Below are 57,035 nucleotides of genomic sequence, written 5' to 3'. Positions count from 1 at the left end.
CGACGAGGACGGCTCCAAGGCCATGACGCGGCTGATGGAGAAGCTCAAGAACGAGGCGCTGGAACGCTTCGACGAGATTGCGCGCCTGTTCGACAAGGTGCACCGCGCCTACGACAAGGACGGCTGGGGTGCGCCCACCTACACCAAGGCGCAGCACGCGCTGTCGGCCAAGCTGATGACGATCCGTTTCACCGCCAAGACGATCGAGAAGCTGTGCGACCTGCTGCGCGCCCAGGTGGACGAGGTGCGCACGCACGAGCGCGAGTTGCGCCGCATCATCGTCGACCGCTGCGGCTATCCGCAGGACCTGTTCATCGCCGACTTCTCGGGTCGCGATGCCGCGGGCAACCGCAAGCCCTCGCACCTGCTGGACCTCAAGTGGAGCGAGAAGCAGGCCGCCGCCGGCAAGCCCTGGAGCGCCATCATGGAGCGCAACATCCCGCCGATCCAGGACCTGCAGCAGAAGCTGCTCGACCTGCAGGCACAGGTGGTGGTGCCGCTGCATGAGCTCAAGGCCATCAACAAGCGCATGATCGAGGGCGAGGCCAGTTCGCGCGAGGCCAAGAAGGAGATGATCGAGGCCAACCTGCGCCTGGTGATCTCGATCGCCAAGAAGTACACCAACCGCGGCCTGCAGTTCCTCGACCTGATCCAGGAAGGCAACATCGGCCTGATGAAGGCGGTCGACAAGTTCGAATACCGCCGCGGCTACAAGTTCTCGACCTATGCGACGTGGTGGATCCGCCAGGCGATCACGCGCTCGATCGCCGACCAGGCGCGCACCATCCGCATCCCGGTGCACATGATCGAGACCATCAACAAGATGAACCGCATCTCGCGCCAGCACCTGCAGGAGTTCGGCTTCGAGCCCGACGCCGCCATCCTGGCCGAGAAGATGGAGATGCCCGAGGACAAGATCCGCAAGATCATGAAGATCGCCAAGGAGCCGATCTCGATGGAAACCCCCATCGGCGACGACGACGACAGCCACCTGGGCGACTTCATCGAGGACCAGAACAACACCGCGCCGGTGGACGCCGCCATGCAGGCCGGCCTGCGCGACGTGGTCAAGGACATCCTCGACAGCCTGACGCCGCGCGAGGCCAAGGTCCTGCGCATGCGTTTCGGCATCGAGATGGACAACGACCACACGCTGGAAGAGGTGGGCAAGCAGTTCGACGTGACGCGCGAGCGCATCCGCCAGATCGAGGCCAAGGCGCTGCGCAAGCTCAAGCACCCGAGTCGCTCGGACAAGCTGCGCAGCTTCACCGACATGCCCTGAACGCAGCGTTCCGCCCGGGCGTCTGGCGCGCAGCCGACAAGCGCCAGACGCCTTTTTTGTTTCCTGCAGCAACCACGCCACCCCGATCATGAACCCCGACGCCCACCTGCTCTGGAAGGCCCCACGCTGGGCCCTGGCCATCCTGCTGGCCATGCTGGGCATGCTCGGGCCGTTCTCGATCGACACCTACCTGCCGGCCTTTGCCGCGATCGCCGAGTCGCTGCACGCCACCCCCGTGCAGATGCAGCAGACGCTGTCGGCCTACCTGTTCGGCTACGCGTTCATGAACCTGTTCCATGGCGCGCTGTCCGACAGCTTCGGGCGCCGCCCGGTGATCCTGGTCGGGCTGGTGCTGTTCACCCTGGCCTCGATCGGCTGCGCGCTGTCGCAGACGGTAGAGCAGCTGATCGTGTTTCGCGCCGTGCAGGGCCTGTCCACCGGCGCCGGCATCGTGGTCTCGCGCGCGGTGATCCGGGACATGTTTCCACACGCCGAGGCGCAGCGGGTGATGAGCCAGATCACCATCTTCTTCGGCATCGCCCCGGCGATCGCGCCGATGCTGGGCGGCGTGCTGGCCGAATACCTAGGCTGGCATTCGGTGTTCTGGTTCCTGGTCGGCGTCGGGCTGGTGCTGGTCGCCGCCAACGAGCGCCTGCTGCCCGAAACCCTGCACGTGCGCGACCGTCAGCCGTTCCAACTCGGCAACCTGCTGCGCGGCTACGGCGCGCTGCTGTCCGATCCGCGCTTCTTCCTGCTGGCGCTGGCCTCGGGCGTGCCGTTCAACGGCCTGTTCCTCTACATCCTGTCGGCGCCGGCCTATCTGGGCGACATCCTGCAGCTCAGGCCGACGCAGTTCTTCTGGTTCTTCATGCTCAACATCGCCGGCATCATGGCCGGCTCCTGGCTGTCCGGCCGCATGGCCGGCAAGGTGGCGCCGAAGAACCAGATCATGCAGGGCTTTCGCATCATGGTGGCGATCTCGCTGGTCAACCTGGCGGCCAACGCCCTGTTCGTGCCGCACGCCTGGTGGGCACTCTGGCCGATCGCGCTGTTCGGCTTCGGCTGGGCCCTGATGGTGCCGGTGGTGACGCTGCTGGTGCTGGATCTGCACCCCGATCGCCGCGGCATGGCCTCGTCGCTCCAGGCCGTTGTCGGTTCGGTCGCCAACGGCGTCGTGGCCGGCGCCGTGGCTCCGCTGGTGATGCATTCGGCCGTCGGCCTGGCGCTGACCTCCGCCCTGTTCCTGGTCATCGGCCTCGCGGCCTGGCTCTGGCTGCACCGCCGCTGGCCCGAAGTCGGCGACCCGCGCCTGCAGGCCGCGCTGGCGGGCTGAAGAAAAACACGTCCGTGGCTCCACTCGCTGCGCGATGTTGCGCCCTCCCCCTTGAACGCCGCTCGGCTGCCCGAAGCCGAGGCCCCCGCGGGGGCAACGCAGCGTGGGGGCGTTGTGCTGCGGGCGCAGCCTGTACGGCCCGGCAGGCCCTGGCCACGGCCGCCGCTGGCATGGCCTGCGCCCTGGCCATCGCGGGCGCTGCGCTTCGTGCGTCGCGGGTCGCGCAAAGCGCGGTGGCGCCACCGATGCCGCATTGCGCTCGAAGAGATGAAGGATGGCGCCGGCTCACGCCAGCGTGACGAAATACTGTCGTCGAAGCGCAGCCAAGCCATTTCGCCATTTCGCGCTCTTTGAACCTGGAAACCCCGGTTGACCGCTTGCCTTCGTCACGAGAGCCGCATGAACCTTGACTTCCGCTGCTTCGATCATCTCCACTTGTTGGGGGAGAGCGCTACGTGCTCGCCCGCACCGCGCTGACCGCGCCATGCCGGGTTGCACGTCGCGCGGCACACCCGTGCGCGGCCTCCTCGCCCTTGCAGGGCGCGCCCTTCACGGCCCGGGCGGATGCGTCCAACTGCAGTTGCAAGGTTGAAGGCCAATCCCCATGAAGCATCGCAGCGGCCGTTTCACGGCGGCTGGCAGGCGGCGAGCCGGGCGACGTCGGGGATGTGGATGGTGCGCCGCTCGACCACGATCAGCCCCGCTGCAACCAGCTCGCTGAGCACGCGCGAGAAGTATTCCGGCGTGATCGACAGCCGCGAGGCGATGGCCGCCTTGCTGACCGGCAGGGTGATGCTGATCGACTCCCGGCCTTCATCGGGGTGGTCCTGCCGCGGGTGGTCACCCAGCAGGTAGCCGATCACGCGTTGGGTGCCACTGTGCAGCGCGTAGGCTTCGACGTCGCGCACCAGACCGTGCAGCCGCTCCGACAGCCCGGCCAGCATGCGCAGTCCGAACTCGGGACTGGCCTCGATCTCGCGCAGCACCGTGGCGCGCCCGATCGTCAGCAGCAAGGTGTCGGCCAGCGCCTGCGCCGACAGCACGTAGGGCGCGCCCAGGAACATCACGCCCTCGCCGAAGCTGCGCCCCGGCCCGCACAGCTGCACCACCTTCTCGACTCCCGCCGACGACATGGCGAACAGCTTCACATGGCCGGTGACGACGACGTGGAATTCGGCGCAATGGTCGCCAACGCGAAAAATCATGGTGCCGCGCGCGAACCGCCGCAGCCGACAGCCCGCGGCCAAGCGTTGACGCTGCACCGCGTCGACGCTGGAAAACAACGCCAGCGTGCCCAGGTAGCGCGGCAGGTCGAATTTCTCCAGGCTCACGGTGGCGGCGGGCACAGTCGGGACACGAGTGAGCGATCCGGACCTGACGGGCGCCGCGGCACGCTCCGGAAGCGTCCACGCGTCGCCGCAGGGGTCCGGCTCGGCTTCAGGCTGCCTTCTGGCCACCGACACCCAGGTAGGTCTCGATCACGCGCCGGTCGGTCATCAGCTCGCCGGCGTCGCCGCTCAATGCCACCGCCCCCATCTCCAGCACGTAGGCGCGGTCGGCCACCTGCAGCGCGGCGCGCGCATTCTGCTCGATCAGCAGCACCGAGACGCCGAGGTCGCGCAGCGAGGAGACGATGTGCAGGACCTCGCGCACAATCAGCGGCGCGAGGCCGAGCGAGGGCTCGTCCAGCATCAGCAACTGCGGCCGCGCCATCAGGGCACGGCCGATCGCCAGCATCTGGCGCTCGCCGCCGGACAGGGTCGCGGCCAGTTGCGCACGACGCTCCTGCAACCGCGGGAACAGCCCGAACACCTCCTGCATGCGCTCGGCCTGGTCGCGCTGGCCACGCCGCCAGCGCGAGAAGCCGCCCAGCAGCAGGTTGTCCTCGACCGACATCTCGCCGAACAACTCGCGCTTCTCCGGCACCAGGCCGACCCTGCTGGCCACCATGGTCTCGACGCTCGGGCGCGCGATCGTCCGGCCGGCCAGCGTCAGCGTGCCGCTCGAGGGCAACAGACCCATGGTCGCATTCAGCAGCGTCGACTTGCCGGCGCCATTGGGGCCGATCACGGTCACGATCTCACCCTGCTGCACCGTCAGGTCGACCTGGTGCAACGCTTCCACAGGCCCGTAGCAGACCGTGAAGCCGCGCAGCTCCAGCAAGGCCTCGCTCATGCCGTCACTCCCGGAAAGTCGCCACCCAGGTAGGCCTCGAGCACGCGCGGATTGGCCTGTACCTCGGTCGGGGTGCCGAGCGCGATCACGGAGCCGAACTCGAGCACCGTGATGCGGTCGGCCAGGTTCATGACGAACTCCATGTCGTGCTCGACGATCAGGATCGCCAGCCCTTCGGCACGCAACTGCGTCAGCAGTTGCGCCAGCGCCTGCTTTTCCAGGTGGCGCAGGCCCGCGGCAGGCTCGTCCAGCAGCAGGATCACCGGCTGGCCGGCCAGCGCGCGGGCGATCTCGACGATGCGCTGCTGACCCAGCGGCAGCGATGCTGCCGCGGACTCCGTGTAGTCGGCCAGGCCGCAGCGCTCGATCTGGCGCCGCGCCTCGGCCAGCAGGGCCGCCTCCTCCCGCCGGTCGCTGCGCAGCATCGCGGCCAGCCAGCCGCGCTGGCCACGCAGGTGGGCACCGACCGCCACGTTCTCGAGCACGCTGCGCTGGCCGAGCAGGCGCACATGCTGGAAGGTCCGGCCGATGCCGAGCGCGGCAAAGGCGCGCGAGGGCTGCCCCGTCATGGCCTGGCCCAGCACTGTGACCGAGCCCGAGGTCGGATCATCGACACCGGAGATCATGTTGAAGAAGGTGCTCTTGCCGGCGCCATTGGGGCCGATCAGGGCATGGATCTCGCCGGCCTTGACGTCCAGGTTGACGGCGTTGTTGGCCACCAGGCCACTGAAGCGCTTGGTCACCTCACGTGCATCCAGCACCACCGCGCCGGCCTGCGGCAGCGCGCGCTGGGCCAGCGCGACGGGCCTGGCCGGCGCGCGTGCGGGCGCCGGCTTGAGAAACCTGCGCGACCAGCCGGCCAGCAGCGGCCACACGCCTTCCGCGGCGTGCTGCAGCACGAGCAGCATGAGCAGGCCGAGCACCACCAGCTCGAAGTTGCCGCTCTCGCCCAGCAGGCGTGGCAGCCAGTCCTGCAACTGCTGCTTCAGCAGGGTGATCAGGGCCGCACCCAGCACGCCACCCCACAAGTAGCCGGACCCACCCACCACGGCCATGAACAGATACTCGATGCCGATGTTGAGGTTGAACGGCGTCGGATTGACGAAGCGCTGCAGGTGGGCATAGAGCCAGCCCGACACCGCTGCCAGCAGGGCCGCCAGCACGAACAGCTTGATGCGCTGGCGCGCGGTGTCGACGCCCATCGATTCGGCCATCACGCGTCCGCTCTTGAGCGCCCGGATGGCCCGGCCCTCGCGCGAATCGAGCAGATTGTGCAGGGCCCAGATGGCCAGCAACAGCACGGCCCAGATCAGCACGCCGAGCGCGCGCGGCGAAGTCAGCTCGTAGCTGCCCAGCGCCAGCGGCGGCACGCCGGCCACGCCGGTGTGACCGCCCAGGGCCTCGACGTTGCCGAAGATGTAGAAGAGGGCCAGGCCCCAGGCCAGCGTCGCCAGCGGCAGGAAGTGACCCGCCAGTGGCAGCGTCACGGCGCCCAGCACCCAGGCGATCAGCGCCGTCGCGATCAACCCCAGCAGCAGTCCGAACCAGGGCAGCACGCCCGGCGGCAATGCCGCCAGGGCCTGCGCGGCCGTCGGCGAGGTGCACAGCCAGGCCGTCGCGTAGGCGCCCAGGCCGACAAAGGCAGCCTGGCCGAACGAGGTGATGCCGCCGACCCCGGTCAGCAGCACCAGCCCGACCGCGACCATGGCGTACAGGCCGATGTAGGCCAGCAACGTGATGGTGAAGGGCGGCAGCAGCGGCCAGGCGATGGCCAGGACGACGACCGCCAGCACGGTCAAGTGGCGCGGGCTCATTCCTCGTCCTCCACGTGGCGCGTGTTGAGCGAGCGCCACCAGAGCACCGGAATGATCATCGTGAACACGATGACCTCCTTGAAGGCGCTGGCCCAGAAGGACGAAAAGGACTCGAGCTGGCCGACGATGACGGCGCCGAGCACCGCCACCGGATAGCTGGAAAGGCCGCCGACGATGGCTGCGACGAAACCCTTGAGACCGATCAGGAAGCCGGTGTCGTAGTAGATGGTGGTGATCGGCGCGATCAGCAGCCCGCAGACGGCGCCGATCAGCGCCGCCAGCGCAAAGCAGACATCTCCAGAAAGGTCGGTCGGAATGCCCATCAGGCGCGCACCGACGCGGTTGATGGCGGTGGCGCGCAACGCCTTGCCGATGATCGAGCGCTCGAAAAACACGAACATGGCGACCACCAGCACCGCGGTGGCGCCCACCACCACCAGCGACTGGCCCACCACCGGAATGCCGCCCACGTCCCAGTTCGCGTCCCACATCGACGCGGTGCGCGAACCCTCGGCGCCGAAATAATACAAGCCCAGCCCGACCAGGATCCAGTGCAGCGCCACCGAGACGATCAGCAGCATCAGCACCGAGGCATGGGCCAGCGGGCGATACACCAGCCGGTACAGCAGCGGCCCCATCGGAGTCACCAGCGCCAGCACCGTCAGCGCCTGCAACCAGGCCGACTCGGGCCGGACGCCCAGGATCAGGATGGCGGCCAGCAGCGGCAGCGCCACGGCCCAGGCCAGGGTGGACTTCCAGTCCACCACCAGGCCGCGCCACTGGCGCCAGGCCTCGACCACCAGCGTGACCAGCGCCAGCGCCAGCAGCAGCCAGATTGCCGCCGGCATGCCGCCCGCCTGGATCGCGGCCATCGACAAGGCGGCGTAGGTGACGAACTCGCCCTGCGGAATGAAGATCGCGCGCGTGACCGAGAACACCAGCACCAGGGCCAGCGCCATCAGCGCGTAGATGGCGCCGGTCACGATGCCGTCCTGCCCCAGCATCAGGGCGATTTGCAGATCCATGAATGCAATGCTTGCAAGAACGGGCCGGGTGGCGTGCTCAGATCACCCACCCGACCCGCGTCGCGCATGAACGGGACACGCGCGATTGTGGCTCAAAACGTCCCCGGGACTTATTTGTCGCCCTGGTAGACCCACTTGCCGTTTTCGATGCGCACCATCACGCGCGCCCGCTGGTCCAGTCCCAGGTGGTCCTGCGGCGACATGTTGAAGATGCCGTGCGCGCCGGCCACCTCGTGCGTGGCTTCCAGCGCGTCACGCAGTGCCGCGCGGAACTCCTTGGTGCCTGGCTGTGCCGACTTGAGCGCCACCGGGATCGCTGCCTGCAGGACCTTGCCGGCGTCCCAGGCATGGCCGCCGAAGGTGGAGACGCTGCCCTTGCCGTGCGCGCCCTCGTAGGCCTTGATGTACTCGAGCGCCGAGGCCCGCACCGGGTTGGAGGCCGGCAGCTGCTCCGCGACCAGCACCGGGCCGGACGGCAGGTAGGCGCCTTCCACGCCCTTGCCACCGACGCGCAGGAAGTCGTTGTTGGCCACGCCGTGCGTCTGGTAGATCTTGCCCTTGTAGCCGCGCTCGTTGAGCGTGGTCTGAGGCAGCGCCGACGGCGTGCCCGAGCCGGCCACCAGGATGGCGTCGGGCTTGGCCGACATCAGCTTCAGCACCTGGCCGGTGACGGCGGTGTCGTTGCGCGCGTAGCGCTCGTTGGCCACCAGCTTGATCTTCTTCAGGTCGAGCGCCTTGACGGTTTCCTTGTACCAGCCCTCGCCATAGGCGTCGGAGAAACCGATGAAGCCCACCGTCTTCACGTCGTGGGCCGCCATGTGTTCGGCGATCGCCAGCGCCATCATGATGTCGTTCTGCGGCGTCTTGAAGACCCAGCGCTTCTTGGCGTCCTGCGGCTCGATGATGGCGGCCGAGGCACCCATGGCGATCATCGGCGTCTGCGCCTCCGCGACGACGTCGATCATGGCGAGCGAGGTCGGCGTGGTGGAGGATCCGATGATCACGTCCGCGTTGTGCTCGGAAATGAGCTTGCGCGTGTTGGTCACCGTCTGCGTGGTGTCCGAAGCGTCATCGAGCATGGTGTAGATGATCTTCTGCCCGCCGATGGTCTGGGGCAGCAGCGCCAGCGTGTTCTTTTCCGGGATGCCGAGCGACGCGGCGGGGCCCGTGGCCGACACCGTCACGCCGACGTTGATGTCGGCCCAGGCCGTCATCGAGAAACCGACGGCAGCCACGCACGCCAGCACGATCTTCTTCATCTTCATGGGTTTGCTCCAGGCAGGAAGGAAATGGAAAAAAAGGGGACAGAACCCGGGACGGCGCCATGGGGTGACCGCCCGGTCGGTTAATGATTGTATCGACGCGTTGTCGTGTTCCAGCCTCCGGGCGACTGGGAATTACCCTAGCCGGACCCCGCCCCGGCTGCAGGCGAGGCGCCGCCTCAAGCGACCACGCCGGCCGTGCGCAGGCGGGCAATCTCGCCGGCGTCGTAGCCGAGCGAAGCCAGCACCGTGTCGGTGTGTTCGCCCATGCGCGGCGGGCTCGCGCGCACCCCCAGGTGCGCCCCACCGAGGGTGATGGGCAGCAGCGTGGTCTGCACCGTCTGGCCGGCACGCGCGCCATCCGTGAGCACGATGTCGGCCAGCGCGCCGGTGGCGCGCAGATGCGGATCGTCGTAGAGCTGGTCGGGCCGGCTGATCGGCGCGTACGGCAGGCCGACACGTTCGAACAGCGCGGCCAGCTCGGCGGCCGGGCGCCCGGCCAGGCGCTCGCGCAGCAACGGAATCAGCGTGCCACGCGCACGCACGCGGTGGTTGTTGCTGGCGTAGCGCGGGTCGTCCTTCAGGTCCGCGAGGCCGAGCGCGTCACAGAACGTTGCCCACTGCGCATCGCTGACGGCGGCCAGGAAGATCTGCTCGCCGCCGGCGACCGTGAACACGTCGTACACGCCCCAGGGCGAGATGCGCTCGGGCATCGGCGCTGCCGCCTGGCCGGTGATGGCGTACTGCAGCATGTGCTGGCCGACCAGGAACACGTTGTTCTCGAACAGCGCGCTCTGCACCTCCTGGCCGCGCCCGGTGATGCCGCGCTGCACCAGCGCGCCGAGCGCGCCGATGGCGCCGAACATGCCGCCCATGATGTCGTTGACGCTGGTGCCGGCGCGCAGCGGGTCGCCCGGCCGGCCGGTCATGTAGGCCAGGCCGCCCATCATCTGAACCACCTCGTCGAGCGCCGTGCGGTGCTCGTAGGGGCCCGGCAGGAAGCCCTTGCAACTGACATAGATCAGGCGCGGCGCGGCCTCGCGCAGGGCCGCGTAGTCGAGCCCGTACTTGCCCATGGTGCCGGGCTTGAAGTTCTCGGCCACGACGTCGGCCGAAAGCGCCAACCGCCGCGCCACCGCCGCGCCCTCGGGATGGTGGAGGTCGATCGCGACGCTCTTCTTGTTGCGATTGAACATCGGGAAGAAGCCCGACCCCATGCCCAGCAGGTGACGCGTGCGGTCGCCAGCCACCGGCTCGACCTTGATCACCTCGGCGCCCAGATCCGCCAGCACCAGGCCGCAGGTCGGGCCCATCACCATGTGCGTGAATTCGACCACCTTCAGGCCGGCCAGCGGCAGTTCGTGCCTGTCGTCCGGATGCGCTTGCGCCACCATCGTCTCCTCCTCGGGCTTCGGCCTGCCGCTCACCCCAGCACGTGCGCCAGCGTGAGCAGCACCAGCAGCAGCAGCCACAGCGCCACCATGCGCCACATCAGGCCGACCACGCGCGCGAAGTGCACCGGGTCGGGCAGGTCACCGGGCATGCCGCCGGCGTCGGGCTCAATGCCCGCCGTGGCCGGTACGCCATCGTGTGGCCGCACCGGCGCCGGGCGCAGCACCGCCGCCCCGCCCAGCCGCACGCCCAGGGCGCCCGCCGCGGCTGCCAGGATGACGCCATCGTTCGGGTTGGAAAATCGGTGCGCGAACTGGCGCCAGGTCTCGATCGCGTCCTCGAAGCTGCCCACGATCGCCAGGCCGAGCGCCGTGATGCGCGCAGGCAGCCAGTCGATCCAGTACCACGCGAGCCGGGCGGCGTAGCTCAGCACCGCGCTGGCCGAGCGTTCGGGCAACTGCGGCTGGTGGCGCCACTGCCGCGACACGCGCTCGGCCTGCCGGTACAGCACGGCTCCGGCCGGGCCGAGCCCCGCCACCGCGAGCACGCAGAACCAGGCCAGCACGCCGAACACGTGGCGGTGCGAGGCCAGCACCGACTGCTCCAGCACCTGGCGCACGATCTCGCTGCGCGAGACGCGCCCCACGTCGGCGCCCTGCCAGCGCGCCAGCAACGCGCGCGCGCGCTCTTCGTCGCCCATCTCCAGGGCTTCGCGGATCGCCGTGAAGTGATGGCTGAACTGGCGGAAGCCGAGCGTCAGGTAGAGCACGCCGATCGACCACAGCAGGGCCAGGGGCCAGCCCAGCAGCCAGCCGAGCACCGCGTGCACCGCGGCCACCGCCAGCGCCGGCAGCATCACCACCAGCGCCCACGCCAGCCAAGCATGCTGGGCGCGACCGGTGTCGACGTTGCGTGCCACCGCGCGAGCCCAGTGCTCCAGTTGCCGCGCCACCGGATACCGGGCGGTGGGCGGGCGCACCTGCTCCAGCAGCAGGGCAACCACGATGGCCAGCAGGATCATGCCGGGATGATAGTCATCCCGACTCCGCCCGGCCCCCGGAACACTCTCGCGGCGACCCTTCAGCCTGGAAACGGCAGTTCGACGCGTCCGCCAGTGCCGCACTCGGCGTGGCAGGCGAGGCGCGAGGACGCGGCAGGCTCGTGCCTGCAAGGACGATCAACGACGCATGGCGCGGCGAGCGTGGTGCTGGCGGGCGTGTAGCGCGCTTACTCACGGGGTGAACGGGAGAGAAGCCACCAACGTCCATGGCCATGCGGGTTTGGAGAAGGTTGCAAGCGGTCAACTGCCGTTTCTGGGTTCAGCCATCCTTGACATCAGGCGTCACCCGCGACGCCTGAAGCAGCATGGCTTCGATGGTCGCGGCGCAGGCCGGCCGCAGGCACACGTGGCCGGGGTCTCCCTGGGCAGCGCGACCCCGTTCCACGCGACCGAGGCCCGCGGCCCCAGGCCTGCGTGTGCACGTCTGGACGGGCCGAAGGGCCGACGCTTCGGTCGGGGCGAGCCCGTGGAGTGCAGCGACGCCAGGGGCGCTCCCCGTCACGCCAGCAGGAAACGGTACAGGTTGCGCAGCATGCCCGCGGTCGCGCCCCAGATGAAATGCTCGTCCCCGCCCGGCCGCGCAGGCTCGCGATACGGCATCGAATACCACTCCCGCACGCTGCCGTTCCACTCGAAGCGGTGCCGCCGGTGATGCGCCGGATCCATCAGGAAGTTCAGCGGCACCTCGAACGCCTGTGCCACCTCGGCCGCATTGGGATGCAGTTCGAAGCCAGCACGCACCAGGCCGACCACGGGCGTGATGATGTACTGCGAGCCGGTCACGTAGACCGGCAACTCGCCAAGCACGTCGACGAAGTCACGCCCGAGGCCGACCTCCTCGCGCGTCTCGCGCAGCGCCGCGTCCACCGCGTCGGCATCGCCCGCATCCACCTTGCCGCCCGGAAACGCGACCTGGCCCGAATGCGTGGGCAGGTGCGCGCTGCGCTCGGTCAGCAGCACCGACAGGCCGGCGGGGCGCTGCACCAGTGGCACCAGCACCGCTGCCGGCGCGGGGGCGCGATCAACGAAGCGCGGCTCGCGGCGCACTTCGGGCTGCCACGGCGGCGGCGCCCGAAAGCGCTGGCGCAGCGCAGCCGGGGTCAGCCGCTCGACCGGCACCGCCGGCAGGTGGCTGTCCACCTCCAGCACCGGAATCTGGCGCGGATCAAACGACGGTAACTCGATCGACGGAGAAGCCATGCCGTGCGCACGCAGGGAAGAAAACAAGAAACCGCCCCGGCGCGGCGCGCTTCGGGGCGGTTTTGCAGCATACCGGCTTTTGCCCGGCGGCGCCGGGCAGGGCGAACTCAGGCGCTGGCCTGAACGGCCTCGGCCGGCTTGCCCGCGCGACCCGGCAGCTTTTCCTTGATGCGCGCCTTCTTGCCGCTGAGTCCTCGCAGGTAGTAAAGCTTGGCGCGGCGCACGTCGCCGCGGCGCTTGACCTCGACCTTGGCGATCAGCGGCGAATAGGTCTGGAAGGTGCGTTCCACGCCTTCGCCGCTGGAAATCTTGCGCACCGTGAAGCTGCTGTTCAGGCCGCGGTTGCGCTTGGCGATCACCACGCCTTCATAAGCCTGCACCCGCTTGCGCGTGCCTTCGACCACGTTGACGCTGACGATCACGGTGTCGCCGGGCCCGAAGTCGGGGACGCTCTTGCCCAGGCGGGCGATTTCCTCTTGCTCGAGGGTCTGGATCAGGTTCATGATGCTTTCCTGTCTCGATCGTGCACTCGCTACACTGGGGGCGGCGGGTCAAACCCTTGCAAACTGCTGTGGGCTCGCGCGCGAAACGCAAGCCCCGGCCGCGGCGGGCAGAGGATCGAAAAGCTTTTCATTATAACGCGACTGGCTGATCCGACAGGACCTGCTCGTCGCGCGCATCGAGCTGGCCGGCGGCCCGCGCGCGCGCGATCAGTTCCGGCCGCTGGCGCGCCGTCAGGGCGAGGCGCTGGTCGCGGCGCCAGCGCTCGATGCGCGCGTGGTGGCCCGACAGCAGCACGTCCGGCACGCCCAGGCCGCGCCACACTTCGGGACGCGTGTAGTGCGGGCAGTCGAGCAGCCCGTCCAGCGCCGGATTGAAGCTGTCCTGCTGGTGGCTGCCGGCGTCGCCCAGCACGCCGGGCAGCAGCCGCGCCACCGCGTCCAGCAGCGCCAGCGCCGCGATCTCGCCACCCGAGAGCACGAAGTCGCCGAGGCTGAGCTGGCGGTCGACATGGGCGTCGATGAAGCGCTGGTCCACGCCTTCGTAGCGCCCGCACACCAGGATGGCGCCGGCGCTGGCGGCCCAACGACCGACCTCGGCGTGGCCCAGGCGCTGGCCGGCGGGCGAGAACAGCAGCACCGGTGCCAGCGCGTCGGGCGCGTCGCCCCGGTCCGCGCGCACCGCTTCCAGGCAGCGTGCCAGCGGCTCGGCCAGCAGCACCATGCCGGGGCCGCCGCCGAACGGGCGGTCGTCGACCCGCCGGTAGTGGCCTTCGGCGTATTCGCGCGGATTCCACAGCCGCAACTCGATCTGCCCCCCGGCATAGGCGCGGCGCGCGATGCCGGCCTGCAGGAAGGGCTGGAACAGCTCCGGGAACAGGGTCAGGACGTCGAAGCGCATGGTCATTGCACGGCGGGCGGCTGCGGCACGCGCTGCTCGGCCGGCGTGAACAGGCGCGCCACGTCGACCGCGTCGAAGCGCTCCTGCCGGCCGCAGAAGTCACAGCCCACCTCGACCTGACCGCGCTCGTCCAGCACCGATTCGACCTCGTTGCGCCCCAGCCCCGTCAGCATCGCGGCCATGCGCGCGCGGCTGCACGAGCAGGCAAAGCGCGGGCCGCGCGCGCCCTGCAGGCGGTCCAGCCGCAGCAGGCGCTCGTCCCAGAACAGGCGCCGCAGCACGGTGTCGGCGTCCAGGTCGAGGAGTTCCTCGTGGCGCAGGCTGCGCGCCAGCAGCGACAGGCGTGCGAAGTCGTCTTCACCCTCCTCCGCCGTGCCGGCTTGCGCCGGCGCCGGCAGGCGCTGCAGCAGCAGGCCGGCAGCCACCCGGTCGTCGGCCGCCAGCACCAGGGCGGTGTCCAGTTGCTCGGACTGGCGCATGTAGTGCTCGACCATCGCGCCCACGCGTTCCAGGCGCCGCCCCTGGGCGTCGACCAGTGGCACCACGCCCTGGTAGGGATGCTGGCCGGGCGCGCGCGGATCGAGCGTGATGGCGCAGCGCCCCTGGCCGTGCGCGTTCACCAGGTCGCTCAGGGGCAGGCCCGGCGCCACCGGGCCGGTCAGCGTGGCGGTGGCGCGCAGCCGCAGGTCGGCCTGCACCTCGGCCACCGCCAGCTTGAGCGGACCGTCGCCCTGGATCTGCAGCACCAGCGCGCCGTCGAACTTGATGCTGCCCTGCATCAGCACGGCGACGGCGGCCAGCTCGCCCAGCACGCCCGCCACCGGCGCCGGGTAGGCACCGGTTTCGGTGTTGGCCGCCCGGCGCGCGAGCAGTTCCTGCCAGGCGTCGGTCAGCCGCACCAGTTGGCCGCGCACCGGCAGGCCGTCGAAGATGAATTTGTGCAGTTCGCCCATTTGGATGTTCAATTCCGGCCAGCGGACCGGGCCAGGGGACAGCCGCCATCGAGCCGGGTTTCCAGGCCTGCTTCAGCCGTCTTGCTGGTGCCGATAAAACTCGCTGTATTCCTTGTAGATGGAAATGATGTCGAGAAAGCCGTCGCCTTCCCGCTTGCGGATCTCGCGAAAGGGCCGGGCCGGCCGCCCGGCCCAGATCCAGCCCGACTCGATGCGCGCGCCCGGCTCCACCCAGGCGCCCGCGCCCACGCAGGCGCCGGCCTCCACCACCACGCCGTCGGCCAGCACCGAGGCCATGCCGATCAACGCCCGGTCGCCGATCGAGCCGGAGCCGATGCGCACATTGTGGCCCACCGTGACGTCGTCGCCGATCACCAGCTCGCCCGACGCGCCGGACACGCGCAGCAGCGAGTTGTCCTGGATATTGCTGCCGCGGCCGATGGCGATGCGGCCAGCGCCCGCATCGATGACGCAGGCGAAGTAGATGGCGCCTTCGTCGGCCAGTTCAATGGTCCCGCCGCAACCGGCCGTGGCGGCGACGAAGGTGGCGACGGGCCGATGCAGATCGGCCGGCCGCGCCGGGACAACGACCGGCCCGAGCGGCATGGCGCCGGCCGGCGCCTGGGCCGGCACGGCGCCCCGGCGCAGGGCCTGGTGCCACCGGGCCAGCTCGCCCGCGGCCAGCGGGCGCACGGCGCGCGCCGGATTGCCGGCGTACACGTGCTCGCCCTCGAGCGTCTTGCGCGGCGGCACGATGGTGTCGGGCAGCAGCAGCGCGCGCGCGCCCACCACCGCTCCGTCCATGACCGTGCTGCCGGGGCCCAGCACCACCTCGTCGCCCAGCGTGCAGCCATGGACCAGGGCGTAGCGGCCGATGGTGGCGCGATCGCCCACGCGCGTGCCGTACACGTCATGCACGATGTGGATGGTGGCACGCTCGCCCAGGAACACGTCCTGTCCCAGGTCGACGGCCTCGCCGTCGGCGCGCACGGTGGCGTACTCGCCGAGCGTCAGGCCGGGGCCGGCGCGGACCCGGCCGATCACCAGGGCATGGGCACCGATCGCCGACGACCCCTCGAGTCGGGGTAAATAATTGAGGTAAGACAGTCTCATGGCCGGCGTTGCGAACTGGGTTCAACCTGGAAACCGCAGTTGGATGCGCCCGCCGGTGCCGCCCTCGGCGTGCCAGGCAAGAGTGAGCGCCGCGGCTCCAAAGGCGCCTGCGCGCCTTGGGACGGCGCGAACGGGCCCAGCCTCCGGCTGGGCCGCACCCTGCAAGGGAGAGGACGCCGCGCACTCGTGTGCGCCAGGACGAGCAACGCCGCATGGCGCGGCCAGCGCGGTGCTGGCGGGTGCAGAGCGCGCTCACCCGACAGGTGAACGCGATCGGAGTGGGAAAGGTCAATGGCCATGCGGATTGCGAGACATTCACGAGCGGTCAACTGCGGTTTCTAGATTCAATGCTACGACGAGACAAAAGTCCACACGAACACCCATCGATGTATCGGCGCGCCACGATCCACGCGGAGATCGTTCACGGTGTGTCCTTGTTCACCGACAGTCCCGCAGATCCCAGGCAAGCGCAAGGCTCTTGACGCAAAGAGCGCCCTTGTGGCGTCCAATACCAAGTCGCGTTCAAGAATATGACAAATGACGCCGGCTGACGCCGGCATGACAGATGACCCGATCCGTCATGGGTCATGGCTCAAGTCGCCATTTATGTTGATGCCCGTCCTGGTTGCTCACAGGCGTGGAGGAGGTCGGCGACAAGGACCGGTGTCATTGCGAGGAATTGGCCTTTGGCCGCGAGCGCAACAAGCCCTCAGCCGCGAGCGAAGCGTGGCGGGTGGCGGGTAGCGCAGCAGGCGAGGCGGCGGCATCAGGTCGAGCGCCGCTGCTGGACCGCCACGGCCTGCGGCCTCGCGGTGACGGGGGAGAAGCGTCGCCGGCTCTTGCCGCGTCATTGCGAGGCGCCGCAGGCGACGCGGCAACCCAGCAATGCCGCATGGTGCGGTCAGCGCGGTGCTGGCGGGTGCATGGCGTGCTCACCCGACAGGTGAACGCGATCGGGGTGGGAAAGGTCAATGGCCATGCGGATTTCGAGACATTCACGAGCGGTCAACTGCGGTTTCCAGGTTCAATCCCGCGCCACCCCGGCGTGGCTCGCAGGCTCCTCGGCATCGCCAGCCGCCTGCCGTGCCAACACGTACAGCAGGTCGGAAACGCGGTTCAGGTAGATGCCGACCTGCGGATTGACGGCACCGGGCGCGCCAGCCTGCGGGCTGCGTGCGTGGGCCACCAGGCGACGCTCGGCACGGCGCACCTGCGTGCGAGCCATGTCGAGTGCAACCGACGCCAGGTTCGCGCCGGGCACGACGAACACCGGACGCAGGGGCTTGGCCGCCATGCGCTGATCGATCAAGGCTTCGAGGTGCGTCACCATCGCCGGGGTCAGCAGCGAGATGCCGGCGACCAGGCGGTCACGGGCATGCGGGTTGGTCACCAGGTCGGCGGCGGCAACGAACAGGTCGCGCTGCACCCCCAGGATGATCGCCGCCAGCGCGTCGTCGGTCGCGTGGACGCGCGCCAGGCCGAGCGTGGCCACGGTTTCGTCGATGCTGCCGATCGCTTCCATCAACGAATCGGCCTTGGACGTGCGCCCGCCGTACAGCAGGCCGGTGCTGCCGTCGTCGCCCAGTTTGGTGTAGATGCGGCTGCCGCTCATGTCGTCTCTCCTGTGCTGTCCGGGCCGGACGGCGCCTCGGGGGCGGTGCCCAGCCAGGGTTGTGGATCGCTGAAAAATTCTTCGGTGTGGATGTCGGTGGTGGCCGCGCCGAGCGCGTGCGCGGCCGCGGCGCACCCGACCACGAAGCCGGATGGCCCGGCCGCAAACACCTCCCAGCCCGCCAGCTCGCCCACGGCGTCGGCCAACTGCGCAGGAATCCGCCCGTGGCGCGGCGCCGTGCGCTCGCGCGTCAGCGTGTGCAGATATCGAAACCGCGGGTGTTCGGCCTGCCAGCGCGCAAGCTCGGCATCGCCGATCAGGTCGGCCGCGGTGCGGCATGAAAAGAACAGCGTCACAGATCGGCCAGGTTCTTCGGCCAGCATGGCTTCGGCCAGCGCCCGCACCGGCGCAAGGCCGGAGCCGGCGCCCAGCAGCAAGGCCGGAGCGGTTCGCCCGGGCTGCGCCACCAGCATGCCGTAGGGGCCTTCGAGCAGCACTTCATCGTCCGCCCGCAGATCGTGCGCCCAGGCGCTGGTGCGGCCCTCTGGAACCAGGGTCACCAGCAGGCAGATCGCGCCGTCCGCGCGCGGCGCACTGGCCACCGAATAGGAACGCTGCGGCACGTGCCAATCGCCATCGCACAGCAACACGTACTGGCCGGCGCGATAGGTCAATGCGGCATCGACGGGCGTCAACCACATTTCCCGGATCACGGGCGTGACCAGCTCGTTCGAGCGCACCCGATACCTGTGCTCGCTCCAGGTGTCGGTTCCGGTCACGAGATTGCCCTCCGACACGCGTTCCGGGAAGGACGCCGAGCCCGAGAGCCTGGGCACCGGATCGCCCCGCGAACCCGGGCGAAACCCATCCTCGCAGACACGGCGGCGACTCTCATCTGGGTGACCTCGGTGGTCCGCTCCACCTATCGATTGAATTTCCGCGGTGACAGCGTCAGCACCAGCGCGGCGCCGATGAACAGTGCCACGGCCAGGACGATCACCCCGGCGTTCGTGGACCCGGTGGCATCCTTCACCCAGCCGAGCAGGAACGGACTGACGAAGCCGGCCACGCTGCCCACCGAGTTCGCGAGCGCCAGCCCCATGGCGGCGGCCGCGCCCGCCAGGATGGCCGGAGGCAGGGTGTAGAACTGCGGAATGCAGGTAATGATTCCCGCCGTGGCCACCGTGAGGAAGATCAGCGCCATGACGACGTCCGTGTCGTAGATCGCGCTGAAGATCAGGGCGATGCCGCCCACCGCGGCCGGGACGGCAAGATGCCAGCGACGCTCCTTTCTGGCGTCCGAGCTCCTGCCAATGAGATACATGGCGACCAAGGCGCCCGCATAGGGGATCGCAGTGAGCATGCCGACCTGCAGCACATCGCTCACGCCCGCCGCCCGGATGATGCTGGGCAACCAGAAACTGACGCCATAAAGGCCCATCGTGAAGAAGAAATAGATCCCCGACAGCAACAGCACCGTCGGATGCGTCAACCCGGCGCGGATCGACGTCAGCTCCTTGCTCTTGTTCTCGTTTGCCAGATCCTTCTCGATCGTCGCCTTCTCCTCCGGCGTCAGCCATTTCGCCTCGTGGACGGAGCGATCCAGGTAGAAAAACGCCATCACCCCGAACAAGACGGTGGGCACCGCCTCGATGAAGAACATCCACTGCCATCCCGACCAGCCGAAGTGACCGTGGAACATCTTCATGATCCACCCGGAGAGCGGACCGCCGATCACCCCTGCCAGCGGAATGCCGGCCAGGAACAGGGCCGTCACGCGGCCTCTCTGGTCCGACGGATACCAGATCGTCAGGTAATAGAGAATGGCGGGAATGAAGCCGGCCTCGGCCACGCCCAGCAGGAATCGGACGATGTAGAACTGGGTCGGTGTCTGGACCAGCATGGTGGCCGCCGACAGGATGCCCCAGGTCACCATGATGCGCGCGATCCATATCCTGGCTCCGACGCGCATCATCACCATGTTGCTGGGGATCTCGAATATCACGTATCCGACGAAAAACAGCCCGGCACCGAGTCCGTAGACCGTCTCGCTGAACTGGAGCTCGCTCAACATCTCGAGCTTGGCGAAGCCGACGTTGATGCGATCAAGGTACGAACACAGATAGCACACCAGGAGAAACGGAATCAGGCGCCAGGTCACCTTTTTGTAGACATCCAGGCGTCGCTCGCTCTCCAGATGCAAGGCATCGGTTGCAATATCGGTCATCATTGATTTCCTTCAGGATCGGATTGCGCCGCGATTGCCTCGCGGAATGCGGCATGGGCGGGGTCAGAGAGGGGTCGCCGGTCAGGCTGCGGTTTGCGTGTGGCGTGGATTGCCGGCCTGGCGCACGGGCGATCGGGTTCGGCGCGCAGGCCGGGTCAGGTTTGCACGCCGGCATCCGCCGCGCGCCATTGGCGCTCGGCCTCGTCCCAGGCGGCCAGGGGCTGCAGGTCGGGCACCCAGGCCAGGCCGGTCTTGGCGTCCGAGGACTTGGGTTCGCTACTCACCAGCACATCGAGCAACGCGGGGCGGCCCGTCGCCACCGCGGCCAGCGCGCGCTCGAGTGCCGCCGCCAGGTCGGCGCCACGCTCGACGCGCTCGCCATGCGCCCCGAAGGCACGCGCCATGGCGGCATGATCGGCGTGCTGCAGGCGCGTGCCGACGACCTTGCCGTGCGTGTCATGCTGGTCGTGCACCTCGATCTGCCAGGCACCGTTGTTGGCCACCACCACCAGCAGGGGCACGCCATGGCGCACGGCGGTGTCGATTTCCATGGCGTTGAAGCCAAAGGCGCCGTCGCCGGTCAGCACCGCCACCCGCCGCTCCGGACAGGCCAGCGCGGCGCCAATGCCAAACGACGTGCCAATCCCGATGCAGCCCAGCGGCCCCGGGTCCAGGTAGGTGCCGCAGCGCATGCCGACCCGGGCGAAGGCGAGGAAATCGCCGCCGTCGGCCACGACCACCGCGTCCTCGCCGATGGCGCGCTGTACCTCGGCCAGCAGGCGGTTCGGGTGCATGCGGCCGTCGGCGCCGTCCGGCGCGCCGGCCATGCTCGCCGCCAGCCGGGCCGAGCGCTCGGCGTGTCCGGTGCGCAGGCGCTCGCGCCAGGCCGCATCGACCGCGGGCGTGCGTCCCTGCCCGGCCGCGACCAGGGCCTGCAGCGCCTGGCGCGGATCGGCCAGCAACTCGACCTCGCCGCGGCGGTTGTCGCGCAGCTCGGCGGCATTGTCGGCAATGCGCAGCCAGCGCGCGGCGCCGAACACGGCGGGCGAGCCGTAGGCGAGCTGGAAATCGAGCTTGCGCCCCAGCGTGATCACCAGGTCCGCATCGCCCATGACGCTGCCGCGCATGGCGTTCACCAGCGCCGGGTGATCGTCGGGCAGCACGCCCTTGCACTCCCCCGTGTCCAGAAACAGCGCCTGCGTGGCGGCCAGGAATGCGTCCAGCTCCGCCCGCGCGCCGCGCGCGCCGCGGCCGCCGATCACGAGCGGGCGCCGCGCCTGCCAGATCAGGTCGGTGGCCCGCGCCAGCGCCGCCGCGTCGACACCGACCGCGGCGCGCGGGCCGGGCTGCAGGTATTCGGGCAACTGCATGGGCCCGGGCACCTCGGCGCGCAGCGTGTCGGTGGGAAAGTCCAAAAAGACCGGGCCGGGCTCGCCGCCCAGGTCGCCGCGCGCCAGGCTCCAGGCTTCGTCCAGGCTTTGCACCACCTGCGCCGGCTCGTGCACGGTGCGCGCCAGCCGCGTGACGCCGCGCACCATGCCCACGTGGTCCAGGTCCTGCAAGGCGCCGCGGTACAACTGCGGCCGCGGCGGCACGCCCGACAGCACCAGCACCGGCGCGCGCGCCACGTGGGCATTGGCGATGCCGGTGAGTGCGTTGGTCACGCCCGGCCCGGCAGTCACCAGCGCGACCCCGGGCCGGCCGCTCAGTTCGCCATGGGCGTGTGCCATGTAGACCGCCGCCCGCTCGTCGCGCACATCGACGATCCGGATACCCGCCGCGTCCAGCGCCATCCAGATCGGCATGATGTGTCCGCCACACAGGCCGAACACGCGATCCACGCCGCGCGCCTTGAGCATGCGCGCGATCACGGCGGCGGCGCTGTTTGCGCCAAGGGGAGTCGGGGCCATCATCGTTCTCCTGTTCTCTTCGGTTCGGGCGTCGCGGGCCGGCGGCGCCAGGCCATTGCGAGCCTCCGGGCTGACCAGCAATCGGTTGCCATCGGCTGGGTTCCCTGGCGTGACACACCTGCCTTCCTCAAGCCAGCCGATGTGACGCCGGATGCGGTGCACGACTTCGTCGGGCAATCGCGCGGCAACCCTGAGGCAGTAGTCTTCATAGGGCGCGCAGCGCGGTGCATCGAGCCGGTGCAGGACCAGGTATCGATGCAGCGCCAGCTTGTCGTGTCCCTTGCACACGCTGTCGGCGAGCAGGCGTTCCGCCGCCGAAGCGTTTGAATTGCGGTGGATTTCGGCTTTAAGTTCGCGCACTTGCGCACGCGACAGCCGGCCGGAATCCGCCGCCATGGGTACCCCCCGAACCTCAGAAGACCGGCGTCTCGCGGTACGTGCCCCAGATCGTCTTGAGCTTCTCGACGATGTCACCCATCGTGGCGCCGGCCTTGACCAGCTCGATGGTGACCGGCATCACGTTCTGCGACTCATCCTGGGCAATCGTCACCAGCCGGTCGAGCAGCGCCTGCACCCGGACCTCGTCGCGCTCGGCGCGCACCCGGCGCGTGCGGGCGATCTGGCGCTCGGCGGTGGTGGGGTCGTACGGATGGATTGCGATCTCGGGGTCTGCCTCGTCCTGGACGAAGCGGTTCACCCCGATCACCGGCTTCTCGCCCGACTGCTTGCGCAGCGCCGTCTCGTAGGCGAAGTCGGCCATCTGCTTCTGGAACCAGCCCTGCTCGATCAGCCTGATGGCGCCGCCCTCGGCCTGGACTTCATCCAGGATCTCGAAGATCTTCTTCTCGTACTCGGTGGTCAGGGCCTCGACGTAGTAGCTGCCCCCCAGCGGATCGATCACGTCCGTGACGCCGGTTTCCTCGGCGAGGACCTGCTGCGTGCGCAGCGCCATGCGCATGGCGTCCTCGGTCGGGATTGCGAAGGCCTCGTCGTAGCCGTTGGTGTGCAGCGACTGCGCGCCACCCAGCACCCCCGACAGCGCCTGCAGCGCGGTGCGCACGACGTTGACCATGTACTGTGGCTTGGTCAGCGTGGCCGCGGCGGTCTGGCAGTGGAAGCGCAGCCGCATCGATTCCGGATTCCTGGCGCCGAAGCGCTCCTTCATGATCTTCGCGTAGCAGCGGCGCAGCGCCCGGAACTTGGCCACCTCCTCGAAGAAGTCGCCCTGCGAGACGAAGAAGAAGGCCAGGCGCGGCGCGAACTCGTCGACGTGCATGCCGGTCTTGGTCACCTCTTCCACGTAGGTCACCAGGTTGGCGAGCGTGAACGCGGCCTCGTGCAGGGGCGATCCACCGGCCTCGCTGATGTGGTAGCCGGAGATGTTGATCGGGTTGTAGCGCTTCAGGTTGCTGGCGCTGTAGGTGATGATGTCGCGCACGATGCGCACCGACGGCGCGATCGGATAGATGTACTCCTTCTGCGCCATGTACTCCTTCAGGATGTCGGCCTGCACCGTGCCCGACAGCTTGTTCAGGTCGTAGCCGCGCTTCTCGGCCAGCGCCACGTACATCGCCAGCAGGATCCAGGCCGTCGGGTTGATGGTGAGCGAGACCGAGATCTTCTCCAGATCGATGTCGGCGAGCAGTGCCTCCATGTCGGCCAGGGTGTCGATGGAGACGCCCATGCGCCCGACTTCGCCGTCGCTCATCGGGTGGTCGGAATCGTAGCCCATCAGCGTGGGCATGTCGAAGTCGGTGGAGATGCCGGTCTGGCCCTGCTCGATCAGGTACTTGAAGCGCTTGTTGGTGTCCTCGCCGGTGCCGAAACCGGCGATCTGGCGCATGGTCCAGGTGCGGCTGCGGTACATCGTCGGATAGGGGCCGCGCGTGAACGGGTAGCGGCCCGGCAGCCCGATGTCCTCGATCGGCGTGTCGGCGATGTCGGCGGCCGTATAGGTGCGCTTCACCGGAAAGTCACCAAGGGTGTGGAACTGCTCCCGGCGCTCGGGTGCCTTCTTCAGGAAGGCGGCAACTTCGTTGCGCTCCCAGTCCTGGCGTTCCGCCTGGAGCTGGTCTTTCTTCCTCGGGTCAAGCCAGGTCATTTGCATACTCCTTCTGGATCGTCTGGGTGATCAGTTCGCGCGCGGCGGCGTAGGGGTCGAAGGCCCGATTGGCGAGCCGATCGGCCAGCGGCGGGGAGAAGGCCCGCGCACCGATGCCGAAACGCTCGAGCAGCAGCGTCTCGGCCGTCTTCTGCAGACGAAACTCGGCCACGCGGCGTCGGCGTTCGGCGCCCTGGCCGGAAGCCGCCATCGCGGCACGGTGCGCGGCGATGCGGTCGAGCAGTTCGTCGATGCCCTGCCCGGTGTAGGAGCTGACGCCCACCACCGGAATCGTCCACGCGCGTCGGGTGCCCGCCATCGCCTCCAGCGCCAGCATGCGCTTGAGGTCGGTGAGCGTGCGGCCGGCGTCGTCGCGGTCGCACTTGCTGACCACGTGGATGTCGGCGATCTCCAGCACGCCGGCCTTGATCGCCTGGATTTCATCGCCCAGGCCCGGGGCCGAGACCACCACGGTGGTGTCGGAGGCGTGCGCGATCTCCACCTCGTCCTGGCCAACCCCGACGGTTTCCACCACGATGGTGTGGTAGCCGGCGACGTCCATCAGATCGGCGGCATCCAGCGCTGCGCGCGCCATGCCCCCGGTGGCACCGCGCGTGGCCATGCTGCGGATGTAGACGTTGGGGTCGTTGGCCACCTCGGTCATGCGGATGCGATCGCCCAGAATCGCGCCGCCGGAATAGGGACTCGACGGGTCGATGGCGACGATGCCGAGCTTCTCGCCACGTTCGCGCAGCGCCGCCGCCAGCTTGCCCACCAGGGTCGACTTGCCGCTGCCGGGCACGCCGGTGAGTCCGATGATCTGCGCCGAACCGGCGCTGCGGTAGACCTCGGCCAGGGTCGGGCGCACCTCGGCGACGCCGGCCTCGGCGCGCGAGATCAGCCGGCCCAGGGCCCAGGTATTGCCCGCGCGCATTTGCTCGAGCAGCACGGAGGAAGGTATGTAGCTCATGGCGAACTCGCTTCGCTCAGGGCCTGCCCTGGAGCGTCTGGTTGAGGGTGCGGAACACCGCGCGGTCGTCGATCACGCGCCGCGCCTTGAAGTCGGTGCGCGGGATCGAGTGGGGTGCCACCAGTTCCACCCTGGCCCGGATGCCCAGCATGGTCTGCACCCGGTGCGAGACCTCGGCGCGAAACGCTTCCAGCGGGCCCGCACCCGCGGCCTGCACGCCCTCGCTGGGCTCGACGCGCAGCAGCAGTTCGTCCATCGCCTGCTCGCGCGTGATCACGATGCGGTGCTCGCCGCCGTAATCTGCCATCTGATTCAGCGCGGCGTCGATCTCGCTCGGATAGATGTTCTCGCCGCGGATCGTGAACATGTCGTCGATGCGTCCGAAAATGCCCTGTGGCAGGCGCGGGTAGGTGCGTCCGCACGGCGTCTCGTCATTCGTCCACAGCGTCAGGTCGCCCGACAGCAGGCGGATCATCGGTTGGCTGGTGCGCTCCAGGTGGGTGTAGACCGGCGTCCCGCGCTGGCCATAGGGCACGCGCAGCATGGTCTCGGGATCGCAGACTTCGGTGTAGATGATGTCCTGCCAGCACAGCATGCCCTCGTGGCTCTGCTCGCTGCCGGCGACGTTCATGAAGGGTGACATTTCGGCCATCGAGCCGCAGTCGTAGACCCGGGCTCCGTAGATCTCCTCGATGCGATCGCGCACGCCCGGCACCGAGGCGCCCGGCTCGCCGCTGAAGAACAGGCACTTGAGCCCGAAGTCGCGCGGGTTCAGTCTTTCCTCGCGCGCCACTTCGGCCAGATGGATCGCATAGCTGGGCGTGCCATAGAAGGCCGCCGGCTTCATGGTCGCCAGCCACTGCACCAGGCGCGCACTCATGCCCGGCGCGCCGGCGCCGAACGGAAACGCCTTCGCGCGCAGGCGCTCGGCGCCCGCCAGCGCGCCCCAGCTTCCCATGTAGAGGCTGAAAACCGCGGCGATGCAGATCAGGTCACCAGGCCGCATGCCCATGCCCCACATGATGCGGGCGTGGGCGTTGGCGATGGCGCGCCAGTCGGCGCGGCTGATGCCGAACGCGGTCGGACGCCCCGTCGTTCCGCTGGTTCCGTGAACATGGAAGATCTCGGAATCGGGCACGCAGACATAGTCGCCGAAAGGCGGATGCTGCGCCTGCGAGGCGCGCAGATCCGCCTTGGTCACCACCGGCACGCGCGACTCGAAATCCTCCAGCGACCGGAGCTGGTCGGGATGGAAGCCGGCCTGCTCCCAGTGGCGGCGGTAGAACGGCGCGTGCTTCCAGGCGTGGTTGCACACCTGCTGCAGGCGCGCGAGGATCGCCTGGTCGCGCTCGGCCGCCGGCATGGTCTCGCGCCGCGGAAACCAGTAGCGACTGCCTGCCGGCGGCAGATAGTCCTCGTCGTAGGCGACGGGAAACTCCCACTCTTCCATGGCCTGTCTCCTGCTTCCGGCTTCAGCGCTCGCCGCGCTCGGCGACCATGGTGCGGATCGAATCGACGATGACCTGGGGCGGCGTGTCCTGCAGCAGCACTTCGCGCACGCCCATGGCGCGGATCGCCTCGACGTCGTCATCCGGCATGACGCCGCCCGCCATCACGATCATGTCCCTGGCGCCCTTTTCGTCCAGCAGCTTGAACAGCTTGGGGAACACCGTCAGTTGCACGCCCGACAGCAGACTGACGCCCAGCACGTCGACGTCCTCCTGCACTGCCGCGTTGACGATCTCCTCGGGGGTGCGGTGCAGGCCGGAATAAATTACATCCATGCCGGCGTCGCGCAATGCGCGCGCGACGACCTTGACGCCACGGTCGTGTCCATCGAGGCCGACCTTGGCTAACAGTACGCGAATCGGGGCTTGGTGCATGGCAGCAGTCTTCCTGTGGTGGTTGAGAGGTCGATTCCTGAATTTATCGTATACGGTATTCGGCATTCATTAACTAGGGGATTCCCTGATCTCAGGCAATAATCTTGGAAATGGCAGTTGGATATGCTTGTCAGTGTCGTGCTGGGTGCGCCAGGCAAAGGGAGCATTGCGGCTTCAAGGGCGCCTGCGCGCCCTTGGACGGCGCGAACGGGGTGCTGCCTCTGGCCGCACCCCGCCCTGCAAGGGTGAGGACGCCGCGCGCGCCCCTGTGCGTCAGGGTGCGCAACGCCGCACGGCGCGGTCAACGCGGCGCTGGTGGGTGCATGGCGCGCTCACCTGGCAGGCGAACGCCCAGGAAGGCGAGGAAGTCAATATCCATTCAGATTTTGAGACGTTCACAAGCGGTCAACCGCCGCCTCCAGCTTAATTCGCAACATGTTCCTTGATTCCGTCGAGCGCCCTCGCTCCCTGGTCGACCAGGTCTACGAACGCGTCCTGGACGCGATCTGCATGGGCACGCTGATGCCCGGCGAAGCCGTGCGGCAGGATGAATTGGCCGAGACCATGCACGTGTCGCGCCAGCCAGTGCTGATCGCCCTGGGCCAACTCAAGCGCCAGGGCTTCCTGGAAGCCCGCGGCCGGCGCGGCCTCCAGGTGGCTCCGATCGACCGCTCGCGCTTCGATGCCATCTACGAGCTGCGTTCCGCGCTGGACCCGCTGGCAGCCGCTCTGGCGGCTGCGCGCGCCACCCCGAAGCAGGTGATCACGGGCCGAGCCCTGGTGGACCACGGGCGCAAGGTGGCGGCGCTGGGCGACGCCCACGCCACCTTGCAGGCGGACGTGGAGTTCCATCGCTGGATCTACCGCACCAGCCGCAATCCCCTCGTGCTGCAGATGATGGAGACCCAGTGGCACCACCTGCGCCGCTCCATGAGCGAGGTGCTGCGGCATCGCGACCTGGCGCGCGACGTCTGGAACGAGCATGCCGCGATCGTCGAGGCGATCGCGCGCGGCGACGGCGAGGCCGCCGCCCGCCTGACGCGCGCGCATGTCACCACGGCACACACCCGCGTCGGTGCGCTCCTGTGACGCGCTTTCGCGTGCGCGCGCTGCGGGCGCAGCGCGGTCTCGCTGCGCCGCGATGAAGCACTGGCGGCGCCGGGCCGACGCCCGCCACGCGCCGCCGTCACCGCCCCAGGATCGGCTTCACTTGTAGAACAGTCCCGGCAGCCACAGGATGATCTGCGGGAAGATGATGCAGAGAGTCAGGCCCAGCGCCTGCAGGAGCAGGAACGGGATCGCCGACTGGAAGATCATCGCCAGCGAGATTTCGGGCGGCGTCACGCTCTTCAGGTAGAAGAGCGAATAGCCGAATGGCGGACTGAGAAACGCCATCTGCATGTTCACCATGAAGATCACGCCATACCACAGCCCGACCTTCTCGGCCGGCACGCCGGCCAGGCCGAACACCCCATCGAAGGCCAGGCTGGCCATGATCGGCAGGAAGATCGGCACCGTCAGCAGCAGGATGCCGACCCAGTCGAGGAACATGCCGAGCAGGATCAGGATCAGCATCATCACGAACAGGACGCCGTAGGCCGACAGGCCGGTGCCGAGGATCAGGTCCGCCACGAAGGTCTGGCCGCCCTTGACGATGAAGAAGCCGACGAAGATGGTGGCGCCAAAGAAGATCCACATCACCATTGCCGTGGCCTTGAGCGTGGCCAGCGCCGCGTCCTGGATCGCGGCCCAGGTCAGCCGCCGGTGCAGCGCGCTCACGAACAATGCGCCGAAGGTGCCGATGCCGGCCGCCTCGACCGGCGTCGCGACACCGAAGAAGATCACTCCCAGCACCAGGATGATCAACAGCACGGGCGTGATGGTCGAGCGCAGCAGCCGCATCTTCTCGCGCATGTCGACGCGCTCCTCGATGGGCAGCGCGGGCCCCAGCGCCGGATTCATGTAGGCGCGGATGGTGATGTAACCGACGTACAGGCCCGCCAGCAGCAGCCCCGGGAACACCGAGCCGGCGAGCATCTCGCCGAGCGATTGCTGCGCCACCACCGCGTACACGATGGCCATCACCGACGGCGGGATCAGGATGCCGAGCGTGCCGCCGGCCAGCAAGGCGCCGCAAGCCAGCTTGGGGTCGTATTTCTTGCGCAGCATGGCCGGCAGCGCGATCATGCCCATGGTGATCTCGGTCGCGCCGACCACGCCCACCATGGCGGCCAGCACCGTGCAGGCCACCACGGTGGCCGAAGCCAGTCCGCCCTTCAACCCACCGAGCCACTTGTAGATGACGTCGAACAGTTCCTCGATGATCCCCGCCTTCTCCAGCATCGCCGCCATGAAGATGAACAACGGGACCGCCGAGAGCTGGTAGTCCGTCATGAACGGGAACACGCGCGAAGGCAGCATGTTCAGGATCGCCGGCGACCCGAACACGTAGAGGAAGATGACGCCCAGCGAGCCGGTGCAGAAGGCCATCGGCAGGCCCAGCAGCAGCAGGATGCCGAGCGAGCCGAAAAGCAGCAGGCTCAGCCATTCGATGCTTAGTTCGAGCCCCATGGTTCAGACCTCCTGCGCCGTGACCACGGGAATGCGTCCGATCAGCACGCCGATGTCGCGCGCCAGGCGCGCGATGCCCTGCAGCACGATCAGCAGCGCGCCGATCGGCAGCATCAGCTTCACGGGCCAGTACTGGATGCCCCATTCGGTGAACGAGGTCTCGCCCACGCCCACCGAATCCATGGCAAAGCGCCAGCCGGTGACCAGCAGGGTGATGGTGAAGATGAAGAAGAACACCGAGGTCAGCACGTCGCACGCCGCCTTGCCGCGCGGCGACAGCCGGGTGTAGAGGATGTCGACCCGCACGTGCGAATCGTCGCGGTAGCCGTAGGCACCGCACAAGGCATACTGCATACCAAACATCAGGAACATGCTTTCGTGGACCCAGTTGGTGGGCGAGTTCAGTACGTAACGCGCCAGCACCTCGTAGTAGTAAAGGAAGACGGCGAGGATCGCCCAGTAGGACACGTACTCCCCGATCCAGCCGTTCATGGAATCGATCCAGCGCGTCGCCGCCGGGTAGCCGCGGCGCAGCGCAGCGTCCTTGGCCGCGACGTTGGAGCCCGGGTCGACGGCGCCGATATCCGTGGGAGCCGCCGCCTGCGCACCCATCTCGATGGCGCGGCGCTTGCGCACCAGGCCCGGCAGCAGGAAGGCGTCGATCAGCAGCAGCACCCCGATCACGCCGCCCGTGCCGGTGATGACATTGCGCCAGTAGGCCATGTCGCCCTCCGCCGCATCGTGCCCGGCCTTCGCCTGCCGCGCCGTGGCGCGCAGCTGCTCGAGTTCGGCTGCGTCGACGCTGGCGGCGTCCGCGTCAACGCGCTTCTGCGCGCGCTCCAGCGCCGTCGTGGCCTTCAGGGCTTCGGCGCGCGTGCGCGAGACGTTCTCGCGCTCCTCGTGGATATGGCCGTTCGCATACAGAATGCCGACGAACAGGGCCACAAAAACGAACCCCCAGAGATTGCGCAGGTAAAAGCGGTGCAATCCGAGGAAGCCCGAGCACAACCAGAACAGGTAGGCCAGGAACTTCGACGGACGTGGCCCCGGACCGCGGCGCTCCTGGCGGCGCACCAGCCACATCGCGACCAACGGGAAGACGATCAAGCCCGACCAATACAGCCAGTGGGGCAGGACAAAAGTCAAGGCAGGCATGGGATGCTCGCTCCAGCAAGCCGCTCGGCTCGCGCCGTTCTCTTGCAGACAGGAAGAACCGACGGCGCGCCGCAGGGCACGCACGCGGGACGCCGAGTGGCGTGGGTGGACAAGGATCGATCGGGTGTGAGCGGATCGTGCCAGCGGGTGGCGCGACCCTGGCGGAGGCCGCGCTGCCCATTCCACAGCACGGCCGCCTCAGGGGAGGACTGTGGATGCTGCGTCAGGTATTGAGCTTCTCGCCCTTGTACATGTCGGGCGTCACGTAGCCGAAGGCGGGCGACTCCATGATCTCGAGTTGCTGCTTGAAGACCCGGGTCGCGTCCTTGTCCTTGTTGGCCCACTTGAACCAGATCGGCACCGCGATGCGCTGGAACTTCTCCAGGTCATCGGCGCCGAGTCGGTTGATCTCGATGCCGGCCGCGATGAACTTCGGGAAGGCTTCCATGTCAGCCTTCTGGATCGCCGCATGGTGTTGCACCGAATAGGCCTCGGTCTCGAGTTCGAGGAACTGCTTCATCTTGGGCGACAGCGCGTTCCAGTGGTTCATGCCGACGGCGAAGTCCATCAGGTCGACCGGCTGGTAGATGCACTCCAGTCCGGGTGGGCCCATGGTGATGTACTTGGTCACCTGCTGCAGGCCGAGCGCCCAGTTGACGGCAGCGCCGGTGTAGTCGGCCGCGTCCACGGTGCCCTTTTCGAGCGCAGAGAACACCTCGCCGCCCGGCAGCAGGGTGGTGCGCGCGCCGGCCGCGGCGAAGCCCTCGGCGATCATGCCGCCCGGCACGCGCAGCTTCAGGCCCTGGAAGTCCTCGATGGAGCGAATCGGCTTCTTCGAGTGGATCAGGTTGGGCCCGTGGTGGATGCGGTTGACGTAGTACAGGCCCTGCTTGGCGTAGATCTCGCGCGCCATCTTCAGGCCATCACGGCCGTAGAAGAAGACGTCCCACTCATGCGGGTAGCGCAGGCCCATCAGGTAGGAACTGAGAAAGGCCGCCGCGGGCATCTTGCCGACCCAGTAGACGGTGAACGAGTTCATCGCCTCGAGCACGCCGTTCTTGACGCCGTCGAGCAGTTCGAAGTCGCCCACCACTTCCTTTGCCGCGAAGCCCTTGAACTCGAGTTCGCCGCCGGTCTTCTCCTTGATCGAGTCACACCAGGCGCGGAAGGTGTCGAGACCGACTCCGGCCGGCCAGGAAGTCTGGACCTTCCAGGTTGTGGTCTTGCCCGCCTGTGCATTGGCGATGAACGGAGCTGCCAGTGCCGCAGTCCCGCCAGCTGCCGCGGCGCCGATGAATCCGCGCCGTGAACGATCTTGGGGGCTCTTTGTCTCTGTCGTCATTATCTCCAGTTCCTTCTTTGGATGATTGCAGGACGCGGGACGCACGAGCAGCAGGCTTGCGCCTTCAACTCATCCCGGCAACCCATGACTTCCTGCCAGGGCGAATGCCAGCGTATAGAGCCTGTTACCGAGTGTCAACCAAGGGATTTCCCACCCTCGGGTGGCCTGGGCGACCCCCCGCGCACAGCGTGTGGCCACAGGGCGCAACCGCAGGCGCAACCTTCGCACGCGGCCAGCGCATCGAGGCGCCGCAGATCCCCGCAGCCGGACGCCACCGCAGCAGGCTTCAGCCGCGCGGATGATGCTGCGCGTGCAGGTCCTTCAGCCGCTCGCGCGCGACGTGGGTGTAGATGGTGGTGGTGGAGATATCGGCGTGGCCGAGCAGCATCTGCACGGCGCGCAGGTCGGCGCCGTGGTTGAGCAGGTGGGTGGCGAAGGCGTGGCGCAGCGTGTGCGGCGACAGCGGCGTGCCGATGCCGGCTTGCCGCGCGTAGCGCCGGACGAGGTTCCAGAACATCACGCGTGACATCGCCGTGCCGGGCGTGCGGCCGGCGCCGGTGACGAACAGGGCCTCGCTCTGGCGCGCGCCCAGGATCGCCGGCCGCGCTTCGGCCAGATAGCGCTCCAGCCAGCGACGCGCCACCTGGCCGAAAGGCACCAGGCGCTCCTTGCTGCCCTTGCCGAGCACGCGCAGCGCGCCGGCGTTCAGGTCGACCTGAAATGTCTTCAGCCCCACCAGCTCGCTCACGCGCAGGCCGCTGGCATACATCAGCTCCAGCATGGTGCGGTCACGCAGGCCCAGCGGCGTGTCGGCGTCGGGCGCCGCCAGCAAGGCGTCGACCTGCGCCTCGCTGAGGGTGCCTGGCACGCGCAGCGGCTGCCGGGCGGCGAGCAGCCTGAGCGTCGGATCGGCGTCGATCAGGCGCTCGCGCAGGGCCCAGCGGAAATAGCGCTTGAACACCGTCAGGCGCCGGTTCGCCGAGGTCGCACGTGAACTGGCGCGAACCGCGAAATACGCCAGCAGATGGTGCTCCTGCGACTGCAGCGGCAGCAGGCCATGGGCCTCGCGCAGCCAGCGCGCGTACAACTCCAGGTCGCGCCGATAGGCGGCCAGCGTGTTGGGCGCCAGGCCGTCCTCCAGCCACAGCGCATCGATGAAGACGTCGATGGCGGTCTCTCCGGGCGCGGCGTTGCCGGTCATGGCACGCGCTGGCCGCTGCGGCGCGCGGGGCGCAACCTCAGAGACTCAGCTTCTGGCGCTTGACGACCTCGCGGTAGACCGCCAGTTCGTCGCGGATCAGCTGTCCGAATTGCGCCGGCGTGCCGCCGTTGATGACCGAGCCGGTTTCCTCGATGCGCTTCTTCACCGCCGGCTCCTGCAACACCTTGAGCGCTGCCGCGTTGAGCGTGTCGACGATCTCGACCGGCGTGCCCCTGGGCGCCAGGATGCCGTAGTAGGCCATGCGGTTGACCGGCTCGAACCCGACCTCGGCGAACGTCGGCGTGTCGGGCAGTTCCTTCAGCCGCTCGGGCGCCGTCACCGCGATCGCCACCAGCTTGCCGCTCTTGATGAAGGGCAGCGCCGAGGGCACGTTGTCCAGGATCATCGGCACCTGGCCGCCCACCACGTCGTTCAGCGCGGGCCCGGCACCCCGATATGGGATATGCGTGATGAACACGCCCGCCAGGCTCTTGAACAACTCCATCTGCAGGTGGCCGATGCTGCCCGTGCCCGGCGTCGCATACGAATACTTGCCCGGCTCGCGCTTGAGCAGTGCCATGAAATCCTGGAAATTTCGCGCCGGGAACCCTGCCCCCACCGCCAGCACGTTGGGCGTGGCGGCCAGGTTGACCACTGGTGCGAAGTCGCTGACCGGATCGTAGCCCAGCTTCGGGTTGATGGCCGGGTTGGCCGCCGTGGTCGAGGCCGTGCCCATGCCCAGGGTGTAGCCGTCCGGCGCCGCGCGCGCCAGTTCCTGCGCACCGATCGCGCCGCCGGCGCCGGCCTTGTTCTCGACCACCACCGGGCGTCCCAGCGCCTTCGCCAGCGGCTCGGCCACCACGCGCGCGACGATGTCCGTCGTGCCGCCGGGCGCGAACGGAACGATCAGCCGGATCGGCTTGCTGGGATAGGCCTGGGCCCAGGCGGTACCACTGGCCAGGGTGGTGGCGGCCAAGGCGATCCAGTGTCGACGTTGCATGTTCATGGGGTTCCTCGGGAAACGGACGCAGCCGATAATCGTAACGACAAGTCGGGGCCTGCGCCAGTCGGCCCGACCGCGCGTGCCGACCCGGGCCGCTATGCTCGCGCGGTGCACCTCATTGAACTGCTGCTGCCCGACTTCTCGCTGATCCTGGTCGGCTACCTGCTGTGCCTGCACACGCCCCTGAACCGTCCGGTCTGGCTGGCGGTGGAGCAGCTGGTCTACTACTTCCTGTTTCCGGTGTTCCTGTTCCAGTCGATCGTGCGCGCGCCGCTCGACCTGCACACCGCTTCCACCCTGATGGGTGCCGGCCTGGCCCTGGGCGCCAGCGGCATCGTGCTGGCCTACGCCCTGCCCCACCTGCCGGGCCTGCGCGGGCGCTTCGATGCACGCGAGCACGCGGCCAGCGCGCAAATCGCGTTTCGCTTCAATTCGTTCATTGGCCTGGCCATGGCCGAGCGCGTGGCCGGCCCGGTCGGCCAGCAGATGATCGCAGTGCTGATCGGCGTCTGCGTGCCACTGGCCAACGTGGGTGCGGTCTGGCCGATGGCGCGGCACGGCGAGCGCGGCTTTGGCCGCGAGCTGGCGCGCAACCCGCTGATCATCGCCACCCTGCTCGGCCTCGCGGCGAATGGCCTGGGCCTGCTGCCACCGGCGTGGCTGGGCGGCACGCTGCAGCGCATCGGCTCGACCTCGATCGCGCTCGGCCTGATGGCCGCCGGCGCCGGCATGCAACTGCGCAGCGTGGCCGACAACAAGGCGCTGGGCGCCGGCGTGCTGGCGATCCGCCACGTGCTGCAGCCGCTTGCGGCCTGGCTGCTGGCGCGGGCCTTCGGCCTGGGCGCGGTCGAGACCACGGCGCTGCTGATCTTCTCGGCCCTGCCGACCTCGTCGAGCTGCTACGTGCTGGCCGCGCGCATGGGCTACAACGGCGCCTACGTCGCCGGACTGGTGACACTGTCGACCGCGCTGGGCGCGCTCAGCCTGCCATGGGCGCTGGCGTATCTCGCCCCCTACCCGGCCGGATGAGACGTCGCATTCAGGGACACGGCTGACGACGCGAGCGACGCCGGCCGTGTCCGGCGAATCACCAGACGCTTCCCGCTCCCGGGGTGTAGCTCGACGCGACGACGCTGTTGGCGATCAGGGTGTCGCATTTCAGGACTCCCGAGCACTGGACCATGCCGGCGTCGACCTTGACCGTTGAGGCGCTGATCTTGAGAGCCGACCCGGCGTCGATGACCACCTCCCCGGAGCTGGTCAGGCGGATCCGGCACCCGCTGCGGTGCTCGATCACGATTTCATCCGCCGCTTCGTCAAGCACCAGTCGCTGGCCGCCGGGGGTCGCGATCGTTGCCCGCGCGGCGCCTGGCGCATCGTCGAAGCGCAGCACGCTGCCGGCACGCGACGTCCACGTGCGCATGGGGTGGCCTGCCTGCACCGCCTCCGGTGGCTTGTGCCCGGCGCCCCAGCAGGCCCCGACCACGCAGGGCCGGTCCGGATCGCCGGCCTCGAACGCGATCATCACCTGCGCGCCCACATCGGGCATGGCCTGGAAGCCCTGGCCATCGCCGGCGTGCGGCGTGAGCAGCGTGGCCCAGGCCTCGGCCCGCCCCCGCACGGGGCTGCCCGGCGCCACGAAAGTCACCTTCACGCGGCCCTCGCTCTGTGGATCGACCGGGTCCGCGACCGTGGCGCGGTACAGCCCGAACCAGCGTGGGTCCTTCTCGTCGCGGCGCAGCGTGAGGGCAGCTGTCATGGTGTTTCTCCGAATCGCGGAAGCCTGGCATGCCAGGCGAAGGGAGCCCGAACCGCCGCACGCGGCAGCGGCACAGCCCGGTCTTCCGGCACGAGAGCCGGTGCTCGCCATTCTCAGGCAATCGATGCGGCAGGGCACGCAACGCCCGCAGCGACGCTGGCCACCTGGCGCCGCGCCGCAGCGCCCGCATGGAGCGCTGCATGCACGGCTGCCGAGTCCGCACACGGGTCCCGCGGAAGCCAGCCGACCGACAAGCCATGCGCATCCAAGCGCACGCACGCCCTGAACCGTGAACACTTCACGGTTGACACCACGCGCTGGATGCTATAAGAATGACAGCGAGCTATGCTCGCCAGGTAGCTGTGATTGATGGAAAATCATGGCAACAAGCATCATGTCAACACGCCAGGGCCCACTTCACATGCTCGCGCACCAGCACGCTCGGATGCTCCGCGCGTGCGTGCAGTGCAGCGCGCAGGGGCTGGCGCCGCGCATCACCCTCGGGCAGGGCCGCCAGCGCGTTGCCCAGCGCGACCGCGATGTTGCGCAGCCAGCGCTCATGGCCGATGCGCCGGATCGGGCTGCCTTCGGTGCGCTGCAGGAACTCGGCCTCGCTCCAGGCAAACAGCTCGACCAGGCTGGCGCCCGCCAGGCCCGCGCGCACGTCGAAATCGGGCAGCTCGCTGCGCCCGGCGTACTTGTTCCAGGGACAGGCGGTCTGGCAGTCGTCGCAGCCGTAGACGTGGTTGCCCAGTTGCGGACGCAGGGCCTCGTCAATCCGTCCGTCGTTCTCGATCGTCAGGTAGGAGATGCAGCGGCGCGCGTCAAGCCGGTACGGCGCCACGATGGCTCCGGTCGGACAGGCGTCGATGCAGGCGGTGCAGCTGCCGCAGTGGTCGGTGGTGGGCGGCGTCGGCGCCAGCGCGACATCGACGTAGATTTCTCCCAGGAAGAACATCGAGCCGGCCTCGCGCGACAGCGTGAGCGTGTGCTTGCCGCGCCAGCCCTGGCCACTGCGCGTGGCCAGTTCGACCTCCAGCACGGGCGCCGAGTCGCTGAAGACGCGGTGGCCGAAGGCCCCGAGGTGCGCCGCGATGCGGTCCTGCAGCTTCTGCAGGCGCGCGCGCACCACCTTGTGGTAGTCGCGGCCGCGTGCATAGACCGAGATCACGCCTTCCTCGGGCCGCAGCAGGCGCGCGCGTTCCGCCGCGGCCCAGTCGTCCGGCGCGTCGCGCGGCAGGTAGTCCATGCGCGCCGTGATCACGCTCAGGGTCCCGGGCACCAGCTTGGCCGGACGGGCGCGCCTGAGGCCGTGCGCCGCCATGTAGTTCATGCGACCATGGAACCCGGCAGCCAGCCACTGCATCAGACCGGGTTCGGCACTGGACAGGTCGACATCCGCCACGCCGACGTGCGAAAAACCCAGTTCCCGCGCCCAGTCACGTACCGACGCCAGGAACGCCTGCGAATCAATGCGCCCGCCATGCCCAGTCACCCGCCCATTGTAGAAAGTCGACCGACGCTGGAGCTGGTGTGGCACGACGAAGCCGACACTGCGGCATGGGCGCGTACGCTGGCCCGCCAGTCGGGGCTGCGTGATGCCTGCATCGAGCTGCGCGGCGAGCTCGGCGCGGGCAAGACCACCTTCGTGCGCCACCTGCTGCGCGCGCTCGGAGTGCGCGGCCGCATCAAGAGCCCGACCTACGCGCTGCTCGAACCGCACGAGGGTCCGGATGGCCTGGCGATCTCGCACTTCGACTTCTACCGTTTCGGCGATCCGCGCGAATGGGAAGACGCGGGCCTGCGCGACGTGTTTGTCGCGCCGGGCCTGAAGCTGGTCGAATGGCCGGAGCGCGCCGCGCCGCTGCTGCCAACCGCCGACCTGGTGCTGGAACTGCGCGTCGAAGCGGACGCACGGCGCGCCGTGCGCGTGCACGCGCACACGGCGCTCGGTGCGCGCCTGCTGCAGGGATTGTCGGCATGAATCGGCCCGGCTCGCACGCACCTTCGCGCCGCGCCGTGCTCCAGGCGGGCGGTCTGGTGCTGCTGCTGGGCGCGCGCGAGATCGCCCATGGGGCGGGCATCATGGCGGTGCGCATCTGGCCCGCGGAGGATTACTCGCGCGTGACGATCGAATCGGACAGCGCGCTGCGGGCGACGCACCGCCTGGTCGGCTCGCCGCCACGCCTGGCGGTCGACATCGAGGGCCTGCAACTGGACCCGACGCTGCGCGAGCTGGTGGCCAAGGTGCGCGCCGACGACCCGAACATCGCCGGCATCCGGGTCGGCCAGAACACGCCCAGCGTGGTGCGCCTGGTGGTCGACCTCAAGCAGGACATCCGGCCCGAAGTGTTCACGCTGGACCCGGTGGCGGCCTACCGGCACCGGCTGGTGTTCGACCTCTACCCGAGCCGCCCGCCCGATCCACTGGCCGAGCTGATCGCCGCACGCATGAAGGACCTGGGTGCCGCCCCGCGCGCACCCGGCGCCTCGCGGCCCGCGCCCGACACCTTGGGCGACCTGATCGCGCGCCAGATCGAGCGCGCCAACACGATGACCGGCGGCGGCAGCGCCGTCGCGCGTGCGCCAGCGCGCCCTCAGGCGCCCAGGCAGGCCGCCGTCACCGACCGCCTGATCATCGTGGCGCTCGACCCGGGACACGGCGGCGAGGATCCGGGCGCCATCGGCCCCGGCGGCACGCGCGAGAAGGACGTGGTGCTGCAGATCGCGCTCAAGCTGCGTGATCGCATCAACAGCAGCGCCGTGGCCGGCAACCCGATGCGCGCCTACCTGACACGCGATGCCGACTTCTTCGTGCCGCTGGCCACGCGCGTGCAGAAGGCCCGGCGTGTCGGCGCCGACCTGTTCGTCAGCATCCATGCCGACGCCTTCATGCGCCCCGAGGCGAGCGGCGCCAGCGTCTACGCGCTGTCCGAGCGCGGCGCCTCGAGCACGGCGGCGCGCTGGCTCGCCAGCAAGGAAAACGATGCCGATCGCATCGGCGGCGTCAACGCGAGCAGCAGGGAATCGCTGGTGCAGCGCGCGTTGCTGGACATGAGCACGACGGCCCAGATCCGCGACAGCCTCAAGCTCGGCCACGCCATGCTGGGCCACATCGGCACCGTCGGCCGACTGCACAAGGCCAGCGTCGAGCGCGCCAATTTCGCCGTGCTGCGCAATCCCGACGTGCCCAGCGTGCTGGTCGAGACCGCCTTCATCAGCAACCCGCAGGAAGAGCGCAAGCTGCGCAGCCAGGCCTACCAGGACGAGCTGGCGGATGCCCTCATCAGCGGCATCACCAAGTACTTCGCCGCCAACCCGCCGCTGGCGCGCAGCCGACAGGTGTAGGCTCGGGGCCAGGCCGTGCGCGGACACGGCGTTCCACAGAGGAGCATCTCATGGCACAACCGCACCTGGCCCCGGGACAGATCGGCAGCGTGCTGCCGCTGGGCGACAAGCTGGCCCAGACCCCCTCCTACGCGCTGCTGAAGGCGCCGCAGCTCGAGGTGATCCGCGTCGTGCTGCTGGCCGGCAAGACCATGCCGGGCCACCAGGTGGCCGGCGAGATCACCGTGCAGTGCCTGGAGGGCGTGGTGGACTTCCGCATCGGCGAAACCATGCAGCGCATGCACCCGGGCGACTTCCTGCACCTGCCCGGCGGCGAGCCGCACGAACTGACTGGCGTGCAGAATGCCTCGCTGCTGGTGACGATCTGCCTGGTGCCGGCTTGAAGCTCGGCTCGGTGTTCTCATCAGGGCTTGAGCACATCGGGCCTCGAACTGGTCTCGGGGCCGCACGCCTGGCGCTCAACGCGGAGCGCGCACGGCCGCACGCTCTGCCCGTCCGGCCCGCCAGCCGCCGTACAGGGCAATCAGGCCGGGCACCAGGATCAGCGCCCAGATGATCTTCGAGAGATTGGCCTGCACCCAGGACAGGTTGCCGAACAGGTAGCCCGCCGTCACCAGGCCCAGCACCCAGATCAGCGCGCCGGCGACGTTGTAGAGCGTGAAGCTGGCGCGCCGCATGTCGGCGACGCCAGCCACGAAAGGCACGAAGGTGCGGATGAAGGGCATGAAGCGCGCCAGGATCACCGTCACGCCGCCGTAGCGCTCGTAGAAGGCGTGCGCCTTGTCGAAGGCGCGGCGGTTGAACCAGCGCGAGTCTTCCCAGCGGAACACCCTGGGCCCGAAGAAACGGCCGATGCTGTAGTTGCACTGGTCGCCGCCGATGGCGGCCACCAGCAGCACCGCGCACGCCAATGGATAGCTCATGTGGCCAGCCCCCGCCATCGCCCCTGCCACGAACAGCAGCGAGTCGCCGGGCAGGAAGGGCATCACCACCACGCCGGTCTCGACGAACACGATCAGAAGCAGCAGCGCATAGACCCAGGCACCGTGCTGCGCCACGAAGGCACCCAGGTAGCGGTCGACGTGCAAGATGAAATCGATCAGTTGCAGCGCCAGATCCAATCAGAATCTCCCTGCGGAGCGCACGTAGACCTGCGCCAGTCCGCGGCCCGGAACGTAGATGTACTCGTAGTCCAGGTTCCCACGGGTGGCGCGCCAGCGGTATTGCACGGCACCGGGCACGTCGTCGTAGACACAGGAGAGCTTGACGATCTCAATCGATGTCTGGCCCGCGGACTCTCCGCGGCTCGTGTGGTAGGTCATGTCGTAGCTGCGCGTCTCGCCCTGCTTCCAGAGACCGACGGGAAACTTTCCCTCGTTGGTGGAGTTGCCCCAGCGCTGGTCGTAGACGCGTCCGATGGCGTCGCCGCCAGCCACCAGCGCAAAGCGCTCGTGCGCCTGCGGCACCTTGCGTTCGTAGACCTCGTAGGTCACCCCGCCGGCTCCGACCCACGACACCGGTCCCCGCAGCTCGGTTTCGCCGCGCCAGACCTTGCCATCGGGCGATCCCGCAACATAGGAATAGCTGCGGTCCACGGGCAGGAACTTCAGCTCCGGAACCTGCGGCAGCGGCAGGCCGTTGAGCAGCTCCACTGGCAGGAAGCGCTCCTGCGCCTGATCATCGGCGGCGCACTCGAGCAGCGCGGGGGTCGTGCCGGTCTCGCCCGCGGCAGCGCGCGCGGCGCCGGCAGCCGCCAGGACCAGCAACAGAAGCAGGGCGCGCAAGCTGTTCGGCATGCCCGGTACTGTAACCGCAAGGTCCTAGAATCGGCGCGGTGACCGCACCACCGAAACGCCCCATCCGGGAATTGCCGGACGAGCTGATCAGCCAGATCGCCGCGGGCGAGGTGGTCGAGCGTCCGGCCTCGGTGGTGCGCGAACTGCTGGACAACGCACTCGACGCCGGCGCCACGCAGATCACCGTGCGCCTGCTGGCCGGCGGCGTGCGCCTGATTTCGGTGGAAGATGACGGCGCCGGCATCGCCCCGGACGAGCTGGCCATCGCCCTCAAGCGCCACGCCACCAGCAAGATCGCCAGCCTGGCGGAACTGGAGGCGGTGAACACCATGGGCTTTCGCGGCGAGGCGCTGGCCGCCATCAACTCGATTGCCGAAACCGCCATCCTGACGCGCGCCGCGCAGCAGGGCCAGGCCGTGCGGCTGGACGGGCGCAGCGGCGAACTGCGGCCCGGCGCGCGCGCCCAGGGCACCACGGTGGAAGTGCGGGAACTGTTCTTCAGCGTGCCGGCGCGGCGCAAATTCCTCAAGAGCGATGCCACCGAACTGGCGCATTGCGTCGAGGCCGTGCGACGCCACGCGCTGGCGCGCCCGGACGTCGGCTTCGCCATCTGGCACGAGGGCCGGCGCGTCGAACAGTGGCCGCGCCAGGCGGGTGCCGACGCGCTCGACCGACGCCTGGCGCAGGTGCTGGGAGACGACTTCCTGGCGCGTTCCGTGGCCATCGACCACCGTGCCGGGCCGCTGCACATCACGGGCCGGGCCGGCGTGCCGGACATGGCGCGGGCGCGCGCGGACCAGCAGTACGCTTACGTGAACGGCCGCTACGTGCGCGACAAGGTCATCATGCATGCTGTGCGCGCCGCCTACGAGGATGTGCTGCACGGCCAGCGCCAGCCGGTCTACGTGCTGCGCCTGGCCATCGATCCGGCGCGCGTCGACGTCAACGTCCACCCGACGAAGATCGAAGTGCGCTTTCGCGACGGTCGCGAGGTGCACCAGGCCGTGCGTCAGGCAATCGAAGGCGCGCTGGCGATCCCGCGTGCCACGCTGCTGACGGCCGACAGCGCAGGCGACGCGCAAGCGGACCGGCTGCCCGGCCCTGGTGCGGCAGCGCTGGCCTGGCCCGGCCCGACGCAGGCCTGGCTGCACCTGGGCGCGCCGGCGCCGGCGGCAGCGACCCAGGCGGTGGCCGAGTTGCAGACGCTCTGGCAGGCGGCACCGGGCGGCACGACCCTGGTGGCGCCGACCGACGCGCCGGTGGTCGCCTCCGACTGGCCCCTCGGGCGCGCACTGGCGCAGCTGCAGGGAATCTACATCCTGGCGGAAAACCACCAGGGGCTGGTCATCGTCGACATGCACGCGGCGCACGAGCGCATCGTGTATGAACGGCTCAAGGCCCAGCTCGAGGGCGCGCGGATCGCCAGCCAGCCGCTGCTGATTCCGGCCACCTTCGCGGCGACGCCACAGGAGGTTGCCTGCGCCGAAGCCCACGGCGAGACGCTGCAGCGGCTGGGACTGGAAATCGGCGCCTTCTCGCCACGCACCCTGGCGGTGCGTGCCGTGCCCAGCGCGCTGGCGGGCGGCGACGTCGTCGAGCTGGCGCGCAGCGTGCTGGCCGAACTGGCCCAGCACGAAGCCAGCACCGTGATCGAGCGCGCCCGGCACGAACTGCTGGCGACCATGGCCTGCCACGGCGCCGTGCGCGCCAACCGCCGCCTGACGCTGGAGGAAATGAACGCCCTGCTGCGCCAGATGGAAGCCACCGAGCGCTCCGACCAGTGCAACCATGGCCGCCCGACCTGGCGCCAACTGGGTCTGCGCGAACTCGACGCGCTGTTCCTGCGCGGGCGTTGATGTCCGTCCCGCCCCTGCGAGCCGTGTGCCTGGCCGGCCCCACTGCCAGCGGCAAGAGCGCGCTGGCGCTCGCGCTGGCGACGCATGTGCCACTGGAGATCATCAGCGTCGATTCGGCCCAGGTCTATCGCGGCCTGGATATCGGCAGCGCCAAGCCGACGGCGGCCGAGCGCGCCGCCGTGCCGCACCACCTGATCGACGTCCGCGACCCGACCGAACCCTACAGCGCCGCCGAGTTCGCGCGCGATGCGCGCCGGCTGGTGCTTGAAATCCAGGCGCGGGGGCGACTGCCGTTGCTGGTGGGCGGAACCATGCTGTACTTCAAGGCCCTGCTGGAGGGGCTGGACGAACTCCCGCCGGCCGATCCGGCGCTGCGCCGCGCACTCGAGGCCCAGGCGCGGACCCACGGCTGGCCGGCGCTGCACGCCGAACTGGCCACAGTCGACCCGGTCACGGCGGCGCGCCTGGCGCCGGCCGACAGTCAGCGCATCCAGCGTGCGCTCGAGGTGTGGCGACTCACCGGACGGCCCTTGTCATCCTTTCATGCGGAGCACGGGACTGCCCGGACGCGGCCGTCACCCGGTGCGATGCCGCCCTTCTTTTCGCTCGAACCGGACGACCGGGCCTGGCTGCACGCACGCATCGCCGCCCGCTTCGACGCCATGCTGGCCGCCGGCCTGCTGGACGAGGTGCGCGCCCTGCGCGCGCGCGGCGACCTCTCGCCAGCGCTGCCCGCGCTGCGCGCTGTCGGCTACCGGCAGGCCTGGCAGGCGCTGGATGAGCACTGGCCGCCCGGGCAGCTGCGCGAACGCGTCATCGCCGCCACGCGCCAGCTCGCCAAACGCCAACTGACCTGGCTGCGTGCCGTGCCCGGGCGCCGGCGCCTGGTGGCCGACGCCGCGGACGCCCAGGCGCGAGCCCTGGACGCGATGCTTCAATCGATCCGAACATGACCAGGATGCGACCGATTCGCAACAGCTGATCCCGAAAGTCGTGCAATCCCGCACAGGAACGCGCGCGAATCGGGTGTAATGCGGCCCGGGAGCGAGAGCCCGGACGCAGCCCGCCAGAGGCGCCCGGGATCCATGGAGACCGAGGACCGCATGACGACGATCGACATCCCGGCGGGCACCCCCAGCGTGGCCGCGCCCATCCTGCCGACCGCCTCACCGACCGACCCTGCCGTCCTGTCGCCTCCGCGCGAGACTGGCCGCGCTGCCCTGGCGGCGGGGTTGGCGACCACCCTCGCCGCCTGTGGCGGCGGTGGCGACGAGTCCGCATCCGGTGGCCTGCCGGACCCGCCCTACGAGATTCCTGGCCCCGACACCGACGCCGAGGCCGCGCGCTTCCTGCAGCAGGCACAGTTCTCGTCCAGCGAGACCGAGATCGCCGCGGTGCGCGCCAAGGGCTACGCGCGCTGGCTCGAGGAGCAGATGAGCGCACCACGCTCCGCCAGCGGCTGGGACTGGCTGGTGCGCGGGGGCTACCAGAAAACCGACATCCGCTTCAACAACTACGCCGACCGCATGATGTGGCACCAGCTCATCATGGCGCCCGACGCAGTGCGCAAGCGCGTGGCGCTGGCGTGGTCCGAGATCCTGGTGGTTTCCAGCAACGGCATCGATGGCTACTGGCCCTCGTTTGCCATGGCCGCCTACTGGGACCTGCTGAACCAGCACGCCTTCGGCAACTTCCGCGAGCTGCTGGAGGCGATCACGCTGAACCCGGCCATGGGCGCCTACCTGAATACGCTGGGCAACCGCAAGGCCAATGCCGCCGGGCGCGTGCCGGACGAGAACTACGCGCGCGAGGTGATGCAGCTGTTCACGATCGGCCTGCACGAGTTGAACGTCGACGGCAGCCTGCGCGGCGGCCGGGCCACCGAAACCTACGGCGCCGCCGACGTCAGCAACCTGGCCTGCATCTTCACCGGCTACGAGCTCGACAAGAACGGCAACGAACACACCACGGATCCGGCCCCCTACAGGAAGCCCATGCGCTTCAACGCAGCACGGCACGCCAATGATGACGTGAGCTTCCTGGGCCAGACCGTGCCGGCCGGCGATGGTCCGACGCGGCTGCGCCAGGCGCTGGACATCCTGTTCAACCACCCCAACGTTGGGCCGTTCCTCGGCCGCCAGCTGATCCAGCGCCTGGTGACGAGCGACCCCAGCGCAGACTATGTCCGTCGCGTGGCAGCGGCCTTCGATGACAACGGCGCCGGCGTGCGCGGCGACCTGCGCGCCGTCACGCGTGCCGTGCTGCTCGATCCGGAGGCGCGGCAGGACCCGACGCTCAAGGGACCAGCCTGGGGCAAGCTGCGCGAGCCGATGCTCCGCCTGGTGCAATGGGCACGCACCTTCGATGCGAAATCCAGCGATGGCCAGTGGATCCTGTGGGACTTGTCGGATCCTTCCGACGAACTGGGCCAAAGTCCGCTGCGCAGCCCTTCGGTGTTCAACTTCTTTCGCCCCGGCTACGTGCCCCCGGGCACGGCGCTGGCCATGCGTGGCCAGGCCGCGCCAGAGTTCCAGATCACCAACGAGACCTCGGTGGCGGGCTACCTGAACTTCATCCAGGACGTGATTGCCTGGGGCGTCTGGGGCAACAGCACGAGCAAGGTCTGGGTCGAGAACTACACCCGGGAAATGGCCCTGGTGAACGATCCGCTGGCACTGGTGGCCCGACTCAACCTGCTGCTGGCCGCAGGCCAGTTGTCCAGCGCCACCATCACCATCATTCGCGACGCGCTGGCGGGCATCAATCCAGACAGCGACTGGGCGCGCAAGCAGCGCATCTGGTCGGCCATCGCGCTGGTGATGGCCTGCCCCGAATACCTGGTGCAGAAATGAGGCAGCGAGCCATGACCGACCTGAATGCAAGCACCCGGCGCGCCTTCCTGCAGCGCCTGGGCCACCTGGGCGTGGCTGGCACGGCCGCACCCTGGGCGCTGAACCTCGCCGCCATGGGGGAGGCCGCGGCCTTCACGGCCACCGACTACAAGGCGCTGGTCTGCGTCTTCCTCTACGGCGGCAACGACCACGGCAACACCGTGATCCCCTGCGACAGCACCGGCCATGCCGAATACCTGTCGGTGCGCGAAACGCTGGCGACCCCGCGCGCCAGCCTGGACGCGACGGCCCTGGACGGCAGCGGGCTGCCGGCCGGACGCCAATACGCGCTGGCACCGCAACTGGCGCCACTCAAGCCGCTGTTCGACAGCCGCCAGCTCGCCATCCAGCTCAACGTCGGGCCGCTGGTGCAGCCGACCACGCTGGCGCAGTACCAGGCGCGCTCGGTGCCGCTGCCGCCCAAGCTGTTTTCCCACAACGACCAGCAGTCGGTTTGGCAGAGCTCCGGTGCCGAAGGCGCGGTCAAGGGCTGGGGTGGCCGCCTCGGCGACCTGGCGCTGACCAGCAACGGCGGCAACGCCCTGTTCACCTGCATGTCGGTCACCGGCAACGCGGTGTTCCTGTCGGGCAACCAGGCGCTGGCCTACCAGATCGGCGAAGGCGGTGCCATTGCCGTCAAGGGCGTGACCGACACCAAGGATGGCATGTACGGCGCCGCGGCCTGCCGCGAGGCCTTGCGCACCCTGGTCACGCAGGACCGCGCGAACCTGCTGGAAAAAGAGCTCAACCGCATCACCGGGCGCTCGATCGCTTCGCATGCCACGCTGGCGGCCGCGCTGGCCGGCAGTGAAGGGCAGTTCGACGCCGCGCTGCCCGACAGGGTGGCGGACCGCAAGCGCACCCTCAACCAGCAGCTCAAGATGGTCGCGCGCCTGATCGCGGCGCGCAGCGCGCTGGGGCTGAAGCGCCAGGTGTTCCTGGTCTCGCTCGGCGGCTTCGACAACCACGACCAGTTGCTGGAGCGCCACCCGGCACTGTTGAGCCAGGTCGGCGACGCCCTGGCCGGCTTCCAGCAGGCGCTGGACGTCCTCGGCGTGGCGCCCCAGGTGACCACGTTCACTGCCTCGGATTTCGGCCGCACCATGACGTCCAACGGCGGCGGCACCGACCACGGCTGGGGCAGCCACCACTTCGTGCTCGGCGGCGCCGTCAAGGGCGGCTTCTACGGTGCACCGCCGACCCAGTTGTTGAACGGCCCCGAGGACGTCGGCCAGGGCCGCCTGCTGCCCAGCACGTCGGTCGACCAGTATGCGGCCACGCTGGCGCGCTGGTTCGGCGTCACCAACAGCGAGCTGCCGCTGGTGGCGCCCAGCATCGCCAACTTCAGCCAGCGCGATCTGGGCTTCCTGGGCTGAAGCGCGCGGTCTGACGCCGGGGCTTCAGGCGGAATGAAAAAGCCGCCTCGCGGCGGCCTTTTCATGGGCGCGACCGCGGTGCTTACTCGATCGCCAGGCGCTGCGAGCCGCCGGCAGCCTTCTTCGGCAGCGTCAGCGTCAGCACGCCGTTGTCGTACTTCGCCTTCGCGCCAGCCTGGTCGATGTCGGCCGGCAACTGGAGGCTGCGCGACACGGCCCCATAGTAGCGCTCGCTGCGCAGGACCTTTTCATCGCTGGTCTGCGTGTCCTGCTGCTTGACTTCGGCACTCACGGTAACGACGTTGCCGTCGATCGAGACGTTGATCTCGTCCTTGGCGACGCCGGGCACCTCGGCCTGCACGGTATAGGCGTTGCCGTTCTCCGTGACGTCGATCCGGATCTGGGCCGGGCGCGGCAGCGGATCGCCATGCAGGGGCTTGACGAAGAAGCCGGGGGCGAAGTCGTTGAAGAAGTCGTCGAACAGACGGCTGCGCATGAGTTGACTGGGCATGATGCTCTCCTTTGGGTTCACACGATGCGGCGTGATTGCCTGATACAGGCGATCTGGGGCCAGCCAGCGGCTTTTCAAGTGCCTGCCCACAGCCGCGTTGGACACCGGCCATTTCGGCAGCGCTCTCCGAGTCGTGGGAAAATATGTGTTTGTCTGGCGCCATCGCGCGCCTCGCGGCGTCGTTCGCGCGGTTCTTCCCACAAGTCATGTCGTCCTCCCTGCATCCCATGCTCAACGTGGCCGTCCGAGCCGCGCGCGCCGCTGGCGCCATCATCAACCGCGCCGCACTCGACGTCGAGGCGGTGCGCATCTCCCAGAAGCAGGTCAACGACTTCGTCACCGAAGTCGACCAGGCCAGCGAAACCGCCATCATCGACACCCTGCTGGCGGCCTATCCGAGCCACGGCATCCACGCCGAGGAGTCGGGCCGCACGCGTGGCAACCCGAATTCCGACCACGTCTGGATCATCGACCCGCTGGACGGCACCACCAACTTCATCCACGGCTTTCCCGTCTACTGCATCAGCATTGCCCTCGCGGTGCGCGGCCGTGTCGAGCAGGCCGTGATCTACGACCCGGCACGCAACGACCTGTTCACCGCCACGCGTGGACGCGGCGCCTTCATGAACGACCGCCGCATGCGCGTGAGCAAGCGCACGCGGCTGCGCGAGAGCCTGATCAGCACCGGCTTTCCGTTCCGCCGGGGCGACGACTTCGACGGTTACCTGCGCATGATGGGCGACATGATGCGGCGCACGGCGGGCCTGCGTCGCCCCGGCGCGGCAGCACTGGACCTGGCCTACGTGGCCGCCGGCTTCACCGACGGCTACTTCGAAACCGGCCTGAAGCCCTGGGACGTCGCGGCCGGTTCGCTGCTGGTGACCGAGGCCGGCGGCCTGATCGGCAATTTCACCGGCGAAACCGGCGATCTGCTGGAACAGGGCGAGCACGTGGCCGCCAACCCGCGCCTGTATGCGCAGCTGGTCGCGGTGCTGCAGCCGCACTCTCGCTTTGCACACCCGGCCGCGGCGCCACGCGAGGCCGGCGCGCCACGGGCGGCGCTGTCGCTGCCACGCGACGAGGAAGCTCCAGCCGGGCCGGCCGCCGCGCAGCCGGTGGCCCACGACGGCACGCGATGACGGGGGCCCCTCCCCGGACTGCGGCCGCGCCCGTGGGCGTCGCGCACCCGCGCGCAGTCCGGAGCTTCGTCACCCGTCCCGGCCGCATGACGGCCGGGCAGGCGCGCGCCATGGCCGAGCTCGGGCCGCGCCTGCTGCTGCCCTACGCGCCAGACACGCCCGACCTGGTGGCCGCCTGCCGGGACGCCGCGGCTGCGCGGGGCCACGCGCCCGCTCGCACCGTGCTGGAAATCGGCTTCGGAATGGGCCAGGCCACGGCGCACATCGCCAGCCTGCAGCCGGACACCCTGTTCATCGGCTGCGAGGTACACGAACCCGGTGTCGGCGCCCTGCTCAAGCTGGTCGGCGCGCTCGAACTCGAGAACGTGCGCATCGTGCAACACGACGCGGTCGAAGTGCTGCGCGACATGATCGCGCCGGGCACGCTGGACGGCATCCACGTCTTCTTTCCGGATCCCTGGCCGAAGAAACGCCACCACAAGCGCCGCCTGATCCAGCCACCCTTCGTGCACGAACTGGCGCTGCGGCTGAAGCCGGGCGGCATCCTGCACTGTGCCACCGACTGGCAGCCCTACGCCGAGCAGATGCTGGCGGTGCTCGGGGCCGAACCGCTGCTGGTCAACACCGCGGAAGGTTTCGCGCCGCGTCCCGACTACCGTCCGCTGACCAAGTTCGAGCAGCGCGGCCTGCGCCTGGGCCACGGCGTGTGGGACCTGGTATTCCAGCGCGCCTGAGGTGCCCTCAGGCAGCGTCCAGCGCGCCCAGTTCGGTCAGCGTGGCCGCCTCCAGCGGGCTATAGTCGCTGGCGGCACGCTCCTCGCGACGCGCAATCAGGCGCTGACGCACCGAGTCGCGCAGTTCGAGCACGCGCGCCTCCAGACTGGCCGGACCGGTCTCGGCGCTGTTGAAGGCGCGCACGATGGCGGCGATGTGGCCCGAACTCACGGGTGCATGCGGCCGCACGGCGGCTGCCGTCAGGTCATCGCCATCCAGGATGACGAGTCGCAGATGCCAGTGAGGGGCACTGCCCAGTTCGCCAAACTCACGCAGCTTGCGCCGGAAATAGGCCTGGAAGTGCTGTCGTTCGGTGCGCGGCACAAGCTGGCGTGTCTCGATGCGCAGCCACACGCCCACGCGCCCGCGCTCATCCCGCGTGAGCACGCAGTCACAGCGACCAACCAGGCCGACGTGACGCATCAGGTACTGAACCGCGGCGCGCACCCGGCGAATGCGCGCACGGCGCGTGAAGATCGGCCAGCCGGCCCCCTGGATAAACTGCACGATGTCTTGCACCCTGGTACCTCGTACGCGAACACCGCCCTGATTGGTCGAAACTTTGATGTTACTTAAGATTCATCTTGTACCAATTTTGGATGACTTCAGCAAATCCTGGCAATCCATATGCGGGTAAACACCAATCCTGCCGCCCTGCCCGATGACATCCGCGTGTTCGACCGGGGCTGGCTCTCCTCCAGCAACGTGCTCTGCCTGGGCGATCGCCCGGCACTGATCGATACCGGCCACGTCAAGCACGCGGACCAGACCGTGGCCCGCGTGCGCGCCGCGCTGGACGGGCAGGCGCTGGCCACGATCGCCCACACGCACCTGCACAGCGACCATTGCGGCGGCACTGGCGCGCTGCAGGCGGCCTGGCCGGCAGCCACGACCTGGGTACCCGAAGTGTCGCTCGCGACCGTTCAGGCCTGGGACGAGCAGGCGCTCACCTTCGGCGAGACGGGACAGCGCTGCGCGCGCTTCCGGGCCGAGCGCGGCCTGCGCCCGGGCAGTTCGGTGCGCCTGGGCCGGCGCCAGTGGGACATCCACCCCGCGCCCGGTCACGACCCGCTGGCGGTGCTGTTGTTCGAACCCGAGGCGCGCCTCCTGGTCGCGGGTGACGCGCTGTGGGAGCACGGCGTCGGGCTGATCTTCCCGGTGCTCGACGGCAGCGACGGATTCGTGCCCTACCTGCGCACGCTGGACGCCATCGAAGCGCTGCAACCGGACTGGGTGATCCCCGGCCACGGACCGGAGATCGCCCGCGCCACCGGCGCCATCGACCGCGCCCTGGCGCAGGCACGAAGCCGCATCGCACACTGGCAGGCTCACCCCGAGCAGCACGCCCTGCACGCGGTGCGCGTGATGATCAAGTACCAGTTCATGGACGTCGAGGCCATGCCCTGGGCCGAATTCGCGCACTGGATCGACACCTCACCGCTGCTGCGACAGGTGCACCAGCACTGGGGCGCGGGCGAGGACTGGGAAACCTGGTGGCGCCAGCTCGTCGACGCCATGGTGGCCAAAGGCACGCTGGGTCGCACCGCCACCCACATCCTCGACCACCCCGGCTGAGGTCCAGGTCGCGGTCGTGCCGCCCGTGCGCAGGCGAGCGGCGCCGGCCCGCACCGGCGGGGCGGCTGTCAGCAGCGTCATCGACCCCCAGGGGGCCACCGGTCCGGCGTCAATCGCACGGGAGCCCGGTCAGCCTGAGGCGACACTGAACAAGTCCCCGTGATGCGGCGCGCCGTGCATGGAGAATGGGATGCAAGGCTGAGTGCCGCGGCTCCAGCGCTGCCTGCGCAGCGCTGGACGGCACGAAGAGGGCCCGAGCCTGGCGGGTCCGCGCCCTGCAAGGGCGCGCAGGCCGCGCGCCGGTGTGCCGCGCGACACGCCACGCCGCATGGCGCGGCGCGGGCCGTGCTGGTGGGCACACAGCGCGCTCACCCAACCCGTGAGCGTGACCGAAGCGGCCAAGCCCAATGTCCATGCGGCCTTCGAGAAGCTCACGAGCGTCAGCTGCGGAATCTGATGGGGTCAGTCTTCGGCCGGTTCGGCCAGCAGCGTGCCGATCGCGACGCCCAGGGCCAGGTCCTGCACATGGCCGAACGCGTGCTGGCGCAACCGCCCCTGGCGATCGACCAGCACCAGGGTCGGCGTGCCCTGCATGCCGTAGGCGCGCATCGTCATCGGCAGGCCGCCCTGCCCATCAGGCCGATCGACACCGATCGGGAAGCTCAGGCGGTTCTCGAAGATGTAGGCCTCGAGCGACACCGGCTGCATCGCCTCGTGGTGCTCGAATACCGTGTGCAGGCCCAGCACCGCAACCCCGCGCCGGCCGAACTGCTCATGCACCTGCTGTGCCTGCGGCGTCGCCAGCCGCACGCAGGCAGGACACAGCATCTGGAAGGCGTGCAGCAGGACCACGCGGCCGCGCAGCGATGCCAGCGTCGGTGCCGCTTCCGCGTTGAACCATTGGCTGACGTCCAGCTCTGGCGCCGGGTAGGCAGGAACGGTGTGCGGCATGGCGGAGTCCTCGGTTCGCTCGCGATCCATTATCGACAGGCCGCCCGCGGTCACCGCGGCGCGCCAGCTGAACCCCTGCCAGGCGTGGTGGCAGGAGCTGCGGGACTACGATCACGGCCAGGAGACCGACCCCATGCACACCACACCCACCCCCGAATCGATTCGCGCCCGGCGCGCCGCTTTCCGGCAATTGCACGCCTCGGGCTGCTTCCTGATCCCGAACCCCTGGGACGTGGGTTCGGCGCGCTATCTTGCGAGCCTGGGCTTCAAGGCCCTGGCCAGCACCAGTTCGGGCGCTGCCTGGGCGCGCGGCCAGCCCGATGGCGGCATGCCGCTCATGCAGGTGCTGGAGCATCTGCGCGAACTGGTCGCGGCCACTGAACTGCCGGTCAACGCCGATTTCGAGAAGGGTTTTGCCGACGATCCCGAAGGCGTGGCGCGCAACGTCGCGCTGGCGGTGGATACCGGCGTGGCCGGGATCTCGATCGAGGACTCGACCGGCAATGCGGCTGCGCCGCAGTTCGAGTTCGCGCTGGCGGTGGAGCGCGTGCGCGCCGCGCGTGCCGCCATCGACGCGAGCGGACAGGACGTGCTGCTGATCGGCCGCGCCGAGAACTTCTTCCTCGGCCGGCCCGACCTGGACGACGCGATCCGCCGCCTGCAGGCCTACGCCGAGGCGGGTGCCGATTGCCTGTACGCGCCCGGCATCGCGACGCGCGAGCAGATCGGCGCCGTGGTGCGAGCCGTGGCGCCCAAGCCCGTCAACGTGCTGATGGGTCGGCCGAGCGAGCTGACGCTGGACGATCTGAGCGCTCTCGGCGTGCGCCGCGTCAGCGTCGGCGGCGCGCTGGCACGCGCGGCCTGGGGCGGCCTGCAACGTGCGGCGCGCCTGCTGGCCGAGCCCGGGCGCTTCGACGGCTTCGAAGGTGCCGCCGACCATCACGCGCTCAACCAGCTGATGGCGAATTGATCGCGGGGCGTCGAATCACACTGGCGCCGGGGCGCTGCCTTCGCCCAGCAACTGGCACAACAGCTCCACGTGCGCCGCGCGAAAGCCGGAATCGGGGACGCTGCCCGGGCCGAACAGCGCCTGCCACAGCAACACGTGCATCACCGGCGAGAGCGCGAGCCAGGGGTGGCGCAGCAGCAGGTTGTCGATGCCGACCTGGGCACCCAGCCGCTCGCGGATCAGCGCGGCCACGCGCTGCGCGCGCATCCGCGTGACGCGGTCGCGCCACTGATCGATCGAGCGCGGCACGCGCTCGCGCTCGGCCACGAGCAGGCGCAGCAGAACCACGGCAGCGGGGTTCAGCAAGGCGGCGTGCAAACGGTCCACGATCCACTCGGCCAGCGCCCGCGTGCCAGCCCGGCTGGGCCCCGGCTGGGGCATCTCGTCCCAGTCGATCCAGCGCAGCGCGCGTTCCAGCAGGGCCTGGAAGATCGCTTCCTTGCTGTCGAAATGCGCATACACGCCGCCCTTAGACAGCCCGCCGCGACGCGCGATGTCGTCGATGCGCGTGGCCGCAAAGCCACGCGCGGCGAACTCCTGCAGCGCGGCGTCCAGGATCTGACTGCTGCGCTCCTGTGGCGGCAGGCGGCGACGCGACGGGCCGTCCCCACCCCCCGCAACCGCGCGGAACGGGACCCTGGCGTCGGTTGTCGGCTCTGGCTTTTCCATGCGTTCGATGATATGCTAAAGACTGACTGGTCGGTCATTAATAACATGCAAACCACGATCCACCGAATCCCCTCAGTTGCCATCGGCAAGACATCGGTGAGATCCATTTCTGCGCCATCGGGCCACACATCCACGCGCGCGCACCAGTCCGGTGCACATCATGACGCCGCGCTGCCGCACACGAATCCAGGTGTCCAGCCGCAACGCAGCACATTTCCAGAAGGATCGCCATGAAATACAGCTTCAAGGGCAGCACCGTCCTCGTCAGCGGCGCGGGCTCCGGCATCGGCGCCGCCACGGCCCACCTGCTGGCGGCCAACGGGCTGAACGTCGTCGTCTCCGATCTGCAGATCGCCCCGGCACAGCGCGTGGTGGACGCGATCGTCCAGGGCGGTGGTCGTGCGATCGCGCACGCCGGCGACGTGGCCCGGCCGGAGACGGCGCAGGCCGCGGTCGACTGCGCGCTGGAGCACTTCGGCGCCCTGCACCTGGCCGTGAACAACGCCGGCGTCGGCACCGCGCCGCGCCCGGTGGCCGAGATGACCCCGACCGACTGGCAGTTCATCATCGACATCAACCTGAGCGGCGTGATGCACGCGCTGCGCGCCCAGATTCCGGCCCTGCTGCGCGCGGGGGGCGGCGCCATCGTGAACGTCTCGTCGATCCTCGGCCTGGTGGGCAGCGCGGGCGCGCCCGCCTACGTGGCAGCCAAGCACGGCGTCACCGGTCTCACGCGCTCCGCCGCCCTCGCCTATGCAGCGCAGGGGGTGCGCATCAACTCGGTGCACCCAGGTTACGTGCAGACTCCCATCCTGGACAACCTCGACGCCGAGATGCTGGCCGGCCTGGTGGGCCTGCATGCCATCGGCCGCATCGGTCAGCCGGATGAAATCGCCCACGCCATCGCCTTCCTGCTGTCCGACGCCGCGAGTTTCATGGCCGGCAGCACGCTGGTGGTGGACGGCGGCTACACGGCTGCATGACAGGAATCTGCCTCGAAGAACGATGGATGGTGGATGGCGCCGATCCCATGGCCGGGCCGTCCCGGGTCATGCGGACGCCGGCCCGTGCAGTTCGCCGATCCGCTTGAACGCGCAGCGGCATCCGGCTTGCTTCGATGCACCGTCACGTCACCCAATTCAACCTGGAAACGGCCGTTGACCGCTTGCAACCTTCTCCAAACCCGCATGGCCATGGACGTTGGCAGCTTCTCTCCCGTTCACCCCGTGGGTGAGCACGCCACACGCCCGCCAGCACCACTCTCGCCGCGCCATGCGTCGTTGATCGTCCTTGCGGGCACGCGCCTGCCGCGTCCTCTTGCCTCGCCTGCCATGCCGACAGCGGCACTGGCGGACGCGTCCAACTGCCGTTTCCAGGTTCAAAGCAAGCCATGGACAAGACCTCAAGACCGTACGTTCCTGCCGCCCTGGAAGCGCTGACGGCCGCACGCATGCTCCTGTTCCCGGGCTATCGCTGGGCCCTCGAGCTGGGCACCCAAATGACGGCGCTCACACTCGAGTTGCTGCGCGCGCAGCAGGCGGCCCTGGACCACCTCGCGTCCGATCCCCGCCAGCCACTGGCGCCTCCCGGTGCCCGGTTGACGATCCGCGACATCCATGATCGCGTGGCCGCTGCCGGCTTCCGCGAAATCAGCGAAATCGAGTGGGAAGACGGCTGCTACGAAGTCGAGGCGCGCGATGCCCGGGGACAGGCATTCGAACTGCGGGTCAACGGCAGCAACGGTGCGATCGAGGACATCGAGGCGCAGGACTGAGCGTCCCGCCGGCCCGACACAGCCCTTCCAGATCGAACCACGGAAAGAAAGAAGAACGACATGCGCTCATTGATGCACCTCGCGGCCCGTCACTGGTGGCTATTGCTGCTGCGCGGCCTGCTGGCGATCGCCTTCGGCGCCATGGCGCTGGCCTGGCCGGGGCCGACGGCAGCGGCGCTGGTGCTGCTGCTGGGCGCCTACCTCGCGGTCGACGGCGCGTTCGGCCTGCTCGACTGCATCCGCCACTGGGGCCTGCTGCACGACCGCTGGCTGTGGCTGCTGGAGGCCCTGCTCAGCCTGGTGGCCGGGACGGTGGCGCTGCTTGTGCCAGGCCTGACGGCGCTGGCGCTGCTGATGGTGATCGCCGCCTGGTCCATCGCCGCCGGGCTGCTGCGCATCGCGCTGGCGATCCGGTTGCGCAAGCTGATCGAGGGCGAATGGCGACTGGCGCTGGGCGGCCTGCTGTCGATCGCCTTCGGCATCCTGCTGTTCGTCCTGCCGGAAGCCGGCATGGTGTCGCTGGTCTGGCTGGTCGGCATCTGGGCATTGCTGCTCGGCGGCGCGTTCATCGCGCTGGCGCTGCAGCTGCGCCGGCTGGGCCGCGCGCTGTGAAACGGCGCCCCGCACCGACACGACAGGAACCGGACGATGCATAAGCCCGCATCATTCGGGTCGTGTGGACCGGCGACCATCATCGTCGGCGACGGCGCGCGGGAGCTGGGCTGAGCCATGATGAACCCCCGTCGCTTCGCCCTTGCCGCCACGCTGGTCCTCGCCGCCATGGCCCACGCCCAGACTCCCCTGCCCGCCGACGCCTCCGACCCGCGCACCATGGGCTGGATGCAGGGCTTTCCGCCGCCGGCGGACAAGACCATCCGCTTCACCGACCCGGACTACTTCAGCTTTCCCAGGCTGCGCTGGACCGTGTGCCACTTCCGCGAGCTGATGCCGACGGCCGGGGTCGATCGCGGTCCCGGCGCCGCCAGCGCGCTGCCGGTGGCGCTGGATCCCGGCATCGACGCGGTGCGCTTCACCCCGCTGGGTGGCGACACGCCCATGACCTGGGCCCAGGCCTTCGACGCCAATACCACCGACGGCCTGATCGTGCTGCAGCACGGCCGCATCGTCCATGAGCGCTATGCCGGCTGCCTGGATCAGCACACGCTGCACGGCGCAATGTCGCTCACCAAGTCCGTCACCGGCCTGCTGGGCGAGGTGCTGGTGGCCGAGGGTGCGCTGGACGAGAACGCCCGCGTCGGCGCGCTGATCCCGGAGCTGCAGGAGAGCGCCTTCGGCGACGCCACGGTGCGCGAGGTGCTGGACATGACGACGGCGCTGCAGTTCTCCGAGGACTACGCCGAACCGAAGGCCGAGGTCTGGGCCCATGCACAGGCCGGCAGCCTGCTGCCGCCGCCACCGGGTTACGCCGGGCCGCGCAGCTACTACGAGTCGCTGCAGCAGATCAGGAAGAGCGGCACGCACGGCCAGGTCTTCGGCTACAAGACGCCCAACTCTGACGCCCTGGGCTGGCTGCTGGCGCGCGCGAGCGGCAAGCCTGTCCACGAGTTGCTGGCCGAGCGCATCTGGCGCCGCATCGGCGCCGAGCGCGAGGCCTTCTACAC

At 69.1% G+C, this 57,035-nt stretch carries 52 protein-coding genes (1 of these 52 running past the window's edge); 19 read left to right on the top strand and 33 right to left on the bottom strand.

Annotation, left to right across the window (positions count from 1 at the left end; translation table 11 throughout):
- Positions 1-1,282, top strand: the 3' portion of a protein-coding gene (gene rpoD / locus PKA16_RS07380; RefSeq protein WP_324401854.1) for an RNA polymerase sigma factor RpoD. It extends 1,100 nt beyond the left edge of the window; 1,282 of the gene's 2,382 nt are visible here — the last part of the coding sequence; its start codon lies off the left edge, out of view; its stop codon occupies positions 1,280-1,282.
- 22 nt (positions 1,283-1,304) lie between these two features.
- The gene (locus PKA16_RS07375) at positions 1,305-2,615 is read left to right on the top strand and encodes a multidrug effflux MFS transporter (RefSeq protein ID WP_324401877.1); all 1,311 of its coding nucleotides are present in this window, start codon (positions 1,305-1,307) and stop codon (positions 2,613-2,615) included.
- Between the two features lie 626 nt (positions 2,616-3,241).
- On the opposite strand, the gene PKA16_RS07370 is transcribed toward PKA16_RS07375, so the two are convergent.
- The 20 genes from PKA16_RS07370 to PKA16_RS07275 form a co-directional block, all read right to left on the bottom strand.
- The gene (locus PKA16_RS07370) at positions 3,242-3,946 is read right to left on the bottom strand and encodes a Crp/Fnr family transcriptional regulator (RefSeq protein WP_324401875.1); all 705 of its coding nucleotides are present in this window, start codon (positions 3,944-3,946) and stop codon (positions 3,242-3,244) included.
- Between the two features lie 106 nt (positions 3,947-4,052).
- Positions 4,053-4,790, bottom strand: a complete 738-nt coding sequence (locus PKA16_RS07365; RefSeq protein ID WP_324401852.1) for an ABC transporter ATP-binding protein — start codon at positions 4,788-4,790, stop codon at positions 4,053-4,055.
- The gene (locus PKA16_RS07360; protein WP_324401850.1) at positions 4,787-6,604 is read right to left on the bottom strand and encodes a branched-chain amino acid ABC transporter ATP-binding protein/permease; all 1,818 of its coding nucleotides are present in this window, start codon (positions 6,602-6,604) and stop codon (positions 4,787-4,789) included. Before PKA16_RS07360 ends, PKA16_RS07365 begins: the two co-directional genes overlap by 4 nt.
- Positions 6,601-7,629 (bottom strand): branched-chain amino acid ABC transporter permease, encoded by a 1,029-nt coding sequence (locus PKA16_RS07355; protein WP_324401848.1) that lies wholly within the window; start codon positions 7,627-7,629, stop codon positions 6,601-6,603. Before PKA16_RS07355 ends, PKA16_RS07360 begins: the two co-directional genes overlap by 4 nt.
- A gap of 110 nt (positions 7,630-7,739) precedes the next feature.
- Positions 7,740-8,888 (bottom strand): ABC transporter substrate-binding protein, encoded by a 1,149-nt coding sequence (locus PKA16_RS07350; protein WP_324401874.1) that lies wholly within the window; start codon positions 8,886-8,888, stop codon positions 7,740-7,742.
- 182 nt (positions 8,889-9,070) lie between these two features.
- Positions 9,071-10,285 carry a CaiB/BaiF CoA-transferase family protein gene (locus PKA16_RS07345; protein WP_324401846.1) on the bottom strand — a complete coding sequence of 405 codons (1,215 nt, stop codon included), beginning with the start codon at positions 10,283-10,285 and terminating at the stop codon, positions 9,071-9,073.
- Between the two features lie 29 nt (positions 10,286-10,314).
- Positions 10,315-11,304, bottom strand: coding sequence for a CobD/CbiB family protein (locus PKA16_RS07340; protein WP_324401844.1), 990 nt, complete (start codon positions 11,302-11,304; stop codon positions 10,315-10,317).
- 537 nt (positions 11,305-11,841) lie between these two features.
- Positions 11,842-12,543: a CoA pyrophosphatase gene (locus PKA16_RS07335; protein WP_324401842.1), complete on the bottom strand. Its 702-nt coding sequence runs from the start codon at positions 12,541-12,543 to the stop codon at positions 11,842-11,844.
- 107 nt (positions 12,544-12,650) lie between these two features.
- A complete protein-coding gene (gene rplS / locus PKA16_RS07330) occupies positions 12,651-13,046 on the bottom strand; it encodes a 50S ribosomal protein L19 (RefSeq protein WP_324401840.1) in 396 nt (131 codons plus the stop codon).
- Positions 13,047-13,176: 130 nt separating this feature from the next.
- Positions 13,177-13,944, bottom strand: coding sequence for a tRNA (guanosine(37)-N1)-methyltransferase TrmD (gene trmD / locus PKA16_RS07325; protein ID WP_324401838.1), 768 nt, complete (start codon positions 13,942-13,944; stop codon positions 13,177-13,179).
- A 2-nt stretch (positions 13,945-13,946) separates the two neighbouring features.
- On the bottom strand, positions 13,947-14,897 hold the full coding sequence (locus PKA16_RS07320; protein ID WP_324401836.1) for an Hsp33 family molecular chaperone HslO: 951 nt from the start codon (positions 14,895-14,897) through the stop codon (positions 13,947-13,949).
- A gap of 72 nt (positions 14,898-14,969) precedes the next feature.
- Positions 14,970-16,010: a DapH/DapD/GlmU-related protein gene (locus tag PKA16_RS07315; protein WP_324401834.1), complete on the bottom strand. Its 1,041-nt coding sequence runs from the start codon at positions 16,008-16,010 to the stop codon at positions 14,970-14,972.
- A gap of 1,024 nt (positions 16,011-17,034) precedes the next feature.
- Entirely contained in the window at positions 17,035-17,622 is a 588-nt protein-coding gene (locus tag PKA16_RS07310) for a cob(I)yrinic acid a,c-diamide adenosyltransferase (RefSeq protein ID WP_324401832.1), read from the bottom strand.
- Positions 17,619-18,401 carry an FAD-binding oxidoreductase gene (locus PKA16_RS07305; protein WP_324401830.1) on the bottom strand — a complete coding sequence of 261 codons (783 nt, stop codon included), beginning with the start codon at positions 18,399-18,401 and terminating at the stop codon, positions 17,619-17,621. Before PKA16_RS07305 ends, PKA16_RS07310 begins: the two co-directional genes overlap by 4 nt.
- Positions 18,402-18,544: 143 nt before the next feature.
- On the bottom strand, positions 18,545-19,849 hold the full coding sequence (locus PKA16_RS07300) for an MFS transporter (RefSeq protein WP_324401828.1): 1,305 nt from the start codon (positions 19,847-19,849) through the stop codon (positions 18,545-18,547).
- 155 nt (positions 19,850-20,004) lie between these two features.
- On the bottom strand, positions 20,005-21,759 hold the full coding sequence (locus tag PKA16_RS07295) for a thiamine pyrophosphate-binding protein (RefSeq protein WP_324401826.1): 1,755 nt from the start codon (positions 21,757-21,759) through the stop codon (positions 20,005-20,007).
- Between the two features lie 412 nt (positions 21,760-22,171).
- Positions 22,172-23,860 (bottom strand): methylmalonyl-CoA mutase family protein, encoded by a 1,689-nt coding sequence (locus tag PKA16_RS07290; protein WP_324401824.1) that lies wholly within the window; start codon positions 23,858-23,860, stop codon positions 22,172-22,174.
- Positions 23,847-24,830, bottom strand: a complete 984-nt coding sequence (gene meaB / locus PKA16_RS07285) for a methylmalonyl Co-A mutase-associated GTPase MeaB (protein WP_324401822.1) — start codon at positions 24,828-24,830, stop codon at positions 23,847-23,849. The genes PKA16_RS07290 and meaB overlap by 14 nt, the downstream gene beginning before the upstream one ends.
- Before the next feature lie 16 nt (positions 24,831-24,846).
- On the bottom strand, positions 24,847-26,280 hold the full coding sequence (locus PKA16_RS07280) for an AMP-binding protein (protein WP_324401820.1): 1,434 nt from the start codon (positions 26,278-26,280) through the stop codon (positions 24,847-24,849).
- 22 nt (positions 26,281-26,302) lie between these two features.
- Complete coding sequence (locus PKA16_RS07275; RefSeq protein ID WP_324401818.1) at positions 26,303-26,713, bottom strand: cobalamin B12-binding domain-containing protein; 411 nt, start codon at positions 26,711-26,713, stop codon at positions 26,303-26,305.
- Between the two features lie 435 nt (positions 26,714-27,148).
- Here PKA16_RS07275 and PKA16_RS07270 point away from each other — a divergent pair, with 435 nt between their 5' ends.
- Positions 27,149-27,802, top strand: a complete 654-nt coding sequence (locus PKA16_RS07270; protein WP_324401816.1) for a GntR family transcriptional regulator — start codon at positions 27,149-27,151, stop codon at positions 27,800-27,802.
- A gap of 117 nt (positions 27,803-27,919) precedes the next feature.
- Here the strand turns inward: PKA16_RS07270 and PKA16_RS07265 are convergent, their stop codons facing one another.
- From PKA16_RS07265 to PKA16_RS07245, 5 genes are all read right to left on the bottom strand, one after another.
- The gene (locus tag PKA16_RS07265) at positions 27,920-29,284 is read right to left on the bottom strand and encodes a TRAP transporter large permease subunit (protein WP_324401815.1); all 1,365 of its coding nucleotides are present in this window, start codon (positions 29,282-29,284) and stop codon (positions 27,920-27,922) included.
- 3 nt (positions 29,285-29,287) lie between these two features.
- A complete protein-coding gene (locus PKA16_RS07260) occupies positions 29,288-30,439 on the bottom strand; it encodes a TRAP transporter small permease subunit (RefSeq protein WP_324401813.1) in 1,152 nt (383 codons plus the stop codon).
- Positions 30,440-30,662: 223 nt separating this feature from the next.
- Positions 30,663-31,781: a TRAP transporter substrate-binding protein DctP gene (gene dctP / locus PKA16_RS07255; protein WP_324401812.1), complete on the bottom strand. Its 1,119-nt coding sequence runs from the start codon at positions 31,779-31,781 to the stop codon at positions 30,663-30,665.
- Positions 31,782-32,067: 286 nt separating this feature from the next.
- A complete protein-coding gene (gene xerD / locus PKA16_RS07250) occupies positions 32,068-32,982 on the bottom strand; it encodes a site-specific tyrosine recombinase XerD (protein WP_324401811.1) in 915 nt (304 codons plus the stop codon).
- A gap of 37 nt (positions 32,983-33,019) precedes the next feature.
- Positions 33,020-33,982, bottom strand: coding sequence for a tripartite tricarboxylate transporter substrate binding protein BugE (locus PKA16_RS07245; RefSeq protein ID WP_324401810.1), 963 nt, complete (start codon positions 33,980-33,982; stop codon positions 33,020-33,022).
- A 111-nt stretch (positions 33,983-34,093) separates the two neighbouring features.
- On the opposite strand from PKA16_RS07245, the gene PKA16_RS07240 reads away from it, so the two are divergent.
- Complete coding sequence (locus tag PKA16_RS07240; RefSeq protein WP_324401809.1) at positions 34,094-35,014, top strand: AEC family transporter; 921 nt, start codon at positions 34,094-34,096, stop codon at positions 35,012-35,014.
- A gap of 58 nt (positions 35,015-35,072) precedes the next feature.
- Here PKA16_RS07240 and PKA16_RS07235 read toward each other — a convergent pair whose 3' ends face one another.
- Both PKA16_RS07235 and queG read right to left on the bottom strand, forming a co-directional pair.
- Positions 35,073-35,744 (bottom strand): phage baseplate assembly protein V, encoded by a 672-nt coding sequence (locus PKA16_RS07235; protein ID WP_324401808.1) that lies wholly within the window; start codon positions 35,742-35,744, stop codon positions 35,073-35,075.
- 397 nt (positions 35,745-36,141) lie between these two features.
- Positions 36,142-37,239 carry a tRNA epoxyqueuosine(34) reductase QueG gene (queG, locus tag PKA16_RS07230; protein ID WP_324401807.1) on the bottom strand — a complete coding sequence of 366 codons (1,098 nt, stop codon included), beginning with the start codon at positions 37,237-37,239 and terminating at the stop codon, positions 36,142-36,144.
- Here queG and tsaE point away from each other — a divergent pair.
- From tsaE to PKA16_RS07215, 3 genes are read left to right on the top strand one after another with little or no spacing between them, the layout of a single operon-like run.
- Positions 37,228-37,728, top strand: coding sequence for a tRNA (adenosine(37)-N6)-threonylcarbamoyltransferase complex ATPase subunit type 1 TsaE (tsaE, locus tag PKA16_RS07225; RefSeq protein WP_324401806.1), 501 nt, complete (start codon positions 37,228-37,230; stop codon positions 37,726-37,728). The genes queG and tsaE overlap by 12 nt on opposite strands.
- Positions 37,725-39,092 carry an N-acetylmuramoyl-L-alanine amidase gene (locus tag PKA16_RS07220; protein ID WP_324401805.1) on the top strand — a complete coding sequence of 456 codons (1,368 nt, stop codon included), beginning with the start codon at positions 37,725-37,727 and terminating at the stop codon, positions 39,090-39,092. Before tsaE ends, PKA16_RS07220 begins: the two co-directional genes overlap by 4 nt.
- 50 nt (positions 39,093-39,142) lie before the next feature.
- Entirely contained in the window at positions 39,143-39,475 is a 333-nt protein-coding gene (locus PKA16_RS07215; protein WP_324401804.1) for a cupin domain-containing protein, read from the top strand.
- A 75-nt stretch (positions 39,476-39,550) separates the two neighbouring features.
- Here PKA16_RS07215 and PKA16_RS07210 read toward each other — a convergent pair whose 3' ends face one another.
- Together PKA16_RS07210 and PKA16_RS07205 are read right to left on the bottom strand one after the other, a co-directional pair.
- A complete protein-coding gene (locus tag PKA16_RS07210; RefSeq protein ID WP_324401803.1) occupies positions 39,551-40,213 on the bottom strand; it encodes a DedA family protein in 663 nt (220 codons plus the stop codon).
- Positions 40,214-40,888, bottom strand: coding sequence for a hypothetical protein (locus tag PKA16_RS07205; RefSeq protein ID WP_324401802.1), 675 nt, complete (start codon positions 40,886-40,888; stop codon positions 40,214-40,216).
- Between the two features lie 29 nt (positions 40,889-40,917).
- On the opposite strand from PKA16_RS07205, the gene mutL reads away from it, so the two are divergent.
- The 4 genes from mutL to PKA16_RS07185 all read left to right on the top strand — a co-directional run bounded on the left by mutL (position 40,918) and on the right by PKA16_RS07185 (position 47,011).
- Complete coding sequence (gene mutL, locus PKA16_RS07200; protein WP_324401872.1) at positions 40,918-42,744, top strand: DNA mismatch repair endonuclease MutL; 1,827 nt, start codon at positions 40,918-40,920, stop codon at positions 42,742-42,744.
- The gene (gene miaA, locus PKA16_RS07195) at positions 42,744-43,697 is read left to right on the top strand and encodes a tRNA (adenosine(37)-N6)-dimethylallyltransferase MiaA (RefSeq protein ID WP_324401801.1); all 954 of its coding nucleotides are present in this window, start codon (positions 42,744-42,746) and stop codon (positions 43,695-43,697) included. The genes mutL and miaA overlap by 1 nt, the downstream gene beginning before the upstream one ends.
- Before the next feature lie 132 nt (positions 43,698-43,829).
- A complete protein-coding gene (locus PKA16_RS07190; RefSeq protein ID WP_324401800.1) occupies positions 43,830-45,596 on the top strand; it encodes a DUF1800 domain-containing protein in 1,767 nt (588 codons plus the stop codon).
- An 11-nt stretch (positions 45,597-45,607) separates the two neighbouring features.
- On the top strand, positions 45,608-47,011 hold the full coding sequence (locus tag PKA16_RS07185) for a DUF1501 domain-containing protein (protein ID WP_324401799.1): 1,404 nt from the start codon (positions 45,608-45,610) through the stop codon (positions 47,009-47,011).
- A gap of 82 nt (positions 47,012-47,093) precedes the next feature.
- Here PKA16_RS07185 and PKA16_RS07180 read toward each other — a convergent pair whose 3' ends face one another.
- Complete coding sequence (locus PKA16_RS07180; RefSeq protein WP_324401798.1) at positions 47,094-47,522, bottom strand: Hsp20/alpha crystallin family protein; 429 nt, start codon at positions 47,520-47,522, stop codon at positions 47,094-47,096.
- Positions 47,523-47,728: 206 nt separating this feature from the next.
- Between PKA16_RS07180 and PKA16_RS07175 the strand changes: the two genes are divergently transcribed.
- The gene (locus PKA16_RS07175; protein WP_324401797.1) at positions 47,729-48,661 is read left to right on the top strand and encodes an inositol monophosphatase family protein; all 933 of its coding nucleotides are present in this window, start codon (positions 47,729-47,731) and stop codon (positions 48,659-48,661) included.
- Positions 48,658-49,395: a tRNA (guanosine(46)-N7)-methyltransferase TrmB gene (gene trmB, locus PKA16_RS07170; RefSeq protein ID WP_324401796.1), complete on the top strand. Its 738-nt coding sequence runs from the start codon at positions 48,658-48,660 to the stop codon at positions 49,393-49,395. Before PKA16_RS07175 ends, trmB begins: the two co-directional genes overlap by 4 nt.
- 7 nt (positions 49,396-49,402) lie before the next feature.
- On the opposite strand, the gene PKA16_RS07165 is transcribed toward trmB, so the two are convergent.
- Positions 49,403-49,954 (bottom strand): hypothetical protein, encoded by a 552-nt coding sequence (locus PKA16_RS07165; protein ID WP_324401795.1) that lies wholly within the window; start codon positions 49,952-49,954, stop codon positions 49,403-49,405.
- 108 nt (positions 49,955-50,062) lie between these two features.
- Between PKA16_RS07165 and PKA16_RS07160 the strand changes: the two genes are divergently transcribed.
- Positions 50,063-51,010, top strand: coding sequence for an MBL fold metallo-hydrolase (locus tag PKA16_RS07160; protein WP_324401794.1), 948 nt, complete (start codon positions 50,063-50,065; stop codon positions 51,008-51,010).
- A gap of 462 nt (positions 51,011-51,472) precedes the next feature.
- Here PKA16_RS07160 and PKA16_RS07155 read toward each other — a convergent pair whose 3' ends face one another.
- A complete protein-coding gene (locus PKA16_RS07155) occupies positions 51,473-51,961 on the bottom strand; it encodes a TlpA disulfide reductase family protein (protein WP_324401793.1) in 489 nt (162 codons plus the stop codon).
- A gap of 133 nt (positions 51,962-52,094) precedes the next feature.
- Between PKA16_RS07155 and PKA16_RS07150 the strand changes: the two genes are divergently transcribed.
- Positions 52,095-52,931 carry an isocitrate lyase/phosphoenolpyruvate mutase family protein gene (locus PKA16_RS07150; RefSeq protein ID WP_324401792.1) on the top strand — a complete coding sequence of 279 codons (837 nt, stop codon included), beginning with the start codon at positions 52,095-52,097 and terminating at the stop codon, positions 52,929-52,931.
- A 15-nt stretch (positions 52,932-52,946) separates the two neighbouring features.
- Here the strand turns inward: PKA16_RS07150 and PKA16_RS07145 are convergent, their stop codons facing one another.
- A complete protein-coding gene (locus tag PKA16_RS07145) occupies positions 52,947-53,639 on the bottom strand; it encodes a TetR/AcrR family transcriptional regulator (protein ID WP_324401791.1) in 693 nt (230 codons plus the stop codon).
- A 230-nt stretch (positions 53,640-53,869) separates the two neighbouring features.
- On the opposite strand from PKA16_RS07145, the gene PKA16_RS07140 reads away from it, so the two are divergent.
- From PKA16_RS07140 to PKA16_RS07125, 4 genes are all read left to right on the top strand, one after another.
- The gene (locus PKA16_RS07140; protein WP_324401790.1) at positions 53,870-54,622 is read left to right on the top strand and encodes an SDR family NAD(P)-dependent oxidoreductase; all 753 of its coding nucleotides are present in this window, start codon (positions 53,870-53,872) and stop codon (positions 54,620-54,622) included.
- Between the two features lie 407 nt (positions 54,623-55,029).
- A complete protein-coding gene (locus PKA16_RS07135) occupies positions 55,030-55,413 on the top strand; it encodes a PepSY domain-containing protein (protein ID WP_324401789.1) in 384 nt (127 codons plus the stop codon).
- Positions 55,414-55,473: 60 nt separating this feature from the next.
- Positions 55,474-56,025, top strand: coding sequence for a DUF308 domain-containing protein (locus tag PKA16_RS07130; protein WP_324401788.1), 552 nt, complete (start codon positions 55,474-55,476; stop codon positions 56,023-56,025).
- A 117-nt stretch (positions 56,026-56,142) separates the two neighbouring features.
- Positions 56,143-57,035: serine hydrolase (locus PKA16_RS07125; protein WP_324401787.1), on the top strand; the 893-nt coding region annotated here is incomplete at its 3' end.

Origin of the sequence: Ottowia sp. (assembly GCF_035325765.1) — a bacterium.
In the GTDB taxonomy this organism is placed as follows: Bacteria; Pseudomonadota; Gammaproteobacteria; order Burkholderiales; family Burkholderiaceae_C; genus Ottowia.
This window is presented reverse-complemented; position numbering and strand designations above follow the sequence as displayed.

Bases quoted from the DNA above. Each gene is read 5' to 3' on its own strand.
- PKA16_RS07365 (WP_324401852.1), bottom strand. From the start codon at position 4,790: ATGAGCGAGGCCTTGCTGGAGCTGCGCGGCTTCACGGTCTGCTACGGG.
- PKA16_RS07360 (WP_324401850.1), bottom strand. From the start codon at position 6,604: ATGAGCCCGCGCCACTTGACCGTGCTGGCGGTCGTCGTCCTGGCCATC.
- PKA16_RS07355 (WP_324401848.1), bottom strand. From the start codon at position 7,629: ATGGATCTGCAAATCGCCCTGATGCTGGGGCAGGACGGCATCGTGACC.
- PKA16_RS07350 (WP_324401874.1), bottom strand. From the start codon at position 8,888: ATGAAGAAGATCGTGCTGGCGTGCGTGGCTGCCGTCGGTTTCTCGATG.
- PKA16_RS07345 (WP_324401846.1), bottom strand. From the start codon at position 10,285: ATGGTGGCGCAAGCGCATCCGGACGACAGGCACGAACTGCCGCTGGCC.
- PKA16_RS07340 (WP_324401844.1), bottom strand. From the start codon at position 11,304: ATGATCCTGCTGGCCATCGTGGTTGCCCTGCTGCTGGAGCAGGTGCGC.
- PKA16_RS07335 (WP_324401842.1), bottom strand. From the start codon at position 12,543: ATGGCTTCTCCGTCGATCGAGTTACCGTCGTTTGATCCGCGCCAGATT.
- rplS (WP_324401840.1), bottom strand. From the start codon at position 13,046: ATGAACCTGATCCAGACCCTCGAGCAAGAGGAAATCGCCCGCCTGGGC.
- trmD (WP_324401838.1), bottom strand. From the start codon at position 13,944: ATGCGCTTCGACGTCCTGACCCTGTTCCCGGAGCTGTTCCAGCCCTTC.
- PKA16_RS07320 (WP_324401836.1), bottom strand. From the start codon at position 14,897: ATGGGCGAACTGCACAAATTCATCTTCGACGGCCTGCCGGTGCGCGGC.
- PKA16_RS07315 (WP_324401834.1), bottom strand. From the start codon at position 16,010: ATGAGACTGTCTTACCTCAATTATTTACCCCGACTCGAGGGGTCGTCG.
- PKA16_RS07310 (WP_324401832.1), bottom strand. From the start codon at position 17,622: ATGAGCGGCAGCCGCATCTACACCAAACTGGGCGACGACGGCAGCACC.
- PKA16_RS07300 (WP_324401828.1), bottom strand. From the start codon at position 19,849: ATGACCGATATTGCAACCGATGCCTTGCATCTGGAGAGCGAGCGACGC.
- PKA16_RS07295 (WP_324401826.1), bottom strand. From the start codon at position 21,759: ATGGCCCCGACTCCCCTTGGCGCAAACAGCGCCGCCGCCGTGATCGCG.
- PKA16_RS07290 (WP_324401824.1), bottom strand. From the start codon at position 23,860: ATGACCTGGCTTGACCCGAGGAAGAAAGACCAGCTCCAGGCGGAACGC.
- meaB (WP_324401822.1), bottom strand. From the start codon at position 24,830: ATGAGCTACATACCTTCCTCCGTGCTGCTCGAGCAAATGCGCGCGGGC.
- PKA16_RS07280 (WP_324401820.1), bottom strand. From the start codon at position 26,280: ATGGAAGAGTGGGAGTTTCCCGTCGCCTACGACGAGGACTATCTGCCG.
- PKA16_RS07275 (WP_324401818.1), bottom strand. From the start codon at position 26,713: ATGCACCAAGCCCCGATTCGCGTACTGTTAGCCAAGGTCGGCCTCGAT.
- PKA16_RS07270 (WP_324401816.1), top strand. From the start codon at position 27,149: ATGTTCCTTGATTCCGTCGAGCGCCCTCGCTCCCTGGTCGACCAGGTC.
- PKA16_RS07265 (WP_324401815.1), bottom strand. From the start codon at position 29,284: ATGGGGCTCGAACTAAGCATCGAATGGCTGAGCCTGCTGCTTTTCGGC.
- PKA16_RS07260 (WP_324401813.1), bottom strand. From the start codon at position 30,439: ATGCCTGCCTTGACTTTTGTCCTGCCCCACTGGCTGTATTGGTCGGGC.
- dctP (WP_324401812.1), bottom strand. From the start codon at position 31,781: ATGACGACAGAGACAAAGAGCCCCCAAGATCGTTCACGGCGCGGATTC.
- xerD (WP_324401811.1), bottom strand. From the start codon at position 32,982: ATGACCGGCAACGCCGCGCCCGGAGAGACCGCCATCGACGTCTTCATC.
- PKA16_RS07245 (WP_324401810.1), bottom strand. From the start codon at position 33,982: ATGCAACGTCGACACTGGATCGCCTTGGCCGCCACCACCCTGGCCAGT.
- PKA16_RS07235 (WP_324401808.1), bottom strand. From the start codon at position 35,744: ATGACAGCTGCCCTCACGCTGCGCCGCGACGAGAAGGACCCACGCTGG.
- tsaE (WP_324401806.1), top strand. From the start codon at position 37,228: ATGCCCAGTCACCCGCCCATTGTAGAAAGTCGACCGACGCTGGAGCTG.
- PKA16_RS07220 (WP_324401805.1), top strand. From the start codon at position 37,725: ATGAATCGGCCCGGCTCGCACGCACCTTCGCGCCGCGCCGTGCTCCAG.
- PKA16_RS07215 (WP_324401804.1), top strand. From the start codon at position 39,143: ATGGCACAACCGCACCTGGCCCCGGGACAGATCGGCAGCGTGCTGCCG.
- PKA16_RS07205 (WP_324401802.1), bottom strand. From the start codon at position 40,888: ATGCCGAACAGCTTGCGCGCCCTGCTTCTGTTGCTGGTCCTGGCGGCT.
- miaA (WP_324401801.1), top strand. From the start codon at position 42,744: ATGTCCGTCCCGCCCCTGCGAGCCGTGTGCCTGGCCGGCCCCACTGCC.
- PKA16_RS07190 (WP_324401800.1), top strand. From the start codon at position 43,830: ATGGAGACCGAGGACCGCATGACGACGATCGACATCCCGGCGGGCACC.
- PKA16_RS07185 (WP_324401799.1), top strand. From the start codon at position 45,608: ATGACCGACCTGAATGCAAGCACCCGGCGCGCCTTCCTGCAGCGCCTG.
- PKA16_RS07180 (WP_324401798.1), bottom strand. From the start codon at position 47,522: ATGCCCAGTCAACTCATGCGCAGCCGTCTGTTCGACGACTTCTTCAAC.
- PKA16_RS07175 (WP_324401797.1), top strand. From the start codon at position 47,729: ATGTCGTCCTCCCTGCATCCCATGCTCAACGTGGCCGTCCGAGCCGCG.
- trmB (WP_324401796.1), top strand. From the start codon at position 48,658: ATGACGGGGGCCCCTCCCCGGACTGCGGCCGCGCCCGTGGGCGTCGCG.
- PKA16_RS07160 (WP_324401794.1), top strand. From the start codon at position 50,063: ATGCGGGTAAACACCAATCCTGCCGCCCTGCCCGATGACATCCGCGTG.
- PKA16_RS07155 (WP_324401793.1), bottom strand. From the start codon at position 51,961: ATGCCGCACACCGTTCCTGCCTACCCGGCGCCAGAGCTGGACGTCAGC.
- PKA16_RS07150 (WP_324401792.1), top strand. From the start codon at position 52,095: ATGCACACCACACCCACCCCCGAATCGATTCGCGCCCGGCGCGCCGCT.
- PKA16_RS07145 (WP_324401791.1), bottom strand. From the start codon at position 53,639: ATGGAAAAGCCAGAGCCGACAACCGACGCCAGGGTCCCGTTCCGCGCG.
- PKA16_RS07140 (WP_324401790.1), top strand. From the start codon at position 53,870: ATGAAATACAGCTTCAAGGGCAGCACCGTCCTCGTCAGCGGCGCGGGC.
- PKA16_RS07135 (WP_324401789.1), top strand. From the start codon at position 55,030: ATGGACAAGACCTCAAGACCGTACGTTCCTGCCGCCCTGGAAGCGCTG.
- PKA16_RS07130 (WP_324401788.1), top strand. From the start codon at position 55,474: ATGCGCTCATTGATGCACCTCGCGGCCCGTCACTGGTGGCTATTGCTG.